This window comes from Helicobacter turcicus (assembly GCF_019711685.1).
Taxonomy (GTDB): domain Bacteria; phylum Campylobacterota; class Campylobacteria; order Campylobacterales; family Helicobacteraceae; genus Helicobacter_D; species Helicobacter_D turcicus.
This window is the reverse complement of the sequence record NZ_JAIGYQ010000008.1, coordinates 1-57,671: the sequence shown is the minus strand read 5'-3', so window position 1 is coordinate 57,671 and position 57,671 is coordinate 1. Positions and strand designations below refer to the sequence as shown.

At 36.7% G+C, this 57,671-nt stretch carries 55 protein-coding genes and 4 tRNA genes (1 of these 59 running past the window's edge); 31 read left to right on the top strand and 28 right to left on the bottom strand.

All coding sequences use genetic code 11. The annotated features are described in order from the left end of the window. Together K4G57_RS06555 and K4G57_RS06550 are read left to right on the top strand one after the other, a co-directional pair. Nucleotides 1-603: the 3' portion of a WD40 repeat domain-containing protein gene (locus K4G57_RS06555; protein ID WP_221532383.1), read on the top strand. 1,527 nt of this gene lie to the left of the window's left edge; 603 of the gene's 2,130 nt are visible here — the last part of the coding sequence; its start codon lies beyond the left edge, outside the window; it ends in the stop codon at nucleotides 601-603. A gap of 29 nt (nucleotides 604-632) precedes the next feature. Continuing rightward, nucleotides 633-1,466, top strand: a complete 834-nt coding sequence (locus K4G57_RS06550) for a DNA-processing protein DprA (protein WP_221532405.1) — start codon at nucleotides 633-635, stop codon at nucleotides 1,464-1,466. Nucleotides 1,467-1,518: 52 nt separating this feature from the next. Here the strand turns inward: K4G57_RS06550 and K4G57_RS06545 are convergent, their stop codons facing one another. Then, entirely contained in the window at nucleotides 1,519-2,694 is a 1,176-nt protein-coding gene (locus K4G57_RS06545; RefSeq protein WP_221532382.1) for a cation:proton antiporter, read from the bottom strand. A gap of 168 nt (nucleotides 2,695-2,862) precedes the next feature. Between K4G57_RS06545 and K4G57_RS06540 the strand changes: the two genes are divergently transcribed. The 4 genes from K4G57_RS06540 to K4G57_RS06525 all read left to right on the top strand — a co-directional run bounded on the left by K4G57_RS06540 (nucleotide 2,863) and on the right by K4G57_RS06525 (nucleotide 6,550). Next, complete coding sequence (locus K4G57_RS06540; protein WP_429913083.1) at nucleotides 2,863-4,134, top strand: aminotransferase class V-fold PLP-dependent enzyme; 1,272 nt, start codon at nucleotides 2,863-2,865, stop codon at nucleotides 4,132-4,134. Nucleotides 4,135-4,212: 78 nt separating this feature from the next. Continuing rightward, complete coding sequence (locus K4G57_RS06535; RefSeq protein ID WP_221532380.1) at nucleotides 4,213-4,446, top strand: hypothetical protein; 234 nt, start codon at nucleotides 4,213-4,215, stop codon at nucleotides 4,444-4,446. Between the two features lie 5 nt (nucleotides 4,447-4,451). After that, on the top strand, nucleotides 4,452-4,682 hold the full coding sequence (locus K4G57_RS06530; RefSeq protein ID WP_221532379.1) for a hypothetical protein: 231 nt from the start codon (nucleotides 4,452-4,454) through the stop codon (nucleotides 4,680-4,682). 2 nt (nucleotides 4,683-4,684) lie between these two features. After that, nucleotides 4,685-6,550 carry a primosomal protein N' gene (locus K4G57_RS06525; protein ID WP_221532378.1) on the top strand — a complete coding sequence of 622 codons (1,866 nt, stop codon included), beginning with the start codon at nucleotides 4,685-4,687 and terminating at the stop codon, nucleotides 6,548-6,550. Here K4G57_RS06525 and murD read toward each other — a convergent pair. Both murD and mraY read right to left on the bottom strand, forming a co-directional pair. Then, complete coding sequence (gene murD, locus K4G57_RS06520; protein ID WP_221532377.1) at nucleotides 6,543-7,814, bottom strand: UDP-N-acetylmuramoyl-L-alanine--D-glutamate ligase; 1,272 nt, start codon at nucleotides 7,812-7,814, stop codon at nucleotides 6,543-6,545. The two genes, K4G57_RS06525 and murD, sit on opposite strands and share 8 nt — an antisense overlap. 8 nt (nucleotides 7,815-7,822) lie before the next feature. Continuing rightward, the gene (mraY, locus tag K4G57_RS06515) at nucleotides 7,823-8,881 is read right to left on the bottom strand and encodes a phospho-N-acetylmuramoyl-pentapeptide-transferase (protein ID WP_221532376.1); all 1,059 of its coding nucleotides are present in this window, start codon (nucleotides 8,879-8,881) and stop codon (nucleotides 7,823-7,825) included. A gap of 89 nt (nucleotides 8,882-8,970) precedes the next feature. On the opposite strand from mraY, the gene gpmI reads away from it, so the two are divergent. From gpmI to K4G57_RS06500, 3 genes are all read left to right on the top strand, one after another. Next, nucleotides 8,971-10,440, top strand: a complete 1,470-nt coding sequence (gene gpmI / locus K4G57_RS06510; protein ID WP_221532375.1) for a 2,3-bisphosphoglycerate-independent phosphoglycerate mutase — start codon at nucleotides 8,971-8,973, stop codon at nucleotides 10,438-10,440. 79 nt (nucleotides 10,441-10,519) lie between these two features. Continuing rightward, the gene (locus K4G57_RS06505; protein WP_221532374.1) at nucleotides 10,520-11,227 is read left to right on the top strand and encodes a chemotaxis protein; all 708 of its coding nucleotides are present in this window, start codon (nucleotides 10,520-10,522) and stop codon (nucleotides 11,225-11,227) included. Continuing rightward, nucleotides 11,227-12,567, top strand: a complete 1,341-nt coding sequence (locus K4G57_RS06500) for a peptidase U32 family protein (protein WP_221532373.1) — start codon at nucleotides 11,227-11,229, stop codon at nucleotides 12,565-12,567. The genes K4G57_RS06505 and K4G57_RS06500 overlap by 1 nt, the downstream gene beginning before the upstream one ends. Nucleotides 12,568-12,580: 13 nt before the next feature. Here K4G57_RS06500 and K4G57_RS06495 read toward each other — a convergent pair whose 3' ends face one another. The 6 genes from K4G57_RS06495 to K4G57_RS06470 all read right to left on the bottom strand — a co-directional run bounded on the left by K4G57_RS06495 (nucleotide 12,581) and on the right by K4G57_RS06470 (nucleotide 18,625). After that, nucleotides 12,581-13,237: a LutC/YkgG family protein gene (locus K4G57_RS06495; RefSeq protein ID WP_221532372.1), complete on the bottom strand. Its 657-nt coding sequence runs from the start codon at nucleotides 13,235-13,237 to the stop codon at nucleotides 12,581-12,583. Next, nucleotides 13,230-14,666 (bottom strand): LutB/LldF family L-lactate oxidation iron-sulfur protein, encoded by a 1,437-nt coding sequence (locus K4G57_RS06490; RefSeq protein ID WP_221532371.1) that lies wholly within the window; start codon nucleotides 14,664-14,666, stop codon nucleotides 13,230-13,232. The genes K4G57_RS06495 and K4G57_RS06490 overlap by 8 nt, the downstream gene beginning before the upstream one ends. After that, nucleotides 14,663-15,400: a (Fe-S)-binding protein gene (locus K4G57_RS06485; RefSeq protein WP_221532370.1), complete on the bottom strand. Its 738-nt coding sequence runs from the start codon at nucleotides 15,398-15,400 to the stop codon at nucleotides 14,663-14,665. The genes K4G57_RS06490 and K4G57_RS06485 overlap by 4 nt, the downstream gene beginning before the upstream one ends. A gap of 9 nt (nucleotides 15,401-15,409) precedes the next feature. After that, complete coding sequence (locus tag K4G57_RS06480; RefSeq protein WP_221532369.1) at nucleotides 15,410-17,053, bottom strand: L-lactate permease; 1,644 nt, start codon at nucleotides 17,051-17,053, stop codon at nucleotides 15,410-15,412. Between the two features lie 159 nt (nucleotides 17,054-17,212). Then, entirely contained in the window at nucleotides 17,213-17,749 is a 537-nt protein-coding gene (locus K4G57_RS06475) for a gamma carbonic anhydrase family protein (protein ID WP_221532368.1), read from the bottom strand. 63 nt (nucleotides 17,750-17,812) lie between these two features. Continuing rightward, nucleotides 17,813-18,625, bottom strand: coding sequence for an aldo/keto reductase (locus tag K4G57_RS06470; protein ID WP_221532367.1), 813 nt, complete (start codon nucleotides 18,623-18,625; stop codon nucleotides 17,813-17,815). A 105-nt stretch (nucleotides 18,626-18,730) separates the two neighbouring features. Here K4G57_RS06470 and K4G57_RS06465 point away from each other — a divergent pair, with 105 nt between their 5' ends. Continuing rightward, nucleotides 18,731-19,144, top strand: a complete 414-nt coding sequence (locus K4G57_RS06465; RefSeq protein WP_221561819.1) for a glycosyltransferase family 2 protein — start codon at nucleotides 18,731-18,733, stop codon at nucleotides 19,142-19,144. Next, nucleotides 19,141-19,680: a hypothetical protein gene (locus K4G57_RS06460; protein ID WP_221561818.1), complete on the top strand. Its 540-nt coding sequence runs from the start codon at nucleotides 19,141-19,143 to the stop codon at nucleotides 19,678-19,680. The genes K4G57_RS06465 and K4G57_RS06460 overlap by 4 nt, the downstream gene beginning before the upstream one ends. A 28-nt stretch (nucleotides 19,681-19,708) precedes the next feature. On the opposite strand, the gene K4G57_RS06455 is transcribed toward K4G57_RS06460, so the two are convergent. The 10 genes from K4G57_RS06455 to K4G57_RS06410 all read right to left on the bottom strand — a co-directional run bounded on the left by K4G57_RS06455 (nucleotide 19,709) and on the right by K4G57_RS06410 (nucleotide 27,630). Next, nucleotides 19,709-20,284: an NAD(P)H-dependent oxidoreductase gene (locus tag K4G57_RS06455; protein WP_221532365.1), complete on the bottom strand. Its 576-nt coding sequence runs from the start codon at nucleotides 20,282-20,284 to the stop codon at nucleotides 19,709-19,711. 9 nt (nucleotides 20,285-20,293) lie between these two features. Then, complete coding sequence (locus tag K4G57_RS06450; RefSeq protein WP_236033258.1) at nucleotides 20,294-21,391, bottom strand: alpha/beta hydrolase; 1,098 nt, start codon at nucleotides 21,389-21,391, stop codon at nucleotides 20,294-20,296. Nucleotides 21,392-21,521: 130 nt separating this feature from the next. After that, entirely contained in the window at nucleotides 21,522-21,947 is a 426-nt protein-coding gene (locus K4G57_RS06445; protein WP_221532364.1) for a MerR family transcriptional regulator, read from the bottom strand. Nucleotides 21,948-21,958: 11 nt separating this feature from the next. After that, a complete protein-coding gene (locus tag K4G57_RS06440) occupies nucleotides 21,959-22,441 on the bottom strand; it encodes a flavodoxin (protein WP_221532363.1) in 483 nt (160 codons plus the stop codon). A gap of 33 nt (nucleotides 22,442-22,474) precedes the next feature. Continuing rightward, nucleotides 22,475-23,035: an NAD(P)H-dependent oxidoreductase gene (locus K4G57_RS06435; protein ID WP_221532362.1), complete on the bottom strand. Its 561-nt coding sequence runs from the start codon at nucleotides 23,033-23,035 to the stop codon at nucleotides 22,475-22,477. 45 nt (nucleotides 23,036-23,080) lie between these two features. After that, complete coding sequence (locus tag K4G57_RS06430) at nucleotides 23,081-23,581, bottom strand: cupin domain-containing protein (RefSeq protein ID WP_221532361.1); 501 nt, start codon at nucleotides 23,579-23,581, stop codon at nucleotides 23,081-23,083. A gap of 9 nt (nucleotides 23,582-23,590) precedes the next feature. After that, nucleotides 23,591-24,490 (bottom strand): carboxymuconolactone decarboxylase family protein, encoded by a 900-nt coding sequence (locus K4G57_RS06425; protein ID WP_346727940.1) that lies wholly within the window; start codon nucleotides 24,488-24,490, stop codon nucleotides 23,591-23,593. An 80-nt stretch (nucleotides 24,491-24,570) separates the two neighbouring features. Beyond that, the gene (abc-f, locus tag K4G57_RS06420; RefSeq protein WP_221532360.1) at nucleotides 24,571-26,511 is read right to left on the bottom strand and encodes a ribosomal protection-like ABC-F family protein; all 1,941 of its coding nucleotides are present in this window, start codon (nucleotides 26,509-26,511) and stop codon (nucleotides 24,571-24,573) included. Next, a complete protein-coding gene (gene lgt / locus K4G57_RS06415; RefSeq protein ID WP_221532359.1) occupies nucleotides 26,504-27,331 on the bottom strand; it encodes a prolipoprotein diacylglyceryl transferase in 828 nt (275 codons plus the stop codon). Before lgt ends, abc-f begins: the two co-directional genes overlap by 8 nt. A gap of 2 nt (nucleotides 27,332-27,333) precedes the next feature. After that, nucleotides 27,334-27,630 (bottom strand): hypothetical protein, encoded by a 297-nt coding sequence (locus K4G57_RS06410; protein WP_221532358.1) that lies wholly within the window; start codon nucleotides 27,628-27,630, stop codon nucleotides 27,334-27,336. 77 nt (nucleotides 27,631-27,707) lie between these two features. Here K4G57_RS06410 and K4G57_RS06405 point away from each other — a divergent pair, with 77 nt between their 5' ends. Continuing rightward, nucleotides 27,708-28,970, top strand: a complete 1,263-nt coding sequence (locus K4G57_RS06405) for a homoserine dehydrogenase (RefSeq protein ID WP_221532357.1) — start codon at nucleotides 27,708-27,710, stop codon at nucleotides 28,968-28,970. Then, the gene (locus tag K4G57_RS06400; RefSeq protein WP_221532356.1) at nucleotides 28,960-29,325 is read left to right on the top strand and encodes a YraN family protein; all 366 of its coding nucleotides are present in this window, start codon (nucleotides 28,960-28,962) and stop codon (nucleotides 29,323-29,325) included. Before K4G57_RS06405 ends, K4G57_RS06400 begins: the two co-directional genes overlap by 11 nt. On the opposite strand, the gene K4G57_RS06395 is transcribed toward K4G57_RS06400, so the two are convergent. After that, the gene (locus K4G57_RS06395; protein ID WP_221532355.1) at nucleotides 29,322-30,728 is read right to left on the bottom strand and encodes a TrkA C-terminal domain-containing protein; all 1,407 of its coding nucleotides are present in this window, start codon (nucleotides 30,726-30,728) and stop codon (nucleotides 29,322-29,324) included. The genes K4G57_RS06400 and K4G57_RS06395 overlap by 4 nt on opposite strands. Before the next feature lie 55 nt (nucleotides 30,729-30,783). Here K4G57_RS06395 and tgt point away from each other — a divergent pair, with 55 nt between their 5' ends. From tgt to K4G57_RS06335, 12 genes are all read left to right on the top strand, one after another. After that, the gene (tgt, locus tag K4G57_RS06390; protein ID WP_221532354.1) at nucleotides 30,784-31,923 is read left to right on the top strand and encodes a tRNA guanosine(34) transglycosylase Tgt; all 1,140 of its coding nucleotides are present in this window, start codon (nucleotides 30,784-30,786) and stop codon (nucleotides 31,921-31,923) included. A gap of 165 nt (nucleotides 31,924-32,088) precedes the next feature. Then, nucleotides 32,089-33,612 carry a YifB family Mg chelatase-like AAA ATPase gene (locus tag K4G57_RS06385; protein WP_221532353.1) on the top strand — a complete coding sequence of 508 codons (1,524 nt, stop codon included), beginning with the start codon at nucleotides 32,089-32,091 and terminating at the stop codon, nucleotides 33,610-33,612. A gap of 53 nt (nucleotides 33,613-33,665) precedes the next feature. Next, nucleotides 33,666-35,372, top strand: a complete 1,707-nt coding sequence (locus K4G57_RS06380) for an ABC transporter ATP-binding protein (protein ID WP_221532352.1) — start codon at nucleotides 33,666-33,668, stop codon at nucleotides 35,370-35,372. Continuing rightward, nucleotides 35,372-36,361: a glycosyltransferase family 2 protein gene (locus K4G57_RS06375; protein ID WP_236033257.1), complete on the top strand. Its 990-nt coding sequence runs from the start codon at nucleotides 35,372-35,374 to the stop codon at nucleotides 36,359-36,361. Before K4G57_RS06380 ends, K4G57_RS06375 begins: the two co-directional genes overlap by 1 nt. Beyond that, nucleotides 36,361-37,518, top strand: a complete 1,158-nt coding sequence (locus K4G57_RS06370) for a glycosyltransferase (protein WP_221532351.1) — start codon at nucleotides 36,361-36,363, stop codon at nucleotides 37,516-37,518. The genes K4G57_RS06375 and K4G57_RS06370 overlap by 1 nt, the downstream gene beginning before the upstream one ends. Further along, a complete protein-coding gene (locus K4G57_RS06365; protein WP_221532350.1) occupies nucleotides 37,518-38,690 on the top strand; it encodes a glycosyltransferase in 1,173 nt (390 codons plus the stop codon). Before K4G57_RS06370 ends, K4G57_RS06365 begins: the two co-directional genes overlap by 1 nt. 77 nt (nucleotides 38,691-38,767) lie before the next feature. Continuing rightward, nucleotides 38,768-39,193 (top strand): CoA-binding protein, encoded by a 426-nt coding sequence (locus K4G57_RS06360; protein ID WP_221532349.1) that lies wholly within the window; start codon nucleotides 38,768-38,770, stop codon nucleotides 39,191-39,193. Beyond that, nucleotides 39,177-40,385: a threonine ammonia-lyase gene (gene ilvA, locus K4G57_RS06355; protein WP_221532348.1), complete on the top strand. Its 1,209-nt coding sequence runs from the start codon at nucleotides 39,177-39,179 to the stop codon at nucleotides 40,383-40,385. The genes K4G57_RS06360 and ilvA overlap by 17 nt, the downstream gene beginning before the upstream one ends. Further along, nucleotides 40,385-41,563, top strand: a complete 1,179-nt coding sequence (locus K4G57_RS06350) for a glycosyltransferase family 39 protein (protein ID WP_221532347.1) — start codon at nucleotides 40,385-40,387, stop codon at nucleotides 41,561-41,563. The genes ilvA and K4G57_RS06350 overlap by 1 nt, the downstream gene beginning before the upstream one ends. Next, nucleotides 41,560-42,234, top strand: coding sequence for a pilus assembly FimT family protein (locus K4G57_RS06345; RefSeq protein ID WP_221532346.1), 675 nt, complete (start codon nucleotides 41,560-41,562; stop codon nucleotides 42,232-42,234). Before K4G57_RS06350 ends, K4G57_RS06345 begins: the two co-directional genes overlap by 4 nt. Then, a complete protein-coding gene (gene rsmA / locus K4G57_RS06340) occupies nucleotides 42,188-43,096 on the top strand; it encodes a 16S rRNA (adenine(1518)-N(6)/adenine(1519)-N(6))-dimethyltransferase RsmA (RefSeq protein ID WP_346727939.1) in 909 nt (302 codons plus the stop codon). The genes K4G57_RS06345 and rsmA overlap by 47 nt, the downstream gene beginning before the upstream one ends. A gap of 13 nt (nucleotides 43,097-43,109) precedes the next feature. Then, a complete protein-coding gene (locus K4G57_RS06335; protein WP_221532345.1) occupies nucleotides 43,110-45,149 on the top strand; it encodes a ribonuclease J in 2,040 nt (679 codons plus the stop codon). A gap of 417 nt (nucleotides 45,150-45,566) precedes the next feature. Here K4G57_RS06335 and K4G57_RS06330 read toward each other — a convergent pair whose 3' ends face one another. Then, nucleotides 45,567-45,806: a DUF2443 family protein gene (locus K4G57_RS06330; protein WP_221532344.1), complete on the bottom strand. Its 240-nt coding sequence runs from the start codon at nucleotides 45,804-45,806 to the stop codon at nucleotides 45,567-45,569. A 164-nt stretch (nucleotides 45,807-45,970) separates the two neighbouring features. On the opposite strand from K4G57_RS06330, the gene ilvC reads away from it, so the two are divergent. Next, a complete protein-coding gene (gene ilvC, locus K4G57_RS06325; RefSeq protein ID WP_221532343.1) occupies nucleotides 45,971-46,996 on the top strand; it encodes a ketol-acid reductoisomerase in 1,026 nt (341 codons plus the stop codon). A gap of 176 nt (nucleotides 46,997-47,172) precedes the next feature. After that, nucleotides 47,173-47,553, top strand: a complete 381-nt coding sequence (locus tag K4G57_RS06320) for a hypothetical protein (RefSeq protein WP_221561817.1) — start codon at nucleotides 47,173-47,175, stop codon at nucleotides 47,551-47,553. Between the two features lie 49 nt (nucleotides 47,554-47,602). On the opposite strand, the gene K4G57_RS06315 is transcribed toward K4G57_RS06320, so the two are convergent. The 5 genes from K4G57_RS06315 to K4G57_RS06295 form a co-directional block, all read right to left on the bottom strand. Then, nucleotides 47,603-47,679 (bottom strand) — tRNA-Asp (locus K4G57_RS06315). Nucleotides 47,680-47,684: 5 nt separating this feature from the next. Beyond that, nucleotides 47,685-47,760 (bottom strand) — tRNA-Val (locus K4G57_RS06310). Nucleotides 47,761-47,787: 27 nt separating this feature from the next. Beyond that, nucleotides 47,788-47,862, bottom strand: a tRNA-Glu gene (locus K4G57_RS06305). Between the two features lie 13 nt (nucleotides 47,863-47,875). Next, nucleotides 47,876-47,951: transfer RNA gene (locus tag K4G57_RS06300), tRNA-Lys, on the bottom strand. Nucleotides 47,952-47,992: 41 nt separating this feature from the next. Beyond that, the gene (locus tag K4G57_RS06295) at nucleotides 47,993-49,045 is read right to left on the bottom strand and encodes a CinA family protein (RefSeq protein WP_221532341.1); all 1,053 of its coding nucleotides are present in this window, start codon (nucleotides 49,043-49,045) and stop codon (nucleotides 47,993-47,995) included. A gap of 78 nt (nucleotides 49,046-49,123) precedes the next feature. On the opposite strand from K4G57_RS06295, the gene ppk2 reads away from it, so the two are divergent. Both ppk2 and K4G57_RS06285 read left to right on the top strand, forming a co-directional pair. Beyond that, nucleotides 49,124-50,008, top strand: coding sequence for a polyphosphate kinase 2 (ppk2, locus tag K4G57_RS06290; RefSeq protein WP_221532340.1), 885 nt, complete (start codon nucleotides 49,124-49,126; stop codon nucleotides 50,006-50,008). Nucleotides 50,009-50,035: 27 nt separating this feature from the next. Further along, complete coding sequence (locus tag K4G57_RS06285) at nucleotides 50,036-51,961, top strand: hypothetical protein (RefSeq protein WP_221561816.1); 1,926 nt, start codon at nucleotides 50,036-50,038, stop codon at nucleotides 51,959-51,961. 648 nt (nucleotides 51,962-52,609) lie between these two features. Here the strand turns inward: K4G57_RS06285 and K4G57_RS06280 are convergent. Then, the gene (locus K4G57_RS06280) at nucleotides 52,610-53,866 is read right to left on the bottom strand and encodes a glutamate-5-semialdehyde dehydrogenase (protein ID WP_221532337.1); all 1,257 of its coding nucleotides are present in this window, start codon (nucleotides 53,864-53,866) and stop codon (nucleotides 52,610-52,612) included. A gap of 154 nt (nucleotides 53,867-54,020) precedes the next feature. Here K4G57_RS06280 and K4G57_RS06275 point away from each other — a divergent pair, with 154 nt between their 5' ends. Beyond that, nucleotides 54,021-54,686, top strand: coding sequence for a bacteriohemerythrin (locus tag K4G57_RS06275; protein WP_221532336.1), 666 nt, complete (start codon nucleotides 54,021-54,023; stop codon nucleotides 54,684-54,686). Between the two features lie 9 nt (nucleotides 54,687-54,695). Next, nucleotides 54,696-56,444, top strand: a complete 1,749-nt coding sequence (locus K4G57_RS06270) for a flagellar assembly protein A (protein WP_221532335.1) — start codon at nucleotides 54,696-54,698, stop codon at nucleotides 56,442-56,444. A 189-nt stretch (nucleotides 56,445-56,633) separates the two neighbouring features. On the opposite strand, the gene hisF is transcribed toward K4G57_RS06270, so the two are convergent. Further along, on the bottom strand, nucleotides 56,634-57,398 hold the full coding sequence (gene hisF, locus K4G57_RS06265; RefSeq protein ID WP_221532334.1) for an imidazole glycerol phosphate synthase subunit HisF: 765 nt from the start codon (nucleotides 57,396-57,398) through the stop codon (nucleotides 56,634-56,636). Nucleotides 57,399-57,671 lie beyond the last annotated feature (273 nt).

The window sequence follows — 57,671 nt, the reverse complement described above, 5'->3', positions numbered from 1 at the left end:
TTAGCAAACTTAATTGAACTAGAAAAAGATTTCCACTATGAAGAAGCAAAGAAAATTGCTGAAATCCTACTAGTATTCCCAACCCTAAAGCGCACCGCAAATGAGCGTATTGTGTTAATGCAACAAAAAGAAACACTCTTAAATGCCATTGAAGCAAAAGATATTAAAAAAGTGTATTCTTTAATTGATGAAATTGAAAGTTTGCGCTCTATGCAGCAGTTTAAAGATTTCACTAAAGACTTTTTACACCGCTATGAAGAAGCTAAGCCTTACGCATATAGCGGGAATGCAAAACACGCAATGGTTCTATTTGGAGAATATTTAGAGATTAATTACTGGGCAGATAAAATCGGCTCACTCTTAAAAGTTGCATATTTAAAACAAATTGAAGAAGCTTTACACGAGATTGAAGTGAATTGGGTAATTACATTAAAACGTTATTTTGAACGTTATGGCAAGAGCTTTGAGCTTGTAAAACTTCTCCAAAACCACGAGGTAAAAACCATTTTAGACCAATTTGAAGGCGATGGAGAAAGCGATGGTTATCGTCGCTATGGCTTTGTAGATTCCATTGTAATTTACCTAGTCCAAAAAGAAGCGTGATTTTGGAATATTCTAATACGGAATCCAAAATGGATTCCGACATTTCTAGCCACTTCCTCTCTCTTACAAAAATCCCTCAAACACTCACGCATATTAAAAATCTCAAGAATCTCTATTATTATGGCAACTTAGAACTTCTGAACAAGCCAAAAGTAGCCATTATCGGCACACGTAATCCAAACCCCTATGCACAAAACTTCACCCAAACAATTGCACAAAAGCTTAGCAAACATGGAATCGTAATTGTCAGTGGCGGTGCGCTAGGCACAGACATCATAGCCCACGCAAATGCCCTGCCTAATACGATTATGATTTCTCCTGCTTCACTAGATTACATTTATCCTAAAAGCAATACGCATATTATTTCTAAAATCTACAAACAAGGCTTGGTTCTTAGCCAGTTTGCACCCCATTATGTCCCACGGCGCTATTCCTTTTTAGAACGCAATAAGATTGTTATTAGTCTAGGAGAATATGTAATTATCCCCCAAGCAGATTTGCAAAGCGGTTCCATGCAGAGTGCAAACTATGCCTTATCTTTACAGAAAAAAATCTTTGTCCCACCACATCATATTGGGCAGAGTCTTGGCACTCAAAGTCTAGCTAAAAACAATCAAGCTAAGGTCATTTGGGAAATAGATTCCTTTGTGAATGCAATTTGTGCGCAGGTCTTTAAAAGTTTTACTAAAGATTCTACTAAAAATTACAACAAAAATGCTTCCGCATCTAGTGATGCGGTTTTAGAATTTTGCAAAGGGAATCCCTTTTTTGAAGATGCATTTTTACGCTTTGGAGAAGTTTTATTTGAATACGAGCTAGAGGGCAAAATCCGCCGCAATAACGGACGCTTAGAAGTCCTCTAACACTTAATTAAGATCCAAAATGGATTCTATTCTTCACCTTGCTAAAAAGCCCTTAACTTTCTTGATTTGCCTTGTGTTTTATCCCATAACTATAAAGCATTTTAATCCCAATGGTCAGGAAAATCCCTTCCATTAATGCTGCTAAAATAAGCGCATAATACTCTTCAGTGCTGATTGCCTCAAACTGCATTCCAAGTTGGGCAGTAGCAACTAAAAATGTCAAAGGCATTGCATGACTAAAGGCAAAAAGTGCAGTTTTAACATAGTTTTTAAAATATTTACGATACGCCACAAATGCAGCAATTAAACGTAAAGACACCATAATAGCAATGATACTTAGTGTTAAGGAAAGCAAATGTAGATTTTTTAACATCAAATTTAAATCTAGTGTAGAGCCTACATAAACGAAAAATAGAGGAATAAAAAAACCAAAGCCAAACGCATTTAGCTTGTCTGCTAAGCCCTTTTGATGATGGAAATATGTAGCAAGAATCATTCCAGCTAAAAATGCCCCAAGCACACTCTCTAACCCTAAAATCTGTGTAATTCCAATGAGAATAAAAAACAACATCGCACTAAAGCGAATATCTTGATTCTTACTTGATTCTTTTGGGATTAGAAAAAATTTCAATGTGGGAAACCACCAAAATAATACATCAGCAACCTTAAAAACCCCAACGATCACACTTAAAAACAAAAACAACACAAGTAACGTCTTATATAGCTCCCAAGTTAGCCCATGCGAATACGCACCATTTAACACAACAAGCGCAACAATACTAATTAGCTCCCCTAGTATTCCAACATTAAGTGCTAATTGCAACCAAGGTGTATTTTTAGGATATTCCTTTAGCATTGCCATAATCATTCCAAGACTCATAACCGGCAATGCAACAATATAAAATTCCGATAAATCCGTATTTAGCACATATAAAAACGTCGCACCATATAGAATAAAAAAATATAAAAATGCAGATTTTAAAAACCCATCACCAAGCTTTGTAAAAGTCTTTAAATCCACTTCTAAACCGCATAAAAACATTAAAAACAAAAATCCAATTTTTGCGACAAATTCTAGAGATTCTAAGTGCGAAAAAAGCCCAAAGTGAAATGCTAAAGCACCCAAAACAATCTCCACAGCTACAAGAGGTAAGTGCGTAAGAGAGCTTAAAAAAGGTGCAATAACAATCAAAATTGCAACAATTCCAAAGGTGATAATGTTTTCCATAAATGCCCAAAAACTCTAAAATAAAGCCTAAGTATAGCATTACTTTAAAGTCAAGTGCAATATTAAAAAATCTGTGGTAAAATGACCAACCTTTTACTTTTTTTAAGAGTAAGATTTAGGAGAATTATGGACTTCTTTGCTCCCCTTTTTAGCACTCTTCCTAGCAGTATGGAATCCAAGCGCACCCTTTTAAAAGAGGCTTGTATTTTACAAAAAGGATTCCATTATTTTGATTGGACAGCTAGCGGACTTGCCGCAAAATGCACAGAAGAGCGCTTAAATTCTATCCTACCTTTTTATGCTAACACACATTCCCAAAGCAATGTAAATGCCGAGTTTATGGGCGCACTTTATGAAGGAGCAAGAGAACGTTTAAAAGGCTTTTTCAAATTAGATTCCAACTTTGCCCTTATTGCTTGTGGCTTTGGTTCAACAGCAGCCATTAAGAAATTTCAAGAGCTTCTAGGCATTTATATTCCTCCAAAAACTAAGGCACTTTTAAACTTACAAAATCTTGATAAATCCAAACTCCCCTTAGTTATCATCGGACCTTATGAGCACCATAGCAATGAATTAAGTTTTAGAGAAGGTTTGTGTGAAGTGGTACGTGTGCCACTAGACACACAAGGGCTTTTTGATATTAATGCTTTAAAACATATTTTAGACTCCAACAAGGGGCGCAAAATCATTGGCTCTTTTGCGCTAGGCTCAAATGTAAGTGGAATCGTAATTCCCTATCAAGAAATATCACGCTTACTACGCCAATATGATGGAATTGTTTGCTTTGATTGTGCTAGCAGTGCTTCTTATCTAGACATTTCTCCACATTTTTTTGATGCGATTTTTCTCTCACCACACAAACTACTTGGAGGCATTGGAAGTTGTGGAATCCTAATTATAAATCGTGCATTAATCGATAAAACACTGCCTCCAACCTTTTGTGGCGGAGGCACTGTGGGTTATGTTTCACGCACTAGTGCGCGTTATTTTGGGATTGATGAAGTTAGAGAAGAAGCTGGAACCCCCGGAATTCTAGCTTTTTTACGTGCATATTTAGGCTTTTGCTTACGTCAAGAAATCGGTATAGAATGGATAGAGGAAGCTAAACGTTTTTATATCCAAGATTTTAGAGAATTCTTAGAAAACGAACCACGTATTACACACTATGGAAACTTAGCGCATAATACTTTAGGGATTTTTGCATTCAATATTCAAGGAATCTCTCCCTTTAGCCTAGCTCAAGAACTCTCACAAAATTATGGAATCCTAGTACGTGCTGGCTGTTCATGTGCTGGACCTTATGGACATGATTTATTAGAATTAGAAGATGACGCAAACTTTTCACAAAAACCCGGTTGGGTTCGGCTAAATTTACACTACACACATACACAAGAGGAAATTGCTTATTTAATTGCCACGCTTAAAGCCCTACTTCCTTAAAAATTTTTAGAAAATCCTGAAAAACTTAAAGAAATAATGTTAAAATACAGCACTTATTTAGACGAAGGAAATATGTGTATGGAAGAAGCTAAAAATATTTCAAATAAACTCCTAGAAAGTGTTGAAGCTCTTGTTGAAGAACTGCGAAAACAACGCGATGAAAGCCAATCTTTACGCCAACAAATCGTGCTTTTAAAAGCCGAAAATGAAGCCAAAAACTCCGAAATTAGCTCCCTTTATGATGAAATTAGTGCAAAAGAACGTGAGTTAGAAAATGTGCTAAATAAAATCCAAAATGCACTAGGACGCTAAGTTTTATGGATAATATGTTTCGTGTCTGCATTGCAGGACGTTTCTTTGATATTCCAACTCACGAAGTCGCTCCTGCCACACTTGAAGCACTAAAAGCAATTACAGATACTTCAAACACTATAAACCCTCGTGATCTTTTGTGTGCGTTTTTGGAATCTTACGAAATTAAAACTGCACTAGAATCTAGCATTGCTGTCGCCTTACAAAAACTCCAAGACGCAAAAAATTCCAATTAGACTTGCAAGAATTTTTCTATCACATTGTTATCTTAAAGCGAAATTCCCCCCTGCTAACTTACTCTAGCAAGACTCCGCTTGAAAAAGGATCACTTGTTAGCATTACACTACTCTCCAAAACACTTCAAGGGATGGTATTAAAAGAATGTCAAAAGCCAGAATTTAAGTGCAAGGAAGCCACACCTTTAGAATTTCACTTCTCACAAGCCCAATGCGATCTTGCAGAGTTTATCGCTAGTTATTATTGCACCTCACGCTCTCTTGCTTTTAGCCTTTTTACACCTTTTGACAACACACACAAAACAGAATTAAAACCTCTAGATTTTCCGCTAAATCCTTTAAGCACCAAACAACTTGAAGCCTTCACTTTTATCACAAAACGTCAAGATTCCTTGATTTTTGGGGATACAGGTAGCGGTAAGACAGAAATTTATATGCATCTTTTTAACCAAAGTATAAAAAAAGGCAAAAACGCACTCTTTTTAATGCCAGAAATCTCCCTGACTCCACAAATGGAGAAACGTTTAAAAGCTGTTTTTGGCGATTGTATTGCCTTTTGGCATTCCAAAATCACAAAGAGTAAGAAACACAAAATCTTGCAAGATTTAAAAGAGGGTAAAGTTAGAATCCTAGCAGGCGCACGCTCTGCGCTGTTTTTACCACTTGTTAATTTAGATTTAATTATCATTGATGAAGAACATGATGATGCATACAAATCAAGCTCCACTCCACGTTACCACGCACGCAATGTTGCCCTCTATCTAGCAAAAACACAAAACATTAAAATTGTTTTAGGTTCGGCAACTCCACTTGCTACAAGCTACCAACGTGCTAAAAAAAACAATAACCTCTTTCGCTTAAAAGGAACGCATTTTGACACGCAAAAGCATTATCATTTCTGTCAGAGTGCGGAATCTATTGAGCCAACAATTCTTAGTGCGCTACAAAAAAACCTAGAAAATGGCAAACAAGCTATTGTTTTTTTGCCAACGCGCGCAAATTTTAAGCATTTACTCTGTATCCAATGCAAAGAAGCCATTGAATGTCCAAATTGTAGTGTGTCTTTAAGTCTGCACACAAAGGATTCTAGTCTAAAGTGCCACTACTGCCACTACACACGCCCTATCCCAACAGCTTGCCCGAAATGTAAAGGCACACTCCAAACCTTACGCATTGGCACACAAGAATTCGCTAAAGTCTTACAAGAATCTTTGCCACAAAGTCGCATTGCTTGCTTTGACCGAGATTCTATCACAACGCAAAAGAAACTCACCCAAACCCTTGATGCTTTCAACCGCCACACCATTGACGTTCTTGTTGGCACACAAATGCTTTCTAAAGGGCATGATTATCACAATGTTGCTCTAAGCGTGGCTTTAGGATTAGATTATATTCTAAAAGGGAACGATTATAGGGCAAGAGAGAGAGCATTAGCACTAATGTTTCAACTCTCTGGTAGAAGCGGAAGAAAGGAAAATGGGGAAGTGCTAATCCAAACACTTTATCCAGATTTTTTTCAACATTATTTGCAAGATTATCAAGCTTTTTTAGAAGATGAACTTAAAATGCGCGGGGATTTGTATCCTCCTTTTGTGCGTTTAGCACTCATTTGCTTTAACCACAAAAACCAAACAGAAGCTCAAAATCTTACTCAAAAAGCACTAGGAATCCTAACAGAACAAATCCAAGAAAACTCTCTAAGTGTGGAGATTGTCGGTAGCGGAGAAGCACCAATTGAACGCATTTTAGACAAATGGCGGTACTTAATAATGCTCCGCTCTCCAAAGGCAAAGGACTTACACATTGCCCTTTTGCCACTGCGCAATTTTGCGTGTGAGATTGATATAGACCCTATTGAGTTTAACTAAGTGCGAAAGTCTTAAATTTCTCGCCTCTCTCTTTATAAGAACTAAATTGGTCTAAACTTGCTGCTGCTGGAGAGAGCATCGCCACACAATTTTTGGAATCTTTTATCTCCAAAAGGCGCTGTTTTATGCTCTTAACCGCAACATCTAGCGTATAGCATGCTTTGGATTTTACAATGCCTTGTGCAAACTCACAAACTTTTTCTGTATTACTCCCAATAGCAAAAATCTCTATTTCCTCTCTCTTTTTACTTTGCAAACACTGAATTAAACCAAACAAAGGACTTAAATCCGCTCCCTTATCATCACCACCTAGCACAAGCAAAATCTTTTTATCCTTATAGCATTTAAGGGCTTCCATTGTCGCATCAATATTTGTCCCCTTGCTATCATCTACCCAAAGATTTCCACCCTTATCGTAAAATTCCTCCATTTTATGCGCCCCAATTTTAAAAGTATTTAACAGCGCATAATCACTTTGCAAACTTAAAATTTTTGCCGCACACAGCGCTAAAGTAGCGTCTAGCAAAAATGGTTCTTTAAAACCAATTCTATCTAAATCCAACTCAAATGCTTGCGCTAAATCACTAGAAGTTTCATAAAATACAAGCCTCCCAAGAGATTCTCTGCAATGAGAATGCCCCTCTACACTCTTTGGCAAAATCGCAATTTCTTTTTCTTTAAGTGATAAAATAGGCTTTAACTTATCTGCAACATAATCTTCGTAGCTCCCATGCCAACTAATATGGTCTTGTGAAATAGGAAGCAAAAGATATAGATTTGGTTTTGCAATATTTGTGTAATGGAGTGTAAAAGAACTTGTCTCTAGCACCCAAAGAGGAGAATTATCATCTAATTTTGCAAGCGGGGTGCCGATATTTCCACCACTTTGTGTGCCTAAATGTTGGAGTAAATGTGTTAGCATTTGCGTGGTTGTTGTTTTGCCATTTGTGCCACTAATCCACACAGAAGCGGGCATTTTATGTGCAAAAAAATCATATTCACTCAAAAGACGCATTTTAGGATATTGACGGACAAAAGAAATAGCTGTTTGCACCATTGTATTACTTGGTGGAATCCCGGGGCTAGTAATAATTTGCGCATCAAGCTGCGTAGCTAGAATCTCTGGCAAATACGCGCTAGGATAGAGTGCATTACCAAAGCTATCATAACTTAACGTATTAAAACTATCATCAAAAGCCAAAACAGGAGCGTATGCTTCCGCAATAGCTTGATTTGTCCCCCCAAATCCCAAAAGTATCAGCATAGTATTCCTTAACGGAGCTTTAACGTTAAAAGAGCAATGAGATTACTCATTAACGCTACAATCCAAAAGCGCACAATGATTTTACTCTCACTTAAACCCTTCTCTTCAAAATGATGATGCAAAGGCGCCATTAAAAAAATTTTTTTGCCACGCGTTTTATAACTTCCAATCTGCAAAATCACAGACAAAGCCTCCACTACAAAAATAAAACCAATTAAAAATAAAAGAATCTCATTTTTAGATACAATTGCCATATATGCTATAAATCCCCCAAGACTTAAACTTCCACTATCCCCCATAAAAACCTGCGCAGGGTGGCAGTTATACCACAAAAAGCCAATAAGCGCACCAATGAGTGCTGCAGATAAAATCACAAGTTCTCCGCTATCTAGCACTTTTGGATATAAAAGGTATGCGCTTAATCCACTATGTCCAGCCACATAGACAAACACACTCAAGGAAGTCAGTGCGTAAATGGAGGGAATCGCAACTAAGCCATCTAAACCATCCGTAAGATTTACTGCATTGCTTGTTGCTACAAACACAAGTGTCCAAAACGCAATGCCAAAAATCCCCCAATCAAAAAGTGCATTTTTAAAAAAAGGTAGATAAAACTCTGTATTTAAGGTCGTCCAATGCAATGCTAAAGAAAGCATAAAACTAATAAAAATTTGCAAATAAAACTTTTTTTTAGCAGACATTCCAGCATTTTGATTTTGTGAAACCTTAGAATAATCATCACTCACACCAAGCAAAGCGAAAAAAAGTAACGTAGCAATTCCTAATAAAACATAAATATGTGTTAATTTTGCACACAATAGAGTCGCTAATAATGTCGTGCTTACAAAAACGATTCCACCCATTGTAGGTGTATTTACCTTTTGTTGATGGTTTTTAGGGGCAAATTCTGAAATTGGCTGATTTGCCTGCTTCCTTTGCGCCCACAAAATATAATGAGGCATTAAAAAAATATTTAGAAAAAATGCTACAAAAAACGCAATTGCCGAACGCACGGTAATGTATTGAAAAATATTAATATCAAAAAAGGTGTATAAATAATAAAGCATAAATCTAGCACTTATAAATGAAATTTTAGGAAAAGTTTAGGTAGGATTCTACCTAAAATAACTTTAAAAAAATTAGGAAAAATCCCTTTATGAAAACAATTTTAATCATTACAGATGGAATCGGTTACAACAAAAATGAAAATTATAATGCCTTTTTTCATGCTAAAAAACCTACTTATGACAAACTTTTTAAAGAAGTGCCTTTTGGCATGATTGAAACTTTTGGGCTTTCTGTGGGCTTACCAGAAGGGCAAATGGGAAATTCTGAAGTCGGGCATATGAGTTTAGGAAGTGGTAGAATTCTCTACCAAGATTTAGTAAAAATTAATAAGGCAATAGAGGAAAATACTCTTATGCAAAACAAAGCCTTAACCTCCCTTAAATCTTGTAAGCGCGTACATTTAATCGGTCTAATGAGTGATGGGGGTGTGCATAGCCACTTAAATCATATTTTAGCCTTAGCGCATGGATTGGAATCTCAATGTGAAGTACTCTTGCATTTAATCACAGATGGACGCGATGTGCTACCAAAGAGTGCTCCTTATTTCTTAAACGAAATAGAAAATGCAATACAAGGCAAAAATATCTGCATTGCAAGCATTAGTGGGCGTTATTTTGCAATGGATAGGGATAATCGTTGGGAGAGAGTAGAGCTTGCATATAACACAATTGCACTTGGTGAAAATCCTCAAAATATAAGCCCACAGGAATATTTGCAAGCACAATTTTCAAAAGAAATTTTTGATGAATTTATAGAGCCAGCAAGCTTTAGTTACTATAATGGAATCCAAAATACCGATGGAATCATTTTTGTAAATTTTAGAAGTGATAGAGCAAGAGAAATTGTGAGCGCATTAGGAAATGTAGAGTTTAGCGGATTTAAGCGAAAGAAATTTACTAAGATTCCCTTGCTTACAATGACACCTTATGATAAAACTTTCACCTTTCCCATTCTTTTTCCAAAAGAGACTATCAAAAACACTCTTGCAGAAGTGATTTCTAAGCATAACCTACGTCAATTTCACACTGCAGAAACTGAAAAATACGCTCATGTAACTTTCTTTTTTAATGGTGGAGTAGAAGAGCCACAACTCAATGAAACACGTCTATTAGTGCCTTCTCCAAAAGTAAAAACTTATGATTTACAACCAGAAATGAGTGCTAAAGAAGTTAGCAATGCAGTGTTAAATGCAATGGATAGTGATTATGATTTTATTGTTGTAAATTTTGCAAATGGCGATATGGTCGGACACACAGGAAATTATGAAGCAGCCATTAAAGCAGTAGAAGCTGTGGATTTGGAATTGGGCAGAATCTACACGAGGGCAAAAGAGTTAGGCTATGGGCTTGTCATTACCAGCGACCACGGAAATTGTGAAGCTATGAAAGACGAAAAAGGTGAAGCACTAACCAATCATACCATAGGCAGTGTGTGGTGCTTCGTGGCTGCTAATGGCGTAAAAGCAGTCAAAAATGGTGGCTTAAATAACATTGCTCCAAGCATTTTAAAGCTCATGGATTTAGAGATTCCAAGTGAAATGGACGCTCCGCTTTTTTAGATTTTTCGCGCAGATTTAAACAAAATTATACAAAGCATTATGTATAATTACAATTTTAAGTTTATTTTTAAGGGTGATGATGACACAAGAAGAATTAGATGCGTTGCTAAATAGTGATATTGAAGATGTTGCTGAGGATACAGAAGCAACCAAGACACAGAGTGACGAAGAACCAAGCGGTCATTCAGACCCAACCATTGAAAGCGGTGTTGTTACTGCTGATGATTTTAAAATCAGTCATGAGGCAAGTTGGCCTCCACCACCCCCAACGACAGAACATAAAGTGGTTCATCAACTTGATGATGTAACGCGTGATTCCGAAATTAAAGCAACAGAAATGTTTGACAAGCTAGAAAACATTAATAATCTAGGAGCGGACATTGAAGATTCTTTTAGAAAAGTTCAGAATTTTATCAACTCTCAAGAAGAGTTATTACAAAAACTCCACACAAAATTTCCAAACTTCCACACATTTGATGAAAAACTAGAAGAAATTGCTAGCATAAAAGAAAGCGCACAAAAAATTTCCGATGCCTTGCAAGAAATTTCTACAGCTTCTTTAGATGCAATGGAGAGTATGCAATATCAAGACATTCACCGCCAAAAAATTGAACGTGTTATTAATGTAATGCGTGCGCTCTCACGCTACATGAGTTCTCTTTTTGAAGGAAAAATTGAAGATAACAAACGTGTAAGCTCCGCTGTGTATATACAAGGAGATTCTGCGGATAATGTAATGCACACAGACGATATTGAGGCACTTATTGAAAAATTTGGCTCAAACTAATGCAATTTCCCTTACCGCAATCCCTAAAGATTCCAGAGCTTCTCTCTCCTGCTGGGAATCTTAAAAAGCTAAAAATCGCTTTAGAATACGGGGCAGACGCTGTATATGGAGGCGTTAGCCACTTTTCTTTACGGAATCGCTCAGGCAAAGAATTTGACTTTGACACCTTTAAAGAGGGTGTGGAATACACACACAAAAAAGGCAAAAAAATCTATGTAACCATAAATGGATTTCCTTTTAACTCGCAACTAACGCTGCTAAAAAACCATATTGAAAAAATGGCTTCTTTAAAACCTGATGCCTTTATAGTCGCAACGCCCGGAGTCGTCAAACTTGCAAAACAAGTTTCTCCAGAGACTCCAATCCACCTCTCCACACAAGCAAATGTTCTAAATGTTCTAGATGCACAAGTATTTTATGATTTAGGCGTTAAACGTATTATTGCAGCAAGAGAACTTAGCTTAAAAGACGCTGTTGCTATCAAAAAAGCAATTCCAAATTTAGAATTAGAAATTTTTATCCACGGCTCAATGTGCTTTGCATTTTCTGGACGTTGTTTAATCTCTGCATTACAAAGTGGGCGCGTCCCAAATCGTGGAAGTTGCGCAAATGACTGCCGCTTTGATTATGAATATTATGTGCGTAATATCACTAATGACGAACTTGTGCGTTTTAGTGGCAAAGAATTTTATGCAAGAAATCCAGACAATGGAGTAATAATGCGTCTAGAAGAAGAGGAGGGCATAGGAACACATATTTTTAACTCTAAAGATTTAAATCTAGCCACACATATTCCTACTATCTTAGAGTGTGGGGCGATTGATTCTTTAAAAATTGAAGGACGCACGAAATCTGCTTATTATGCAGGAATCACAGCACTTGCTTATAAGGCGGCACTAGAGGATTATGCAAAGGGTGCATTTGTGGAGCAAAAATACACCAAAGAGCTAGACACACTAAAAAATCGTGGCTTTAGCGATGGCTACATTATCCATCGCCCTTATGAAAAGCTCAACACACAGAACCATTTTACTGCCATTAGTGAGGGAAGCTATCAAGTCAATGCCGAAGTGAGCGAAGATGGTAAAAGCGCACTTTGTCGCCACACAATCCGCCCCAATGAACCAAAAGAAATTGTAAGCGCACAGCCAGAGAACATTAAAGAAGGCAAAAACGAAATTGGAGAGATTTTTAGCAAAGAGGGTAAAAAATACTTGCAGTTTTTCAAAATCATTTTAGAAAATGGAAAAGAACTAGAATCTATCCATAGTGGTAACGAAAACCCGTTTTTGCTACCTTTCACTCTTCCTCCCTTTAGTTTTTTAAGGCAAAAATTGTAAGTTTAGGATTCTGCTAATACAACAACAAATGCACTTTTTGTGAGCCATGCACTCCAAAAACGGTGATAAGTTCAATGTCTGCTGTGCGTGAAGGTCCAGCAATGAACAAAAGATTGCTTGGCAACACTGAATTTTCGCTCTTAACGAGATTTAACGCTTCAGCTAAACTTCCTACAACATTCTTTTTTTCTAAAAGCATAATGCAAAGTGTAGGTGCAAGAGATAGCATTCTAGGCTGTGCGCGACTAGAATGGACTAACGCCACTCCATGTGAGCTAATACCAAACCTTGCATGCACGATAGAAAATTCACTATGAAATACTTCTTGACGCAACTCCTCAATTTCTTTATTAAAACAAACCTTTTCTTGTGCTTGAATTTTATCAATATCAAGCCCCAAGCTCTCTCCATAAATCATTTTTGTATAACCATAATCTGCAACGATGGAATTAATTTTCTCTTCTAATCTCTCTTTTGCACATTCTTCTACAATGTATTTATTGTCTATCATCTTGCGTTTAAGCTCTTCTAACACATCTCCACTTCTTTGGATATGTTCCACAGGATCAATGCTTGGCTTATGGATAAAATTAGAATCCTTATGTGCCCTTTTTAAACGTTCTAAAATCTGTCCCTTGCTACGTTGTGAAATTTCTTGGATTCTACTCATAAATCACCCCATCTATTTTTTGAATCTCTTTATATAAATCAAGCTTAATTTGTGGAAGCTCCTTAAAAGCACTCCACTTTTTAACCACTGGCAAAGAATCTTTAAATTTATGCAAGATTCCATTAAAATAATGTGCCTTAGAGAGTGAAAAACGCCAAATGGCTCCATTTGTCGCAAACCTTGCAAAATTCTGCATTGCACTAGATTCTGCTTTGTCGTATTCTAATGCGCTTGTGCCAAGAGGTGGATTCTCCCCTTGTCCAACTTTATTACTTCTTAATTTTCTAATTAAATCCGCTAAAGGAATTTTCACTGGACACACTTCAGAGCAACGCCCACATAAAGAACAAAAGCTCAAAATATCTCCTGTTTCGTCAATCCCAAAAAGATTTGGGCTAATCACCTCCCCAATAGGTCCGGGATAAATTGTTTGGTAGGTATGTCCGCCAATCTTATCATACACGGGACAAAAGTTCATACAAGCTCCACAGCGAATACAACGCAATGCTTCAAAATAATCTTTATGCGCTAACATATCACTTCTATGATGGTCAAAAAGCACGATATGCACTTCTTTTGGTCCATCTAAATCTCCATTTTTGCGCGGTCCTGTAATAATGTTGTTATAAGTTGGGATAAATTGTCCTGTTGCAGATGGTGTTAGCAAATGCACCATAGTTGCCGCATCCTCAAAGCTCTCCATAACCTTTTCAATCCCACATAAAGCAATGTGAATATCTGGAGCAGTAGTGCACATTCTGCCGTTGCCTTCATTTTCAATAAGCCAAAATGCTCCCTCTTTGGACATTGCAAAATTAACTCCACTTAAGCCCATTTGTAGACCCTCAAATTCATCCCTTAAGTGCTTTCTTGCAATGGCATTTAGTTTTTCTGGTTCAGATTCCAAAGGAGCATTAAGCTTCTCTTGAAAAATCTTGCCCACCTCATAACGATTCCTATGTATTGCTGGAACTACAATATGCACGGGTGTTTCGCCATTAAGCTGTAAAATTAACTCTCCTAAGTCTGTCTCAATTGCGCTAATTCCTTTGGCTTGAAGGTAATGGTTTAGACCAATTTCCTCACTTGCCATAGATTTACCCTTAAGAATCTTTGTAATATTTTTCTCCTTCATAAGGGTATAGATAATCTCACAAGCATCATTGCTACTAGAAGCCCAATGCACTTGAATTCCATTTTTTGTAGCATTTGTTTCAAACTCTAAAAGGCGTTCCTCAAGACTCATCAATGCATTATTCTTTGCCTGTTCTGCCTTTTTGCGCAAGCCTTGCCAATCCTCAAACTTCTCATCAATGATTTTTAGACGATTTCTTTGCAAAGTGTGCATTGCAACATTTAGATTTTCACGCATTTGCGTATCATTTAACTTTGTATGCACAATCTCTTCGTGGGAAATTTTTGAACTCATAGTGCCACTCCCTCTAATCGCTTTTGCAAAAAGTCATACAAATGCAAACCGCGCACATCAACACCTAATTTTTGCATTGTGCCTTTAATATTTAAAAGACAGCCTCCATCACCACTAATTAGATATTCTGCTCCACTTCTTTGAATATCTTTGATTTTTTGCATTGCCATTGCATTTGAAATCTCGGGCTCTTTAACAGAAAATGTCCCACCAAACCCGCAACATTCTTCTTCAAACTCTAATGGCACAAGCTCAACATTCTTAAGCCTTCTTATGAGATTCTTACTAGATTCTACACTTTTTTGGATACGCAAAGCATGGCAGTTAGAATGCCAAGCGACTTTAACCTCCCCACCCTTATCTTCATATTCCACATTTAATACGGAATCTAAATATTGACTTAGCTCATACACACGCTTAGAGAAACGTTCTACAAGCGGAAAATCCTTATCTCCCTTAAAAAGATTCAAATAATCATGGCTCATCATTCCCGCACAAGAACCACTAGGCACAATAATTGGTAAATCCTCTCTAAATTGCTCAATATTGTAGAGCGCAACTTCTTTACTTTCTTTAAAATACCCAGAATTAAAAGAAGGTTGCGCACAACAGGTTTGATTTTTTTTAAAAATCACCTCTACACCTTCTTTGCGCAAAAGCTTGATAGCATTGACAACCATCTCCTGCATTGCTGCACTACCTAAGCAGGTAGCAAAAAAATACACTTTTTTCATTGTTTTACCCTATCGTGCTAAAGGCACAATTTCAGGAATAATCCCACTTAAGAATGTTGCAATAATTAATGTCCAAATTCCTATAAGAATAATAAATCCAACAGAATATTTAAGTGTAAATTTAAACAAATCTGACTCGCGCCCTACAAGCCCTACTGCCGCACACGCAATAGCAATAGATTGTGGCGAAATCATTTTACCAACAACTCCACCTACTGAATTTGCTGCTAAAAATAATGCTTCGCCGATTCCTAGCTCTCTAGCAGTTACTTGTTGTAAAGGACCAAAAAGCAAGTTTGCACTTGTATCACTTCCTGTTAAGAAAACACCAATCCAGCCAATCACAGGACTAAAGAATGCAAAAGCATTACCTGTTTGCGCAAAAGCATATCCCAAAGTCGCACTCATAGCAGAATTTTTTGCAATAAAGGCAAAAGCAACAACTAAACCAATTGTAATACAAGGAATCGCCATTTCTTTTAGTGTATCCCAAAAGCACTCACTCGCATCACTTGCTTTGATTCTTAAAAAGAAAATAGTTAAAAATGCCGCAAGTAAAATCGCCGTTCCTGCTTGCAATGCCACAAAATTAATCGGCAAACTCAATCCAATAGGCTTACCATTCATATCCACAATACCGCCTTGAATATTATTAAATGCGATTGTAACTTGTGTGTAATCAAAAATTGCTCCCTTAGCAAAGAGTGCTTTAAACCAAGGCTGTGTCCAAACAACAATACATAGAATCAATAAAATAAAAGGCAACCAAGCTTTAAAAATTTTACCAAATTCAAGTTGGCTATGGTTTGAAAAATCTTTGACATCATCAAGTCTAAAAACATTTTTAACAGACCAAAATTTTAAAAACAAAGTTGTGCAAGCAAGAGAAACAATCGCTGAAACAATATCGGGCAATTCTGCACCCAAATAGTTAGAACTTACAAACTGCGTTGCTGTAAAACTAACTGCTGCAACAAAAATTGCTGGAAATGTTTCTCTAATACCCTTAAATCCGTCCATTAAAAACACAATAAAAAATGGCACTGTTAAACTTAATGGCACTAGCATTCTACCAACCATTGCAGAGACCGCATATTGCTCAACTCCTACTAAATTACTCATAGCAATAATTGGAATCCCAACCGCGCCAAAAGCAACAGGAGCAGTATTTGCAATCAAACAAAGCCCCGCTGCATACAAAGGCTTCAATCCAAGCCCAACAAGCAAAGCCGCAGTAATAGCAACAGGTCCCCCAAAACCAATAGCTCCCTCCAAAAATGAACCAAAACAAAAACCTATTAAAATCACTTGGATTCTATGGTCAGGTGTGATAGACATAACACTCTGCTTAATCACTTCAAACGAACCCGACTTAACAGAAAGTTTATAAAGAAAAATCGCTGCAATAATAATCCACGCAATAGGCCACATTCCTTGCGCGAAACCTTGCACAAAACTAGCCCCGATTAATGAAAAAGGCATTCCATAAGCAAAAAATGCCAAGATAGAAGCCAAAACAACGGTTAGAAATCCCGCTTGATAACCTTTAAGCTTAAAGACAAGCAAACAAAACAAAAAGCACAAAATAGGCAGAAATGCCACTGCTGCACTTAGCCAAATATTCCCCATAGGATCAACGACTTGTTGCCACATAATCACTCCTAAAGTAAATTATTTATTATCTTTTTAGTGTAATGTAAGAAAAATTAAAAATTATTGAGGGCAAATAAAATCAACAATTGTGCATAAAGATAAAGTAACATTTTCACACATAAAAACATTTATACATGAAAATGTTGTAGCAATTAAGAATCACAAAAAGGCATTTTTAAAACGCACATAGTTTTGTGCCGATTCCTTGATAAATGCGACCTCATCGTCCTTTAACTCTCTTACAAATTTCGCTGGATTGCCCAAAATTAACGAGCGGGGTGGAAATTTCTTGCCCTTTGTTACAACACTTCCAGCTCCAACAATGCTATCTTCCTCAATCACAGCCCCATCCATGACCACAGCATGCATTCCCACTAAAACACGATTTTTTAAAACACAGGCATGAATCACACAATTATGTCCTATGGTTACATCATCTCCAATCTCCACAGGATAACCAGCATCTATCTCTGCTCCATTTGCATCATAAGCTTTATGCCACACATGCAAGGTTGTTAAATCTTGAACATTTGTGCGCTTACCAATTTTTATAAAATTAACATCCCCTCTAAGCACACAATTAAACCACACACTAGAATCCTCTCCAATCTCTACTTCGCCAATAACCTTAGCACCCTCTGCAATAAGAACATTACTCGCAATTTGCGGTTCTTTATCTTTAAATTTCATCAACATTTCTAATCCTTAATATTTTGAGATTTTTAAATAAAGCAGAGAATTGCTTAAAAATATTTTAATCTAACAATCCCAACCAAAAAGGCTTTTATTAGTATCAAGCTGTGTGATTGCCTCTTTTTGTGCTTGCGTGAGGGAGAAGTCAAAAACTGCTAAATTCTCTTGCAATCTTTCAAGGGTGGAAGCCTTTGGAATGACACTTATCCCCCTCTCTAGTAAAAACCGCAATGCAATTTGTGCAACACTTTTTTTATGTGTTGTAGCAATTTCTTGTAAAGTTTTGTTTGTAAAAATTCCATTACCCCCACTAGCTAGAGGACTCCAAGCTTGTAAATGTATGCCTTTAGATTCCAAAAGTTTATGAAAGGAGTGTTGTTGAAAGAAAATATGCGCTTGAATTTGATTAAGCATAGGGGGTATATGTATCAATTCTAAAAAATCCTCTAAAAATCTACCATAAAAGTTTGAGACTCCAATTGCACGTGTAAGCCCTTTGTGATAAGCTTCCTCACAGGCTTTATACATTTCTTTTGCATTAGGGTAAGGCTCGTGGATTAAAAGCAAATCTACAAAATCTAGCCCAAGATTTTCAAGGCTTTGCTCTATACTCTGCTGTGCATTCTTATAGGACATATTACAAGAAAGCTTTGTAGTGATAAAAAGCTCTTTTCTTTGCAGTGTGCAATCACTATCACCTCTCCTAATCGCCTCCCCTAACTCCTTTTCATTTCCATACATTTGCGCACTATCAAAAAGCCTATATCCAAGTTTAAGTGCATTTTGCATAACCTCTATACCCTTTTTGCCTTTGAGTTTATAAGTCCCAAGCCCAATATTAGGCATTTCTACACCATTATGCAAAATAATAGATTCCATAAGATTACCTTTGTATTGTTATTACCACTTTAAATAGAAATGCAGATTCTACATATTTTTGTATAATTTTGCATTAAATTACACTTTTACACAATAAGGAAAATAATGCATAAGCCAAAAATTTCTTTAATCCTCCCTATTTATAACGCTCAAAAATTTATAAAAAGAACTTTAGAGAGTGCTATAAATCAAAGCCTTAAAGACATAGAAATTCTTTGTGTTGATGATTGTGGTGCGGATAAAAGTATGGAGATAGTTAAAGAATTTGCAAATAAAGATTCTCGTATTAAGATTATAAAAAATTCTCAAAATTTAGGACCCTTTGTAAGTCGCAATAGAGGTGTTTTAGCTTCAAATAGTGAATTTATAATGTTTTTAGATAGTGATGATTTTTTGGATTTAAATGCTTGTGAGCTTGTCTATGAAAATTTTAAAGAAGGGGGGGGGCAGAATGGTTATTCTTTGATTGTTATTGTGAACTTGAGGGTAAGTGGCTCAAGCACGAACACAACTTTTTGAAAACAAACGCAATCTCAAGCTTTAGTTTTGATGAGGCTGTGCATTTATGGCTTTGCGAAAATGCACCGACTGAACTCTTCACACCCATGTGGTCAAGGGCTTTCAAAAAAGAACTTTTTCTTAAAAACTACGAAAATAACCTTAAAAATCTTAGCGGCTTAATCTATGCTGAAGATGTTTTACATAATTTAACTTATTGTTCTTATGTTAAAACAATAAAATACATTCCAATGCCTTTATATTACTACTCCCACAACGAAAGCTCCACAACACACAATAAAGAGAAAAACTCTAGAAATATTGCGGATTTGCAAAAAGTTATGGAATATTTGGAGAATTTTTTTGCAAAAGATTCTTTTAATGCTTTGATTGCAAAAATTGAGAATTGCAATTTAAAAATAGACCAAATTGACAGATACAAGCATTTATGCCCCCCATTTAAGCTCGTTTTAAAACTTCAAAGAAAATTTACAAAAATAAAAAAGAAAGCCTTAATCAAAAAGGCTTTAAAGGGTGGAGTTAATAGTGGAATCTAGCGAGTTTAAACTCGTGTTATCAACAGATCTAACAATACTTTTGCAAATGTGTTTTATATGCGTTTATGTATTGTTCCACTTGCGGATTTTTCACCACATCATTACACATAAAAATCGGTAACCACTCCATACCACAAAATTCATGCGCTTTGCGCAAATGCAGATACACGCCCTCTACACCCACGCCTTCAAAAAACCCGCTAGATTCTACAAAGGCTTCTTTTGGTGCATTCCAAGTTACACTAAGCATAACTTTTTTTCCTGCACTTAACCCACCGCTTCCATATTTTAAACTTTCATTAGCAGAACTTCTCCCATCATTTGCAAACAATACCCCCACACCCATAAGATACACCTCATCAATGTATTTTTTCACAATCCATGGTTCCCCCATCCACCACGCTGGCATTTGATAGATGATAAGATTAGATTCTGCAATTTTTGCAATCTCCTCTTGTGGCGAATAGCCCCTATCAATGCTTGTCTCTAACACTCTATAACTCTTAGATTCTAAAACCTCTTTTGCCACAGATTGCAAAGTGTGATTAAGCCTTGTACCATCATTACCAAACTTTTTACTACCATTAATCAACAATGCTTGCATATTCCCTCTCTAGCCCAAATACTGCTTAAAAAATTCTGTGATTTTTGCAAAAGGTATTATATCCACTTGGTCGTATAAATCTGTGTGTGAAGCATTTTTTACAATAAAAAGTTCTTTATTGCTGCCTTGTAACTTTTTAAAAGCATCTTCACTAAAATATCTGCTATGCGCCTTTTCTCCATGTATTAAAAGCACTGCAGTCTCTATCTCATCACTATAAGTTAAAATTGGCATGTTAAGAAATGGCAAACTTGCAGTGAGATTCCACCCGCTATTGGAGTTTAAGGAACGTTTGTGGTAACCACGATTTGTTTTATAATACGCATAATAATCTTTCACAAATTCAGGTGCATCACTTGGTAAAGGATCTACCACGCCTCCTGCTAAGGTATAAGATCCTGCCTTATAATCTTTAATTCTCTGCTCTGCTAACTCTTTACGTTTTTTATTTCTTGCCTGCTTACTATTTTCCTTATCAAAATACCCATTAGCATTCACACGACTCATATCATACATTGTAGAAGCAAGGGTTGCTTTAATGCGCGGATCATTTGCTGCTGCATTAATCGCAAATCCTCCAAAACCACAAATCCCTACAATCCCGATTTTATTAGCATCAACATTAGGATAAACACTTAGAAAATCCACTGCTGCACTAAAATCTTCTGTATTAATATCAGGGGAAGCTACATAACGTGGTGTTCCGCTACTTTCTCCTGTGTAACTTGGATCAAAAGCTAAAGCAATAAAGCCATTTTTTGCTAGGGTTTGTGCATAAAGTCCGCTTGATTGCTCCTTTACCGCACCAAAGGGACCACTTATGGCTATGGCCGGGAGTTTAGAATCTTTAGCTAGATTTTTTGGCAGATATAAATCCGCAGCAAGTGTGATTCCATAGCGGTTATGAAAAGTTACCTTTTTGTGCGTAACTGCGCTATCTTTTTTAAAAGTTTTATCCCATTCTTTGCCAAGAGACAAAGACTCTTGCTTAAATCTTGCCTCATCTCTTGCAAAAAGTGCATTTCCTATGAGCAATGCTCCTGCTGCTCCTACACCTACTTTTTGCAAAAATTTCCTGCGATGGTTTTTATTTGTTTTGTTTGACATTGTGTATCCTTAATATGTAAATTTTAGAATCTTTGAACTTTGAAATTATAAATACTGACACTTAGTGTTTGTCAAGAGTTTTTGTGAAAAATTAAAAAATCTAAGCTTTATTTAATCTAAGCAACCGATGCTACTTTTTTTCATTTTGTGTTGGAATCGCATAAGATTTATCATTAGGATTTAAGAAATCAATCCCTGTTTCTAGCATTTGATTATACAAAGCAATTTTAGATTCTATCTTTTTACGCGCTACATTTAGAATTTCAAGCTGTTCATTAAGGTCTGCAAATTGCTGCTCTAGCAATTCCTTGCGCTCTTTTGCAGTTTGGATTCCACCTTTTGCGAGAGTAATATAACGTTTAATATCCTTAATGCGCATATTACAACTCCTCAAACAATTCACCCACTCTGCCCAACGTACATCACTTTCTGCAAAATAGCGGATTCCGTTTTTATCACGTTCTATAAAAGGAAATAACCCTTTGCTTATCCAAAAACGCAATGTGCGTGAGGGAATGCCTGTTTTTTTCTCCACTTCTAAAATTGTATATGCCATTACTTTTACCTTTAAGCCTCCATAATACCTAGTGTATTAATCCACTTTCTAATGCTTGCCTTACTCTCACCAAAACGGAGCAATCGCCCTTGTTTAAAGTTAGCCCCTAGCGCACATTTTTGCATATCTCTTGGGGTATTGCCTAAATCACTTCCACCACTTGTGCAAAAAGGGATAAGTGTTTTACCGCTAAAACTTTGGGATTCTAAAAATGTAAAAATAATAGGAGGCGCACTATACCACCAAATCGGAAATCCCACGAAAATCACATCAAAAGAAGATATATCCTTAAAATTCGCAATTTTAGGGCGGGAGCTTTTATCTTTGCATTCTAAAGTCGTGCGTGAGTTTTCATCACGCCAATCTAAATCCTGCTTTGTATAAGGCTCTTGCGGTAGAATCTCATAGAGTTCTGCTTCAAGCACACTTGCGATATTTTGTGCCACCTCTTTTGTGATTCCACTTGCGCTAAAATACGCTACTAATGCGTTCATATCGCTCCTTTGTTTAAAAATTTTTTAAAAATCTTAGCGACTCAAACGCTCTATGAAAGCATTTTTGTAGTTTTCTAGCTCACTTGTGCGCACTGCTTGAAAAACAAGGGGTGGAAGATATTCCATTCCTGCGTGCGCTGCACTTGCTTTCATGCTTAAAAACACATCAGCAAGTTCCACACCCACTCTGCCATTTTTGCCATAAGTAGAGCTTCCACCACCTGCAGTAGAGACAACTAACATTTGCTTACCCTGCCATAGATTTGGACCAACACTACCCCAAGTTTCGTTTAAATACGCTTTCATCATCGGCGTGATATTAAACCAATGCGTTGGAAACAAAAATACAATCCGCTCATACTTCCTTGTAATTTCACGCTCTAAGCTCCCATCAATTGCGCGCGTATCATATCCATAAATACTTTCAAGATTCCGCACTTCCACATTTTTCACACTTCTTGCTGCTTGTTCTAAAGACTTGATAAAGGTAGAAGAATTAGGATAAGGGTGAGAAGCAATCACAAGCGTTTTTACCTTTGCTTCTGCGCCAAACACCCAAGAAACCAATAATACTAATAGAATCAACTTTCGCATATCTCTCCTTTAAGATTCCAATAAGGCTATAAAATATTTTGCTTCTTATTTTGCATTCTTTATTGCCGCATTATATTCTTCATCACTTACCTTCTGTCCCCATACCACATTCGCATTATTTTTAAATTGCTGCAGGGCAATATGCGCTCCACTAGATTCTAGCCCAGCTCCGTGCCAATGCTCCACATCAGGCGGACAAGAAATCACTTCACTCTCTTTTGCCACGCTTGCAACCCCATCTTTTGTGCCGGTATAAATCGTGCCTTTTGTAACGATAAGCGTTTGCCCCGCTGGGTGTGTATGCCACGCACTTCTAGCCTTTGGAGCAAATTCTACTAAAGCACCATTAAAATCCCTCCATACTTCCTTATCAAAAAGCATTTGCACACTCACCTCACCGCTAAAAATCTTAGAATCCCCTTTCAATTTAACTAAATTGCGTTCAACTTTTTGCTGTGCTAGCTCTTTTTTCACCACAGAATCACAAAATGCGTAATCCAAAAATACAACGGCACATAGCGCACCTGCTAATAAAATTTTTTTCATTTTTTCTCCTTAGTTTTGTTTTGGTTTTTGTAAAGTTATCGCATCAATAGCAGCAATAGCATTTAGAGCTTTAGGGTAGCCAATATAAGGAATAAGAGCGGTGATTACAGCAATTAACTTATCTCTGCCATTGCCAACATTGACATTTCCACTAACATGCGCTTTAACTTGCGCATCTACCCCACCTAGCGCACTTAAATATACGAATGTTAAAAGTTCTCTAAAGCGTAAATCTAGCCCATTTCTTGTGTAATAATCCCCAAAGCAATTTGCAGATAAAAATGTTCTAATGTGTTTTTCATCTTGCGGAGCTTCTGCATTGCCTTTATCAATAGCGACACCAAAGATTTGTCGCTGGATATTCAAGCCCTTTTCCTGTCGATTTGCCTTATTTGTCGTGCGTTGTGATTGCAGGGGCAAAGAAATATTATGCTCTTTAAAAATTGCATTTGTAGCTGTGATAAAACTACTTACACATCCAAAACCCACATAAGGCACAGCTTGATAGAGAATCTCTTTTATCTCCACAGGATTTATGCCATTGCGCATTGCTGCGCTTAAGATTATCTCAAACTCTCTCAAAGATGGAATCGCAATTAGTGCTGCTAATGCGATTTTTATATACTCTTGTATTTCTAGCTTTGATTGTGTGAGTGCTTCATCAAGTGCAAAGTTTATAAAACCCTCAAAAAACTCTTTATCACTCACACTAAGAGGAAATTTCTCCTTTCCAAAAAGCTTTATAAAGTTCTCCCTCGCAGTGTTTGTAAGCTGCATTGTTGTGTTTGATTTGTTGTTTTGTGTTTGCGCAAATAGGGAGCTAAAACCACCACCAAAAGCCCCCAACAAAGCAATTTTACCAGATGTTTCAAAAAATTCTCGCCTTGAATGTTGCTGATTTTTTTGCATTAATCTTCCTTGTTTAAAAATTTGCATTGCACATTATAAATACTGACACTTAGTGTTTGTCAAGAGTTTTTACAAAAACTTTACAAAGAAGCTTTCTTCTCCTCTAATTCTAAATATTGCAAAATCTTTGCATCACAAAGTGCTTTTTTCTCTTCAAATTCTAAGGATTTTTCTTGCAATTCCTGCATACTTAAAACGCCGTTATAAAGCAGGTTTTCTAGGGCTTTAAGCTCTGTTTCTAAACTTGCAATTTCTTGTGGTAGAATCTCTAAGAGACGTTTTTGGTGGTAGCTTAACTTCGTTTTCTTTTGTGTTTCTTTAGGGGATTCTTGCTTTTGTGTTATGGAATCTTGTTTGCACTCTAGCTCTAAAGCTGCATATTCCCTTAACTCACTTTGAATCTCTAAATACTCGCTAAAGCTTCTGTGTGATTCTACAATTTCACCATTTCCTTTAAACACATACAAGCATTTTGCAATTTTATCTACAAAGTAGCGGTCGTGGCTTACAAATAGAATTGCTCCCTCAAAGCTTTGCAAATACTCCTCTAAAATATTGATTGTAGGAATATCTAAATCATTTGTTGGTTCATCTAAAATCAAACAATCATAAGCTTTTGTAAAAAGCAAAGCTAGAGCGACACGATTTTTTTCGCCCCCGCTTAATGCTCCAATTTTCTTATCTAAAAACTCTTTGGGAAATAAAAAATTTTTTAAATAGCCAAAAATGTGCATACTCTTGCCACGTACCTCAATATGTTCTCCACCAAAAGGACAAAAAGTCTCCAACAAGTCTTTACTATCATCTAACATTTCTCTATGCTGGTCAAAATAGCCAATCTTTGCCTCTCCGCATTCAATGCTTCCGCTACTTGGCGCAACACTTCCTAAAAGTATTTTTAATAATGTAGATTTTCCTGCACCATTGCGCCCGACAATTGCAATCTTATCCCCTTGTAAAATCCTAGCACTGAAGTTGCGCACCAACATTTTGCCCTCAATTTCCTTGCATAAATCCTTAGCTTCAAAAAGCATTTTTTTACGATTTATTCCTTCTGTTTGATTGAAATTTTTGCGCTCCCTCTCTAATTCTAAAGTCATTTTGCGGATAATAGAGGGATTAACTTTTGCCATTTTACGCATTTCCATAATGCGTTCTTTGCGCCCCTCATTGCGTTTAACTCTTGCACGGACACCACGTGCTAACCACTCCTCCTCTGCTTTTAAGTGTTTTAGCAGTGTCTCATGGCTTTTAGCTAAACTTAATAACAAGGCTTCCTTTTGACGCAGATAATCGCCATATCCGCCCCTAAAGCTTCTAATTTTGCCATTTTCTACTTCCACCACGCGCGTTGCAACTTTATCAATAAAATATCTATCATGACTAATAAACGCTAATGTGAAATTTCCACGCAAAAGCATCTCTTCTAAGAACTCTACCATTTGCACATCTAAATGGTTTGTAGGCTCATCAAGTAGTAAAATATCAGGCTTATGGAGTAGCAAACACGCTAATGCCACACGCTTTTGTTCTCCCCCACTTAGCAAATTCACATAGCGATTTTGTAATTCCTCTAGCTCAAAAGTCTCTAGCACTTGCTTGATTTTAGATTCTAAATCCCAAGCATTGTGATGGTCTAAAAAATTTGTAAGTCGTGCGTATTCAGCCAAAAGCACCTTATCCTCTGGAGAATTCTCAAGCAATTTTCCCACTGCAAAATATCGCTCTCTTGCAAAATTCTGCTCACTAAGGGCTTCTATGATAGCTTCTTTTGTAGTTTGACCGGCTTTAAAATGTGGCTTTTGGATTAAATGTTTTAATTCCAAATCACCCTCTAAAATTCTAGTTCCACAATCACTCTCTAGCTCTCCACTTAGAATCTTAAGTAATGTGGATTTTCCTGCACCATTGCGCCCGACAATTGCCACACGTTCATTGTCTTCAATATGCAAAGATACATCTTGTAAAATCGCCTTGTAATCGTATTGTTTAGAAATATTTTGCAAAGAGATATTAGCCATTTTTTCCCTTATTTTGTACTCCCTTATGCAACCAAAGCGCAAAGCAAAATCCTCCAATAAACAAGGATAACAACTGCCCTTGTGTTAGCCACCCAAATGCAATAAAGCCTAGTTGCGCATCTGGCTCTCTAAAAAACTCTGCTATAAAACGCATTAAAGAATACAGCATTCCATATAAGATTCCAATCTCTCCAATAAAACGTGCTCTTTTGCGATACAAATACAATAACACAAACACTATAATCCCTTCTAAAAATGCTTCGTATAGTTGGCTAGGATGCCTTAGGATTCCATCTACTAAGATTCCAATACCGCTTGTTGTCTCTCGCCCTACAAGCTCTTGATTTAGAAAGTTTCCAATACGTCCAAATACATAACCTAGCGGGATACTAAGCCCAGCTAAATCCATAAAAAGCCAAAAATCCATCTTTTTTGCTTTTGCAAAAAGAATAGACGCAATTAAAAATCCAATCACAGCTCCATGGTAGCTCATTCCACGAATTCCAACAAACTGCCCATTATGGTCAAAAGGATTAAAAATCTGCCATGGCTTCCCTAGATAATACAAAGCATAGGGATCATAAAAGATAATGTAACCTAAACGCGCACCTAAAATCACTCCCACTTCTGCCCAAATAAAATAACTATCAAGCATTACATTTGAGATAGGATAGGAATCTTTTTTAACGAGCCACTTTGCTACAAACAACGCTACTAAGAGTGCTAAAACATACATGATTCCATACCAATGCACTAAGATTCCAAATATGCTAAAGGCGACGGGTTCAAAATGGCTATAAATAGTATTCCACATTGTCATTTCTAACTTCCATTTTCTAGCTCAAAGAATATGTGTAGTCCAAAACGATGCAAACTCTCATACAAATAAGGACTCGCAATTAAAAAGCGAAATTTAAAACCATCTTTGCGTGCAAGCTTTAGCAAATAACCAAGAATAAAAAAATTTATCTCTTTTGCTTGTGGAATCTTAAATTGCACCTCCACTTTTCCTGCTTGTTTGCGCTTCTCTAAAAGCACTTTTAAGTCGTAATAATCAGTCATTTCTTTCATTTTTCCATGTAAAATATAAAAATTATCTTCAACTTGTTCTATTCTCAAAACCTACCCTTAAAAGTAAATAGCGCATTTTACCAAAAAACGCTATAATCGCCCTTTAGTTTTCATAAAGGGCATATATGAAGGAACTTGCATTAGGAATCATTGGTTTAGGCACGGTTGGCAGGAGTGTTGCAAAGATTTTAAAAGAAAATCAAGACTTAATTGCAGCACGTGCTGGCTGTGCAATTTATATTAAAAAAGGCGCAGTAAAAGACCTCTCCAAAAGCCGTGAAATTTTTGATTTTCCTATTACCAATAATATTGATGAAATCCTAAATGACCCTGAAATTGATATTGTCTTAGAGCTAACAGGGGGTGTGGATACGCCTTTTGAAATCGCTAAGAAAGCCCTAAGGAATTCCAAATCTCTAGTAACTGCTAATAAAGCAATGTTAGCCTACCATCGCTATAGTCTCCAACAAATTGCTGGGGACTTGCCTATAGGCTTTGAAGCGAGTGTTGCAGGTGGAATCCCAATCATCAAAGCTTTGCGTGATGGCTTAGGAGCAAATCATATTTTAAGCATTCATGGAATCATTAATGGCACTTGTAATTTTATTTTAACCAAAATGAAAGACTTCGGCATGGAGTTTGATGCAGTGCTAAAGGAAGCTCAAGAATTAGGCTATGCAGAAGCAGATCCAACCTTTGATGTTGGAGGATTTGATGCAGCACATAAACTTTTAATCCTTGCAAGCATTGCCTATGGGATTGACGCACGCCCAAATGACATGTTGATTGAAGGAATCACACAAATCACACAAGAAGACATTGCCTTTGCTAAGGAATTTGGCTACCACCTAAAGCTTCTAGGCATTGCTAAAAAAGATGGTGATTGTATAGAATTGCGGGTGCATCCGACATTTTTACCAAAAGACGCAATGTTAGGCAAGGTTGATGGTGTAATGAATGCTATTAGTGTCGTTGGTGATTATGTAGGAGAAACCCTATATTATGGAGCAGGCGCGGGAGGAGAGGCTACGGCAAGTGCTGTGATTTCTGATATTATTGAAATCGCACGTACTAAAAGTTCCCCAATGCTAGGATTTAAAACTACAAACCACATCTTAAAACTAAAACCTATAGAAGAGATAACAAGCGCGTATTATCTGCGTATTTTAGTGCTAGATAAGCCCGGAGTGCTTGCAAAAATTGCCACTATCTTAGGAGAGATTGGAATCTCTATTGATACACTTTTACAGCATAACCACAAGCATTACTCCACGCTTTTACTCTCAACGCATATTTGCAAGGAAGCAGAGATTAGGCTTGCAGTTGCACGCATAAGCGCACTTGAAGTGGTTAAAGCTAAACCGACAATGATTCGCATTGAAAAATAACACAGATTCTACAACTCAAAAAGGCAAGAAGGCTGAAGATTATACTTGTGTCTTTTTGCAAAAAGAGGGCTATACAATCTTAGAGCGCAACTTCAACACACGTTTTGGTGAAATTGACATCGTGGCAAAAAAAGATGAAGTCTTGCACTTTTTTGAAGTCAAAAGCGGAATCGGATTTGAACCTATTCACAACATAACCCCAAGCAAACTCCAAAAACTTAGTAAAACCATAGAAATTTACTTAAAAGAACGTCATCTAAGCTTACCCTATTGCCTAAACGCATTAATCTTAAGCAAAAATACACAAAGTGAAGCCTTTAATGTGCGTTTAATAGAAAATATCACACTCTTTTAAACAGAAATTGGCACAAAAAGTTGCGGGATCTTAATTAAATATGCGCTTAGATTCTCTACATCACACATTGAAAATAGCGGATTACGTTTAATTCCTGCTTTTCTTAAAGGCAGAATTTGTAGCATATTTTTTTGGTGGTTTAACCAGAGGATTGGATTTTGCGCACTAGAAGTATCAATTTCTAGCTTTTTATTAAACACTTTTGCAATATGTTTGTAATAATCTAGTGCTTGTTCGTGATTTTCTTCATTTGGATCAAAATCATAAAGCAAGATTTTCAAGCCTAGTTGTGTGGAAAAATCAAATACCACAGAAGAAATTTTCTCTGCCTCCTCCGTATCTCTTGGCAAAACCACAACGCTATGTGTTAAACTCTCTATAAGCTCCACCCCAAACTTTAAAAGCGGAATCCCTAAATCTAACAAATACCCGCGATAATGACTAAAACAATATTCCTCTAATAAAATTAAGCCGATGTTTTTACTTGCCCTATCCTTCTCAATTAGCACCTTTAATGAAGTTTCGTGATACTCAATACGCCAAGAAACCTCTCCTGTGTTTAAAAGCTCATGGTTTTCAATCATTCTTATTGTCGCAATATCTGTAGGATTCAAAAAGCACACTTCTAGACGTTTATTTTTAAAATGCTTAAAAAGCCAAATTGTCTGGCGCAAATAGCTTTCTAAATCCTTAGAATGCAGTAAATCATAATATAACACCACATCACGTCCAAAAGGCGTTGGAAACTGCCCTGATTCCTCTTTAATACGATGGTAAATATCCCAAAGTGTATCCGGATCTCCTATGATCAAAAGCGCGTCATTTGGAAGAATCGTTGTGGAATATTTGGGCAAAATTAAGCTGTTATTGCGGTAAATTGCAGCAATTTTCCATTTCTTTTGTTTAATCACACCCACACTACGATAAGCATAAGGACTACCAAAAGGCACACTAACTTGCATAATCTCACCCTCTCCTAAACCTATGCTTTTAGCAGTTTTTGGAACATTTGGGAATTTCTCAAACAAACGGCTACTTAGCAAGTGCGCCTCATTTAGCATAATAAGTTGCTTATCACTTCTTACTAGTGAAATCTCCCCTAGCATTGTAATTTGCAGCATTTTATTATACCCACGCAACGTATGATACACCGCTTCACGCTCTTTAGCATCTTGTAAAACAATATAACAATCTGTAATTTCTGGGGTTAAAATTTCTTTTAATTTATTAGAAGCACTTGGGTCAAAGTTATATGCCTCACTATCTTGTGGAAGATTTTTAGGCAAAAGATTAGAATCCAAAGAAACAAAAATATATGCATTTTTATCTAAGTGTTTTAATGTTAAGGTTGTTAGGAATTCTTTTGCTACAATTCCGTTTAAAACACAAAGCACTTTTCGCATATATTCCCCTAAACGCGCTAAAAATTGGCGAAAATGTAGCAAAAAAAGGTTAAAAATGGAATTTAATCTGCAAAAAACCGATGGCAATGCGCGCGCTGGAATTCTAAAGCTCGCACATGGAGAAGTGCAAACGCCTATTTTTATGCCTGTTGGCACACAAGCAAGCATCAAAGCGTTAGATTTTAATGATCTCTTAGAGCTTGATACACCCATTATTTTAGCAAATACTTACCATTTATATTTGCGCCCTAATGATATAACAATCGCAACACTTGGAGGACTCCATGAATTTACAAAATTTCCTAGAAATTTCTTGACAGATAGTGGAGGTTTTCAGGCATTTAGCCTAAATAATAATGTCGAGCACAGAGAAGATGGAATCGTATTTAAAAGCCATATTGATGGCTCTAGGCATTTTTTCTCACCCCAAAAGGTGCTTGATATCCAATACAATTTAAATAGCGACATTATGATGATTTTAGATGATTTAGTGGGCTTACCAGCAAGCAAAGAACGTATTATTTCCTCTATTAATCGCACGACAAAATGGGCGCAAGAGGCAATTACCTATCACAATTTCAAAAAACAAATCACCGCAGATTCTAACAAAATCCTAACTAACAATATCTTTGCAATCGTGCAAGGCGGAATAGACAAAGAATTTAGAGAAGCAAGTGCTAGGGATTTAACAAGTCTTGGAGATTTTGATGGTTATGCAATTGGAGGACTCGCAGTAGGTGAGCTAAATACTCAAATGTATGCCACACTTGATTTTACCACTCCCCTTTTACCAAAAGAAAAACCACGTTATTTAATGGGTGTTGGCACACCACAAGATATTGTAGAAGCCATTGCTAGAGGAGTGGATATGTTTGATTGCGTAATGCCGACACGTAATGCAAGAAATGGGACAATTTTTACACATTCTGGAAAGTTCGCTATCAAATCCCCACGTTTTAAACTTGACACACAACCCTTAGATTCTAAATGCCACTGCTACACTTGCTCCAAGCATTCACGCGCATATTTACACCATTTATTCCGTGCGGGAGAAATAAGCTATTTTCGTCTTGCTAGCATTCATAATCTAGCGTATTATCTTAGTCTTGTACGTGATGCTAGGGAAGCAATTTTAAAAGGAGAGTTTATGCAATTTTATAAGAATTTTTACGCACAAATAGAGAATATATCCTAAAACAAAATATTTGAATCACATAGCACTTAGATGCAATGCTAGTTTTTAAGTAAAATGTTACAAGTAGCTACACAACCAGACAAAAAAATTTCATTTTCTTAAAATTCACTTATTCTTTGTAGCAAAATTGCTAAACTAAGGGCATCTTTATGATAGGGAACTTTTATGGGGATAAACACATTATTTTGTGCCGCGCAAATTGGTATTGTTGCTAAAGAAGTTGAAGTAGAGGTAAGCTTCACACGTGCCCTGCCGTCCTTTTCTATCACAGGGCTTGCAGGCAATGCAATCCAAGAATCAAGGCAAAGAGTGCAATCCTCTCTTCTAGCAAATGGCTTTAAGTTTCCACCTCTTAAAATCACAGTTAATCTCTCCCCATCAGATTTACCAAAACAAGGGAGCTTTTATGATTTACCCATTGCATTACTAATTGCCTTACACAATACACTAAACTTGACCACGCAAGAGAAAAAAATCTTTGCCTTTGGCGAACTAGGGCTTGATGGACGCATTAAAGACACACCTGCAATCTATCCGCTGTTATTCTCCCTTCTTAGCAACGCAAATTGCGATTCTATCTTTATTCTCCCTAAAAGTGCGCAAGAGTTTTATTCTAAGATTCCAAATCTAAAAGCCTATTATGCAGAATCTCTAAAAGAAGCTCTAGATATTCTTCAAAATCCCCCTCCTTTGCAAATTTATGATTCCACCTTGCCCTTTGCATACTTAGAGATTCCAACTCATAATGAGAAGTTTTACTACACGCAAGATTTTCCCTTAGATTTTCACGCCATTATCGGACAAGAAAGAGCAAAAAGAGCTGCGCTAATTGCCGCTTGTGGATTTCACAATATTCTATTTGAGGGCAGTGCAGGTAGCGGAAAAAGCATGATAGCCTCTAGGATTCCTTATATTCTCCCACCCTTAACTCTAAATGCAATGCTACAACTTGCGGCTACCACGCTTGAAATCTCACCAAATCGTCCCTTTAGAAATCCACACAATAGTGCCACAAAGGCTGCGATTTTAGGAAGTGCTGTTGGACAAAACATAAAACCGGGTGAAATTGGACTTGCAAATATGGGGGTGTTGTTTTTTGATGAACTTCCGCATTTTCCAAAAAGCATTTTAGAATCCTTACGTGAGCCTCTGCAAAATCATAATTTTACAATTTCGCGCTTACAGACAAAAATTACATATCCCACAGACTTTATGTTTGTGGGTGCTATGAATCCTTGTCCTTGCGGGAATCTCTTAAGTCTTACTAAAGAGTGTCGTTGCAATCAAAAAGAAATCAAAGACTATAAATCTAAAATCTCTGACCCTTTTTGGGACCGCTTAGATATTTTTGTAGCAATGCAAGAAAACACACATTTAGAATCTAGTAAAAATGCTCACCGCGTGGATTCCAAAACCCTGCAAACACAAGTTTTAAATGCTTTTAAATTCCAAAGAGAACGCGGACAGGGTTGCTTTAATGCAAGGCTTGAAGGTGCTGAATTTGAAAACTTTTGCGCACTCTTACAAGAAGAACAAGAAATCTTAGAAAAAGCGATACAAAAATTTGGAATCTCAAAACGTGGAAGTGATAAAATTTTGCGCCTCTCACGCAGTATTGCAGACTTAGAGGGGAGTAAACGTATTAAAAAATCGCATTTATTAGAAGCACTAAGTTTTCGTCGTATTTAAAAAAATTCATACTAAATTTATCCTATAATACACCCTAAAAACATAAGGTTTCTATGCTTTCTAAACTAAAATTCATCCTCTCAAACCACGATTGGCGATACATCTATGGATTGCTATTGCTTTCTTTGCTTATCTCTTTAATAGAGCTTATTGGAATCTCGGCAATCGCTCCTTTTATGGCAGTTGCAAGTGATTTCACCTTAATTGAGAGCAAACCTTATTTTTCCTTTCCTTACACACTTTTTGGATTCCAAACTGCAAGGGATTTTGTTATCACTTTTGGCGTGGCTTTGCTTGCATTTTATGTTTTTAGAAGCCTTATAAATCTCCTTTACCAACACTTGCTTGCACGTTTCACTTTTGGACGTTATTATTTAATCGTTGGACGCCTTTTTAGGAACTATTTAGGGCTAAATTACGAAGAGTTTCTCACAAAAAATACAAGCTATTTAACAAAAACAATCACCACAGAAGCGCATAATTTCACAATTTTATTAGCCGCAGCTTTGTTTATGACTTCAGAAGTTTTTGTTGTGCTCTTAATTTATGGCACTTTGTTATTTGTAAATTTTAAAATCACATTAGGTTTAACGCTAATGTTAGCACTCTTTGGATTCCTAATGGCGCGCATTATTACTCTAAAAATCAAACATCAAGGCAGAGAAAAAGAAACACATCAAAAGAGTTTTTTTGAAATCCTTAGCTCAAGCTTTGGAAACTACAAAATCATCAAACTCCAAAGTGATGATAGTGCAATTATGCGAACCTTTTCTAGCTCTCTTTGGGGCTATTCATTAGCAAATATTAAAAACCAAACTTTTTTTCACATTCCTCGTCTTTTGCTTGAAGCCATCGGATTTTGTATGATGATTGCCGTAGCACTTTATCTTTTTATTAAAGATTCTAACAATATAACAAGCTACTTACCCTTGCTTTCAATCTATGTGTTGGCACTCTATCGCCTATTACCCTCTATTAATCGCATTTTAGATTCCTACAATAAAATCATTTTTAACTTCCGCTCCCTTGAAATCATCTATCAAGATTTAAACACGAAAATCAAAAATCTAGGCGAAAAAAAAGTGGATTTTAGCGAACAAATCTTGCTAGAAAATATCCATTTTAGCTACCAAAATAAGCCAATTTTACAGGGTGTTAATCTTCGCATTAAAAAAGGAGAGAAAGTCGCTTTTATCGGGGAGTCTGGTAGCGGTAAAAGCACACTTGTTGATGTCATCATTGGCTTACTTAGCCCAACAAAAGGAAAAATCTTAGTTGATGGTGTAGAAATTAATACAAATACTCTTAAAAATTGGCGCACTAAAATTGGCTATATCCCTCAAAATGTGTATCTCTTTTCCGGAAGTGTGGCAGAAAATGTCGCTTTTGGGAGAGATTTTGATGAACAAAAAATTATTGCTACACTAAAGAGCGCAAATATTTATGATTTTTTAATAAGCAAAGAAGGAATTCATACGCAAGTAGGCGATGGTGGAATCGCACTAAGTGGCGGACAAAAACAACGTATTGCCATTGCGCGCGCACTTTATGGTAATCCTGAAATTTTAGTGCTTGATGAAGCCACAAGTGCGCTAGACTCGCAAGTGGAGACTAAGATAATGGAGGAAATTTATAGAATCTCAGAACACAAAACACTTCTTATCATTGCACACCGCTTAAGCACGATTGCAAATTGCGATTCCATCTACAAAATACAAAATGGCATTCTAACTTCCATAACGCACAAGGATATTTTCTAATGCAAACCCAATTAAATATTAAAGATTTACCCAAAGAATTCTCCCAAAAGATTTTAGAAGAAGCACCCAAGAATCCAAACTTTCCAAAAGTTAGCATTATCTTAACAACTTATAATCGTGAGTATTTTTTCACAGAATCCATTGAGAGTCTGCTAGAACAAGACTATCCAAACCTAGAGATTATCGTTAGTGATGATGGTTCTAGTGATAATACCTTTAATATTGCTTGTGAATATGCAGAAGAAAATCCCCATATTAAAGTTGTGCAAAACTCCCATGCTAAAGGTAGTGCTGGGAACCGCAATAATGGCTTAGACCATGCAAGTGGTGAGCTAATTATGCTTTTAGACGATGATGATTTGCTTTTTAAAGAAGCAGTTTCACAGATGATTAATGTTTATCTAGCCTTTGAGCGTCGATATGGGATCATAATTGCAAACTGCACAAGAAGTGATGATGGATTTCTAAGTGGCAAGGGAGTTAGTGAATCACGCGAAATTAGTTTTCAAGAAGTGCTTTGTGGTCGCTTAGATGGCGAATTTTTGACACTTTTTGAGCGCAAATTGCTAGGACAAAGGCGTTTTAATGAAAACTTACAACGCGGAAATATGGGGCTTTTGTGGCTAAAACTTCACAAAAACCGCCCTTGCTACTATCTACACAAACCGCTTAAATTTTACAGAATCCACGCAGAATCCCTAACACAAAACCTAAAATACAAACCCCTAGAAATGGTAAAAAATTACGAACAAGATATTTTGCTTTTCTACAAAGAACGTCTAAAATGTTGCCCAGCACATCTTGCAAAGCTCTGTGCGACTGCTGCACTGCTCTACCGACAAGGTGGCAACCGCAAAAAAGCGTTTAAAAAGATTCTCCAAAGCCTAACAATCCGTCCAAATCTACTTGCGCTCCAAGTATTTGTCTGCTTATTTTTACCTGTATCCTTCCTGCCAAAGCTAAAAATCCGCCAACGCGTTGAAAAATAATGGAATCTAAAACAACTAAAAACCCAAAATTAAAGATTATTCTTGCTATCCGCTCACTTAATTTTGGTGGGGCAGAGCGACAATGGATTCTCCTTGCAAAAGAACTTACAAAACACAAAGAAATAGAACTGCATCTTTGCACCCTTTATGGTGGAGGAGAGTTAGAATCTGAAATTCATACAATCCCTCACACATGTTTAGAGAAAAAGGGACGCGGTGATTTTAGCTTTTTACTCCGTTATTATAAGCTCATAAAAACCTTTAACCCTGATTGTATTTACGCCTTTATGCCAGAGATGAATATTTTTAGTTTGCTGTGTGGGAAACTGCAAAGAAACGCATGTAAAGTTATTTTTGGATTCCGCTCTAGTGCGATTAATGTTAGCAAACTCCCCTTTGCTTCTAAGCTCTATTTTTATACACAAAAATTCCTAAGCCGCTATGCAGATGCAATCATCTGTAATTCTCAAGATGCGATTAATTTCTACAAAAGCAAAGGCTATTTTATGAAGAAAGCCTTTGTTGTGCATAATGGAATTGATACAAAACGTTTTTGTCCAAGCGACTCTAGTGCGCTAAGAGCGGAGCTTGGAATTGCACAAGATTGCTTTGTTTTTGGGATTTCTGCTAGAATGCATGCGGTTAAAGACTATCCCTTACTCGCACTTGTAGCAAAAGAATTTTTGGAAAGCTTAGGAAGCAAAAAGGACAAGGTTGCCTTTGTATCTTTAGGTAAAAGTAATCTAGAAATTTTACACACTTGCACGGAACTTCTAGCACCCTATTCTATGAAGTTCTTAGGCGCAAAAAATGCTATGGAACACTATTATCCGCTTTTTGATTGCATTGTTTCTACTTCTTATACAGAAAGTTTTTCAAACTCTATTGCAGAGGGAATGGCTTGTGGCTGTGTACCAATTGTTAGTGATGTTGGCGAGAGTAAGGTTATTGCAAATTTTAATCAAGATTCCTATCAATTTTGCTTCACTCCAAAAGATTCAAAAGGCGCATTAGAGTGCTTAAAATCCCTTTATGTACTTAAAAATTCTGCACAATTTACAAAACTAAAAGAGCAAGCAAGAGCGCATATTATAAAAGAGTTTAGCCCAAAAAACATGACAGAAAAAACACTTGAGATTCTAAAAAAGAAGCTTTAATGCAGCCCAAAAAACAACGCGTTATGATTCTTTTGTATTCCTTAGGAGCAGGAGGAGCAGAACGTATTACCTCGCTTTTGCTTGAAGCCTTACAAAAAGAATGTGCGCTTAAACTTGTATTATTAGAGGATATTTGTAATTACTCTATCCCAAAAGAGATTCCAAAAGTTATTTTAGGGAATAACAGCACACAAGAGAGCGGAATCCAAAAATTTCTAAAAATTCCATTTTTAGCATTAAAATACAAAAAACTCCTAAAAGACTGCGATATTTCACTCTCTTTAATGACACGTCCAAACTACATTAACATTCTAGCAGGATTGCTATGTGGGACTAAAAAACCTAGAATCTTAATTTCCGAACGTAGTCATCCTAGCTTACAATATGGCTATGGAAATTTAAACTCTAAAATCAATCGCTTTTTAATCAAAATGCTCTACAACAAAGCAAATAAAATTAGCGCAAACTCTCCCCAAAACCTGCAAGATTTAATCCAAAATTTTAGAGTAAGTCCGAGTAAAACCACGCTTTTATTAAACTTTTTTAATCTTGAAAAAATCCATGCACAAAGCCTAGAGGATTCTGCTTTATCTCTGCAAATTTTAGACCAAAAGGCACAAGGTAAATTCATTTTCATAAGTATTGGTCGCTTAGATAGCGGTAAAAATCACCGCTTACTCATTGATGCTATGCAAGATTTTAAAGACAAAGCTTCGCTTTTTATTATCGGTGGAGGAGAGCTAGAATCCACCCTAAAAGCGCAAATTTTAGAACTTAAATTAGAATCTAGTGTGTTTTTACTTGGTAAAACTAAGAATCCTTATGCTCCTCTAAGTTGTGCGGATTGCTTTTTATTTGCATCAAATCATGAAGGCTTTCCAAATGTCTTAGTAGAATCCTTAGCTTTAAAGATTCCAATTATCTCCACAGATTGCGCTCCTAGAGAAATTTTAGCCCCTCAAGGAAAATTTTTGGATTCCAAGTCTCAATGTCAAAGCGCAAAAGGTGGAATCCTAATTCCACTAAACTCTAAGGAAGCATTATGTTTTTCTATGGACTTTATACTAAAAAACCCAAACTTTTTTGATAAAGCTGCACTTTATGCGCAAGCACAACTTTTTAGCCAAAACACACAACTTCTCCATTATAAACAATGGATTTTAAATCCCTAAAAATTCCCACTTTTTCAAAACTTTTTACCTAAAACTTTGCTAAAATAGTGGCAATTTTCCACAAAAAAGGCAACGCTATGCAAGCAACCCATAAGAACATACTAGAAACTTCTAAGAAAATTGCCATTTTAGGCTTATCTCCAGACCCAAACAAACCTAGCAATGCAGTTGCAAAATACTTACAAGCTAAGGGATATAAAATCATTCCTATATACCCAAAAGGCGGTGAGATCCTAGGAGTGAGAGCATACACAAGCCTACAAGATGCTTTTAATACAGAGAGTGATATTGACATCTTAAATGTATTCCGTAAAAGTGAAGCACTCTTTAACGTGGCGCAAGAAGTTTTAAACCTCCCTTATCGCCCAAAATGTGTTTGGGTGCAACTAGGATTAAAAAACAAAGAAGCTAAAGATTTACTACAAAAGACTGGAATTGTGTATTTTGAAGATATTTGTATCCAAATTGAACACCAAAGGATTTTTAATGATTCCAATCTCTAAGATAATGGACGCTAAAGCACGTTTAAGCGGGATTATCCAGCACACAAAGCTTGCGTTTGCTCCAAAACTTAGCCAAATTAGCGGCACAAAAGTCTATGTTAAACAAGAAAACCTCCAAAACACAGGCTCTTTCAAGCTACGTGGCGCATTTAATAAAATCGCTTCCCTTACACAAGAAGAGCGTGCAAAAGGAGTGATCGCCTCAAGTGCGGGAAACCATGCACAAGGCGTTGCATATAGTGCGAAACATTTTGGGATTAAAGGCGTGATTGTAATGCCAGAAGCTACACCACTGCTTAAGGTAATGGGAGTAAAAGAGCTTGGTGCAGAAGCGATTTTAAAAGGAAATAACTATGATGAAGCCTATTCCTATGCCCTAGAATACGCTAAAACACACGATTTGCAGTTTATCCACCCCTTTGCTGATGATGCAGTGATTGCTGGGCAAGGCACAGTTGCCCTAGAAATGATTGAAGACCAAAGTCATCTAACAACCATTATTGTGCCAGTTGGAGGAGGAGGATTAATTGCAGGAATTGCAGCGACCTATAAGCAAATGTTACCTAATGTGCGCATTATCGGTGTTGTTGCAGAGGGGGCTCCAGGAATGTATCACTCCTTTTATCAAAAAGAAATTCAAAAAACAAATTCCGTGCGCACAATCGCCGATGGAATCGCTGTTAGAGATGTCAATCCTATAAATTTTTCTTACATCTTAGAATCCGTAGATGAGATTGTAAAAGTTGATGATGAGGAGATTGCTAATGCGATTTTATATCTGCTTGAGAATCAAAAACTTGTTGTAGAGGGTGCTGGGGCGAGTGTTGTTGCTGCACTTTTGCACCACAAAATAAATTTTAAAAGTAATGAAACTTTAGGATTAGTCTTAAGTGGCGGAAATATTGATGTTACAATGCTAGGTAATATTATTGAAAAAGGTTTAGTGCGCTCTCACCGCAAAATGCAATTTTGTGTAACACTCATTGATAAACCAGGAAGCTTACAAGGGCTTAGTGATTTACTCTCAAAACTTGGAGCAAATATCGTGAAAATTGATTTTGATAGAACCTCCACCTCCCTTGCCTTTGGCGATGCGAATGTAACCGTTAGCCTTGAAACAAAAGGCAAAGACCATCAAGCCCAAATCCGCCAGCAACTCCAAGCAAATAGCTATGCTTTTATAGAGATTTAATGGAATCGCAAATTCGCATCTATGTATGGCTTAGCATTCTGCTTCTTGCAAGTTTAGTGGCACTCTTTGGGCTATTAAATACCCTTAGTATCAGTTATGATGAAGCACAAATTTTCTTTGAAGCGCAAAATTTTGCACATTTTGCTAGTCGCTTAAGCACCAAACTTTTTGGACAAAATGACTTTGCCTTACGCCTACCATTTTTGCTTTTACATTTTTGTAACACACTTTTAATCTTTTATCTCTCCAAAAACTTTCTAAAGCGTCAAAGTGATGCACTTTTTGCCGCATTGCTCTTTTGTTTGCTTCCGGGGGTGAATGCTGTTGCACTACTTGTTTGCAATGTAGGCATAGTGATATTTTTCACACTTCTCCTATGTATTATCGTGCAAAAAACAAATCAAATTCCTTATTTCTTGCTTATTGCTTTAGCTTTTATTGATGAGAGTTTTGCACTCCTTTTCCTAGCTCTAATATTTTATTCCATCGCCCAAAGGGATACTAAACTTCTCTTTGCTTCTTTATTGCTTTTTGCCCTAAATATGTATCTTTTTGGACTTAGTATCGGCGGGCATCCTAAGGGTTATTTTTTGGATGCAAATGGACATTTAATGTTGATTTTCTCCCCACTTTTATATTTATATTTCCTCTACACACTCTATCGGTATTTTAATGCAAAAACAAAACCTCTAATGTGGTATATTACCTTTTGTGCGCTAATGTTTATTTGGCTTTTATCCTTGCGTCAAAGAGTGCAAATAGAGCTTTTTGCGCCTTTTTTGCTTCTTGGGATTCCGCTAATGACAAACCTCTATTTATCTGGTCTTCGTGTGCGCCTACCACAATTTCGTGCAAGATACAGAATCCCTTTTTTAGCTACATTCATAGTGCTTTTAGCAGTGAGTGTAACATTATTTTTATCTAAGCCCCTCTTTGTCTTTATTCCAGATTCCAACGAGCATTTTGCTCACCGCCACTTTATTGCTAAAGAACTCGCAAACGCACTACACAAAAAAGGTGTAACATCTGTAAATACTGATGAAACTTTGCAATTACGCTTAAAGTTTTATGGAATCCAAAAAGGTGGTGCTTATCTCTATGCCTCTCCAACAAGTGGGGCAAAAAAAATTCCAATTTCTTATTATGGTAAAAACATTGCCACTTTTTATCTCAAATGACACGTTTAGCATTTAGCCTATTTGAAACACTTCTAACCCTAGCAATCCTTAGCATTTTTGCTACTTTGGGTTACTTTTGGATTCCAGATTCCAAACTCCACTTAGCTCAAAATCAAATCATCTCTCATCTGAACTATACGCGCTTTTTAAGCCTAAATAATGCTAAGCAGATTACTCAAAGTGCTTTTTGTCAAAGTGATAATTGCAAACAAGAGCGCACACGTTGGAGGGAGAGCTTGTGGAGAATGCAGTTTTCCTATTTACAAGATATCGGCTATGCTTACTATATTTTTAGCGATTCTGCGCGTGCAGTGCGCACCAAAAACCTTGATGATCGCCCACGTGATAGACAAGAAATCGCTAGAGATTTGCTAGATAACAAATACTTAAATGTCTATAATAATGATAACTCAAAGTTTGCAAATCCACTAAGAAGTGGTGATTTAGCTATCACGCAACGTTTTGGAATCCAAAATGTCAAAGCCTCTGGTGGTTGTGGAGAGGATAATGCAGCTAGAATTTTATTTGATGAAAAAGGATTCTTACTTTGCAAAAATCCCTATAAAAAGCCAACAACACCAACAGGAATTGTGTCCTTAGAGCTTTTTAATAAAAGCGGTAAAAGTGTTAAAATCTGCATTTTACCAAGTGGTTTTATCCAAAAATGCTAAATTTAATGTTTTTGTGTTACAATTAGCAATTTTTAAGGGTGTCGCAATATATAAAGATATAAAAGCTGTAACAACGAAGCAAAGTTTAGCAAAAAAGCATTTTGGGCAAAACTTCCTAGAAGATGAAAATGTCTTAAATGCGATCATCCAATCCATTCCCAAACAAAACACAGATATAGAACTCATTGAAATTGGGGCTGGGTTAGGTGATCTAACAAATAAGCTATTAGGCTTAGGGAATATCACTGCTTATGAAGTTGATAAGGAATTGATTCCTTGTTTGCAAGAGCGTTTTAAAGACGCATTAGAATATGGGCGTTTAAGCCTTGTAATTGGCGATGTCTTGGAGTTTTGGAAAGGCGAGAGTCTGCACAATAGAGCTTATTTTCTTGTGTCAAATTTGCCTTATTATATTGCAACTTTACTTGTGATAAAAACTATCAAAGACCCGCTATCTAAAGGCTGTGTCGTGATGACACAAAAAGAAGTTGCGCAAAAATTTTGCGCACAATGTGGAGAAAGTGACTTTAGCGCATTAAGTGTCTTAGCACAAAGCGTAGGAGAGGCAACACTGCTCTTTGATGTGCCGCCTAGTGCCTTTGTGCCACCACCTAAAGTTACCTCTTCGGTGTTTTTACTCCAAAAGGTAGCAAATCCACCCAATTTTAGGGACTTAGAATATTTAGAATCTCTACTAAAAGTTGCCTTTAGCGCACCTAGAAAAACGATTCTAAATAACCTAAGCAAAGCCTATCCAAAACAAGCCATTATAGACGCTTTAGAATCTTTACAAATTACGCCTAGCAAACGACCTCACGAGATTGATACGCCAAATTATCACCGACTTTTGAAAATTTTATAAAAAGGCGGAACAAATGGAAGAACAAACAAACCCGACACAACCAAACAAAGAAAACCACGATCCAAACAAACGTCGTTTTAAACCTCGCAAAGACAAAGTGGATTCTCAAAAGATAGAATCGCAAAAAGAAGGACATAAAAGAAGCGAGAGACAAAACCAAAACCAAAAACAAGGACAAAAACCACAAAATCGCAACCTGCACAACCCTCGTTTCAAAAAAGACCAAGAAAAAGTTAGCACAAACACGCGTGAAAATCACCAAAAATACCACAACAAAAACTTCACAAGTGCTACTACACAGGCTTCAAACCTTGAACTTCGCAAAGCTGTGGAGCTTAATGCAAAAATTCACGAGGATGCACTTACTCCACATTCTAAGATTGAATTTAATGCAAATGCGAAAGTGCGCATCACTCCAATTGGTGGCTTAGGGGAGATTGGTGGCAATATGACGGTGATTGAAACGCAAAATTCTGCAATCATAATTGATGCAGGAATGAGCTTCCCAGATGAGAGTATGCATGGCGTGGATATTTTAGTGCCAGATTTTAGCTATCTTGAAGTTATTAAAGACAAAATTGCGGGCATTATCATCACACACGCCCATGAAGATCATATTGGCGCAATGCCCTATCTATTTAAAAAATACCAATTCCCAATCTATGGAACAGCCTTGCCATTAGGGCTTATTGGCTCTAAATTTGACGAACATGGACTTAAAAAATTCCGCTCTCTTTTCCGTGCAGTAGAAAAGCGTAAGCCCATTAGAATCGGAGAATTTGAAATTGAATGGATTCACATCACGCATTCTATTGTAGATTCTAGCGCACTTGCAATTAAAACAGAAGCTGGGCTTATTTTTCACACAGGAGACTTTAAGATTGACCACACACCAATTGATGGTTATCCAACAGATTTAAATAGAATCGCATATTATGGCGAACAAGGCATTTTATTACTTCTTAGTGATTCCACAAACTCTCATAAACCCGGCTACACACCAAGCGAAGCAAGTGTTGGACCTGCATTTGACTTGCTTTTCTCACGTGCAAAAGGGCGTGTGATTATGAGCACCTTTAGCTCTAATATCCACCGCGTGTATCAAGCCATTCAACATGGAATCAAATATAATCGCAAAGTCGCAGTTATTGGGCGCTCAATGGAGAAAAATCTAGAAATTGCTAGAACTTTAGGCTATATTGAACTTCCACAAAATATTTTTATTGAAGCACATGAAGTAGCAAAATACGCTGATGAAGAAGTGCTAATTGTAACAACAGGCTCTCAAGGAGAGACAATGAGTGCTCTTTATCGTATGGCAACAGATGAACATCGCCACATCAAGATTAAGCCTAGCGATACGATTATTTTATCTGCAAAAGCGATTCCGGGCAATGAAGGCTCTGTATCTAATATTCTAAACTTTCTAAACAAAGCAGGAGCAAAGGTATATTACCAAGACTTTAGCGAGATTCACACAAGCGGACATGCTGCCCAAGAAGAGCAAAAGCTCATGCTCCGCCTTGTAAAGCCAAAGTTTTTCTTGCCCGTCCATGGCGAATATAACCACATCTTACGTCATAAGGAGACAGCAATTTCCTGCGGTGTAGATGAACGCAACATTTACCTTATGGAAGATGGCGACCAAATAGAGATTGCACACAACTACTTGCGCAAAGTGCGTAGCGTGAAAACAGGCAAAACTTACATTGACAATCAAGTAAATACAACCATTGCTAATGATGTGATTTTAGAGCGTCAAAATCTCGCAGAAAATGGAATCCTAATTGTTTTTGTGGAGCTCAATAAAGAGAAAAATTCCGTGATTGGTAAACCGCGCGTCCAAACAATGGGAGTCATTGCAAATAAGGAAACACAGGTATTTAACAAAGAAATTGAAGAGTTTTTTACTCTCTTTAGCAAAAACTGCAAAAAAGAGCTTTACAACAGCCAAAAAGCTATGGAAGCCGAGTTAAGAAATGCTTTAAGAAAACTCATGTTTAAAAAGACAAAAAAATACCCTACAATTATCCCTATGGTTTCTTTTGTTTAGTCTATCAATATTGGGTCTAAGCCTTGACTTCTAAAATTTCAAAGGTCAAGGTTTTTTACCTCAACTCCCACTACATTTTACAAAGGCATAATACTTGCATAGATTTTGTTTTACCTTACTCTAATTAAGTGCAATTAAATTGCAAAAGCCCACCTTCTATCACTCCCTATAAAACTTAAAAACACTCTACTCTATGGAATAACTAAAATTAGAAAAATGCGCCTATTTATGCTAATAAAGCAGAATAAATGTAATCCTATGCCCTTTAAAAACAACAAAAACATCAACACTGCTAGAAATAGAATCCAAAATTGCCTTTTTAGATTCCAAACTAAAAAATTTAAAATCTAAAAAGAATGCAATTTTGCACGCATTCTTTTTAGCCCTAGAATCATTTTAGGATTCCATATATTTGGGTTACCAAACCAACACTTCCTTTTTGATTTTATTAAGCGTATCAATTGCATCTCTTAAACGTGAAACCTCATTGTCAATTTGCTGAATATTCCACGCCCCAAGCTCTTCTGGAATATCTTGCGCACCGCGCTTTATCATAATGTAATCCACAAAAGAAATTTTCGCCAATCCTAAAAGTAGCTGAATCTCTGCTTGCGCCTCTTCAATCTCGCGCAAAATTCCATCAATGCGTTCAAACATTCCACAATCCTTGCAAATCATTTTAAAACGCGTATTCTAGCATTTTTTGAACATTTTTCACACTCCAGAGATTTTGAATATGGAATCCCAAAAGCAAAGTATGCGCTAAGGAAAAATGCATTATAATCTTAAATCTTACATTTTACTTAAACAAGGTGTTCACTATGGCATTAAAAGTATTTTACGACAAAGATTGTGATTTGGGACTTATTAAAAGCAAGAGAGTGGCTATTATCGGCTTTGGTTCGCAAGGACACGCACACGCAGAGAACCTACGTGATTCTGGCGTTGAAGTAGTGATTGGACTTTATAAAGGTGGCAAAAGTTGGTCCAAAGCAGAAGCTAAAAACTTCAAAGTCCTAGAAGTGAGTGAGGCGACAAAATGGGCAGATTTGATTATGATTCTAATTCCTGATGAACTCCAAGCAGATGTATTTGAGCGCGACATTGCACCCTATCTAGCAGAAGATAAAATCATTGCATTTGGGCATGGATTTAACATTCACTTTGGACAAATCAAAGCTCCAAAAGGTGTGGGAGTTATTATGGTCGCCCCTAAAGCTCCCGGACACACTGTTAGGAGTGAGTTTGTACGTGGTGGCGGAATCCCTGATTTAATTGCAGTAGAACAAGACACAAGCAGAGGCGATGCAAAGGCTATTGCATTGAGTTATGCAAGTGCTATTGGTGGGGGACGCAGTGGAATTATTGAAACAACTTTTAAAGACGAAACAGAAACCGATTTATTTGGCGAACAAGCGGTGCTATGCGGAGGTGTAAGCAGTCTTGTAAAAGCAGGATTTGAAACTTTAGTGGAGGCTGGTTATCCTGAAGAAATGGCGTATTTTGAATGTTTACATGAATTAAAACTTATTGTAGATTTAATGTATCAAGGTGGGCTAGCAGATATGCGCTACTCCATTTCAAATACTGCAGAATACGGCGACATGGTGAGTGGTCCGCGCGTGATTAACGCAGAATCCAAAAAGGCAATGCAAGCAATACTAAAGGACATTCAAGAAGGGCGCTTTGCAAAAGACTTCATTTTAGAACGCAAAGCAGGCTATGCTAGAATGAACGCAGAGCGCAAAAACCTAGCAAACCATCCCATTGAAAAAGTTGGCGAACGTTTAAGGGCAATGATGCCTTGGATAGGTGCTGGAAAACTTGTCGATAAAAACAAAAACTAATTTAATAATGCACAAAAGTAAAAACCAATTTAGCCCGCTAATTCTAGAGCACATTGCGCACACCTGCGTACGCGCCCTTAAAAATAAGAAAAGAATTTTTGTTGCTCTTAGTGGGTTACCTGGTGTCGGGAAAAGCACTCTTGGAGGCTACATTCGCAAAAATGGCTTAAAATGTAATGGGGGGGGGGGCAAGATTCCAGCCTTATGAAATAGCCGTTATTGATGACAATGTAATGAGCTTAAATCTATTTGTAGCCCGCCCAAAAATAAAATTTACTCCAAAATATCCCAATAACAGAGACAATTTAAATATTTTTTTGAAATTTTTACCCCCTTATGTCAAAATCATATTCTGCATAGGCTCTAGCATACAACGTCTTGAGAAAGCTGATATTTTTCTCTACATAGAAATCAGAGAAGAACTTCGCAAAAACCTTTTATTTACAAGAGAGAAAACGAGTAGAAATTATGCGGACCTCTGCGCAGTATCGTCTGTTCCGATTCTTCCATATGAATACAAAATTATCATAGATTTATCAAAAAGCAAGATTATTTAAAAGCTACTTTAAAAAATTCAAAATTTGTAACTACTGATTGATAGAAAAGTGGCGGAGCGGACGGGGCTCGAACCCGCGACCCCCTGCGTGACAGGCAGGTATTCTAACCAACTGAACTACCGCTCCAAAAGTGGTGGTCGCTATAAGACTCGAACTTATGACATCCACCTTGTAAGGGTGGCGCTCTACCAACTGAGCTAAGCGACCAATTTAAGATTTAAACAAAAATAAAAGTGGTGACTCCTAGGGGACTCGAACCCCTGTAGCCACCGTGAAAGGGTGGTATCCTAACCGCTAGATGAAGGAGCCACTTTTATTTGAGTGGTGACCCGCGTTGGATTCGAACCAACGGCCCATTCCTTAAAAGGGAATTGCTCTACCAACTGAGCTAGCGGGTCTTCAAAAAAGAGTAAAATTATATAGATTTAAGGTATAAAAGTCAATAGTTTTTGAAAAAAATCTTTAGGAACAACAGATACGCATACAGGGTTGCTTGCTCTTGGATAAAGTTCCTATTACCCCTAAATTGCAACCGCTCAATGATTTCCACCCCTTCAATGCTTTTTGCTCCAATATACACAGTGCCAACAGGCTTACTAACACTCCCTCCACTAGGTCCTGCAACACCACTTGTCGCAAGAGCAAAATGTGCTTTTGAGAGTTTAAGTGCGCCATCAAGCATATCACGTACCACTGCCTCACTCACTGCCCCAAAACTCGCCAAATTCTCCGCACTTACACCTAACCACGTTTCTTTAATTGCATTTGCATAGCTAATCACAGCACCATCAAAAACTACACTTGCACCACTTTTACGCGTTAGTGTGGTAGCAATTAACCCCCCTGTGCAACTCTCAGCACTAGTAATTTTAAGATTCCGCCCTTCTAAAAGCTCAATCACACTTCTTGCTAAATCAAATGTTAAAAATACCTTCTCTCCAAATGCCACTTTTACCGCTTCTTTGAAACTTTGTAAATCTCCGCCCTGCGCACTTAAAATATCCAAATGCGATTCTGCATTTAGCACATTCACATTTACGCCAAATTCCTCTGTAATTCCACCTAGTAACATTTGTAAAGATGTCGCATCAATACCTAAGGGATAAAGATACAATAGAGATTTCGCATCTCCAAAAGATTCTACGACTCCATGTGCGCTAAAAACCTGCGTTAATTCCTCTTGCGTAGCACTTTGTAAATCCAACAAATACATTTGCAATTCCGCATTTTTCACACACATTGCATTTATATTGATAGATTCCACATTGACACTCTTGTTGCCAAATGCTTTTAAAATCTCCCCAAAAATTGCCTTTGGAGCGACCACTAGACACTGCCTATATGTTTTTAATGTATTCCTAATATTATCAAACTTGCACACAAAAAATAGAGAATCTAAAGTTCCAAACATCACTCTAGCAGTATTTTGTGCATATTGATTTAAGGGTGCAAAGTCCCGATAATTCTCACCTATACAAATTAAAGTCTTCAATTTTTGCCTTTTTATTGATTTTAATGCTTAAGTAATGGCATAATTTTAACCATTTTAAGCTAATTTTGGGAGGAAATTATGAGTAAAACTTTGGTAGTGCGTCCAGAAGATGAAAAACCGGGTGAGGTTTATAACGACAAGGGAAAAATCAATAAAAAGTTCTATGAAAAAGAAATTGTAAAGTTGCAAATTGAGTTAATCAAGTTGCAAAATTGGGTCAAAAAATACCAGAAAAAAATCATCATTATTTTGGAGGGACGTGATGCAGCAGGAAAAGGGGGAACGATTAAGGCACTAAGGGAACATTTAAACCCACGCGGGGCGCGTGTAGTTGCTCTGCAAAAGCCAAGTGATGTAGAGAAAACACAATGGTATTTTCAACGCTATATTGATGAGCTTCCAAATGGTGGAGAAATCGTCTTTTTTGACCGCAGTTGGTATAACCGCGCAGGCGTAGAAAAGGTTATGGATTTCTGCACAAACGAACAATACAAAGAGTTCATCATTCAAGTTTCACACTTAGAACAAATGCTCATTGAGAGTGGCTATATTCTCTTTAAGTTTTTTTTAGATGTAGGACGTGAAGAGCAAAGAAAACGTATTGAGAGTCGCAAGGATGAGCCTCTAAAACGTTGGAAATTAAGTCCTATTGATGAATTGTCTTTAAACTTATGGGACGAATACACAGAGGCTTTTGAAAAAATGTTTTCACGCACACATACGCCCTTTGCTCCGTGGTTGATTGTAGATTCTAACGACAAAAAACGCGCAAGAATCAATCTTGCTAGAATCTTACTATCCAAAATTGACTATGAAGACAAAGATGCTGAAAATGTATGTTTGTTAGCAGACCCGGGAATTGTGTCGTATTATTCTAGCGTTAAAATGTTTTCAAGCGATACAAATAGCAAGATAGGCGAAAAAGAGAAAAATAAAAACAAAAAAGAGAAGAAAAAGAAGTAAAGATTTAAGAATGCAAAAGGAATCCCATTGAAAGAAATCTACAAATTTATCAATGATTTTGATATTCAAACAGCACTTGATTTATGTCAAAACAAATATCCTCAGGTATTTTGTAGTATGCTTTTTGAATGTGCTTTATTTGAAAGGTTACTATGTTTTTTAGAATCTCAAAACATTACCTTTATAGATTTCAATGAAAGTGGGGGGGGGGGCAGGATACATGTTTCTCTCATTAAGGAACTTCTTTTTGCAAAGCTAGAGACTCTTGATAAAAATCCTAAATTTACCGCCATACCAAAAAGAATATTAAAAATTCACACTATCAACACAAAAATAAGAGAAAAGAACTTAAGCATTGACGAGGCAGTTGCATTTCTAAATTCTGCATTCTTAGATTTTAATAACTTTAATAGAACCTCTCTCATTTATACCTTTACAGAAATTTTTAATTATTTTGAAGAATTAAGAGAATGGACTTATTTTCGACGTTCAAGAAACAGAATTTTGCAACTTTTACATTCAAAATTTACTAATTGCGCAGGAGCGCAAAAATACTTTCATAGGCTTATACAAATCTACAATAATTATTATAACAATGACAAAATAAAAGTTGCCATTTGTTTAAGAGGGGCTTTTAGAGGGTATTATCAACACTGCTTTAAAGGTGTTTTGGATTTAGCGCAGAGTTTAGAGGCAGATATTTTTGTCTCTACTTGGAATAAAACTTTTTGCTATCACGGATTTGCAGGTGCTGCTGGAAATTTTGTCCATAGAAATTATCCCTCTCTTATCAATGATTGTCCAGATTTTATCAACCACAAAACTAAGCTCTTTGCACACTTTCCTAATGTTTTTAAAGTCTTAGACAATGAAATTAGTGAGCCTTTATTTCCAAATGAATTTGTAAGATTCCAAAACGTTAAAGGCGTAAATCTCAATGATGATAAAAAATTTGAAAAAACCTTGCATAAACACATGCAACAAGTTTTATATCCTTCAAAGCATGCTAAAGAAACTCATTTGGAAACCTATTTTAGAAATACCAATAAGGAATATTTCTTATTAGCTCAAGGGCGCAAAATGATTCTAGAGCACGAAAATAAGTTTCAGTTTAAATACGATTATATTATTAACTTAAGAGCCGATCAGGAACCGCCAAGAAATTTCACAAGATGTGAGCTTTTCAAAATACGAAAAAATGAGATAGCTTCTAAATTATTTGATGGCGGTTTTAGTAGTCTAGAATTTTATGGGCATAGAAACGCAATGTTATCTTTTATGGATTTGTATAATTTTGACAAAAAACAAAATCTTAAATTTTTCAAAACTATGTTTCTAACAGGAGGAATCCATGACCTCTTAACTAACTGGTGCATATTAAACCAGCTTATTATAGTTCCTAGCAGACTCCAATGTCCCATTGACTCTAAATACCATGTGTCTTATTTGCCAAATTTTCAAGATGCATTAGACAAGGATATAAAAACTACGAAGCTAGATAGTATACAACTCCAATCCTGCATTGACTTTTTTAACAAAATACGAGATTTAGTTCAAAAAAATTCAAAAGAAGCTCTCAATAAAGGATCTTATGCAAAAAATAGAGTTTATAATTATTTAAACTATAAATTAGGGGCTGCAATCATTAGAAATTACAATGTTAGTGGAATCATAAAACTTCCATTTATCCTCTCAAAAATTGCAATACAACACAAAAAAGAACAATTAAGACTCAAACGGCATTTAGAGAAAACTGGTTTTAGAACTCCAAAATTTCAGGCAATACAAAGCTATCCAGATTATAAGGAAGCACAAAAATTAAAATCCCATTTAGCTTATAAATTAGGATTATGTGTTACTAAAACATTTAAAAACCCTTATAATATCCCCCTTGTTTTTATGCTTCCTTTTAAATTATTAAAGATAAAAAAGGACCATATAAGCAAAAAATGATTCCCCTATTTCTTAAGGATAACCTATGCAAATATCCCATTCTTTTGAATGCCAATGAAAACTACATTAAATACGCGAGTGTTTTTTAAACAAGTATTATTTATAACACGAATGCGCAAAAATTTAATCTTTTCTCACGCATGAAATTTTAAATCAAGCTTTGAAAAATCCGCATTTTACACTATTGTAGATTTTAAGCCTTAGATTGATGATAAAATCTATGCAGATACTAAAGGAGAGTTTTCTTTGTGTTTAAAGATTTCATATCACACAAAAATCCCCAAACATTCTTATAATCTTTCAGAAATTTAAAGCACACCCTTGCTAGAACTTAAATATTTTTAGATTCCACGCAAATAAATCTCGAAAACTAGCTTAACTTGACTAACGCAATGAAATCTCTTACAAATTCCGCATTAGCTAGAACTTAGCAACAGCTCCGCCCTTGATTCTACAAGTAATCTCACACCACTAGCTAGAATCCGTTTTTTCTTTAAGAGTTTGTTTTACTTTAGTTGTCGAGGCTCAGTGGGGAGAATAAATGAAAGCTAACAAAAGCATAAGGAGATTCCATTTTAGAAAAACACCAATCACGCACACGACAACTTAAAATAGTAGAATCGTTATCCCAAAATTTTCAAGTTGTTTCTAGCGTGTTTGATAATCTCCGCGGATTTTGTATTTATAACTTGTTAGTGATTCCACGCCCATAGGACCGCGTGCGTGGATTTTTGCAGTTGAGATTCCAACTTCAGCTCCATAGCCAAACTCCCCTCCATCACTAAAACGTGTAGAGGCATTTGCATACACACAAGCACAATCTACTGCATTTAAAAATTCTTCAATCACACTATAATCCTCACTTAAAATTGCCTCACTATGCCCACTGCTAAAAATGCTAATATGCTCCAATGCACCTTGCAAACCCTCTACAACACGCAAATTTAAAATATTCTCTCCGTATTCTCTATGATACTCACTGAAGGGAATCTCCACACAAGCAATTCCACTTTCTGCTAAAAGCACACAACTCTTAGCACACCCTTTTAAAAGTGTGCCTTTTTCACACAATGCCTTTGCCACAAGGGGCAGAAACTCCCTAGCAAAAACAGAATCTACAAGCAGTGTTTCACACGCATTACACACACTAGGACGTGAAGTTTTTGCATTAACAATCACAGAAATTGCAGATTCTACCTTGCAAGTGTGATGCGCAAAGATATGGCACACACCCTTATCTTGCTTAATAACAGGAATCTTTGCATTTTCACTCACAAAGTTAATCAACCCTTCTCCACCGCGTGGAATCACTAAGTCAATCAACCCCTTAGCACCTAAAATCTCCTTTAATTCCTCTCTATCTTTCATTGCGGGCAATAGCACCATAGAATCTTTTGGTAGATTAAACGCATTTAAAGCTTCATAAAAGACTTCCATAATTGCTTCATTGCTATTTTGTGCTTCTTTGCCACCTTTTAATACACAAGCATTGCCACTTTTAAAACAAAGTGCTACAACATCACTTGTTACATTAGGTCGTGATTCATAAATCACCGCTACAACCCCCAAAGGCACACTCACTTTCTCAATCTTTAATCCACAATAGTTGCTAAATCCGCTTAAAATCTTATTTAAAGGGTCAGGAAATTCTGCAATCTGCCTTAGCGATTCTGCCATATTTTCTAGTTTTTTAGGATTTAACTCCAAACGTTCTAACATTGAAGTGCTCAAATTTAGATTCCTAGCAAGCTCTAAGTCTTTTGCATTACTTTTAAGAATTTTGGATTCCATTGCTAATAAAATATCCGCACATCTACATAAAAACTCTATACGCACTCTATGCGGAATAGTAGATAGAATCCCTTTTGTTGCGTGTGTTCTTTGCAGTTGGTCTTGTAAGCGCATTGCAATTCCTTGAAGTTTTAAATTTTGCATTATATCCAATAAGGACACATAAAATAAATTTTCTATTCTAAAACTAACTTTAAAGCATAAGGTATTATAATTGCAAATTTAATTTGTATAATTTGTAATGGAATTCTTTTAAGGTAGGGAAGCCGTGTTAGAGTGGAGTGAAGAATTTAGCATTAAAAATCAACATTTAGACGAACAACACAAGAAATTTATGCAGCAAATTGCCGACGCGCTAGAACTTACAAAATATTCTGGTGCAGACAAGCTCCAAAAGCTTGAAAAGCAAATGAATGACGCTACTAGTAGTGCGCAAGAACATTTTAAAGCAGAAGAAACCTACATGCAACACATTGGCTATCCCTTTTTAAGCAAGCACAAAACTCTACATAGAGAGCTTGTTTCTAACATTTCAATGCTAATGATGGAATTAGAGGATGTGGATAATTGCGCACAAGAATTTTATGGTTGCTTGAAAAATTGGCTAATTGACCATATTTTAGTGGAAGATAAACAAATTGAAAGCTACCGCAACCGCCTCCATGACATCAAAGAGATTCCATATAGCCTAGAACAAAGAACAAAAATACTAGCGGAGCGCTGTGATGTGGAAAATGAACCTACACACAAATACATTTGCCTTTGTCATTTAAAGGAATTTCAAGTGTGTGATTCCTTGCATAAGATTATGCAAGAAGAAGGCACTTTTATACGTTGCAAAACTTGCAAACAACCTCTCATTTATAGGGATTTAGGGTTAGATGATGAGGATAATTTTGAAGCCCTAGCTAAACAATATTTCAAACAATTTTAGGAATCTGTAATGCAGTTTCAATCCCGTGGATTTAAAGTTTTTAATGATATTACAAATTTACGCAACACGCTTTTACAACTTCAAAAAAAAGTTGGCGAGGAAATTGACTTTTATCTTTTAGGATTCCGCACATTTTACAGCAAAAAAGGTGAGAATAAATATAAACCCATTAGTGATGTGAGTGTTTTTGCTAAAAACGCAAACTTCATTGCTAACATTGACATTAAACAAGTATATAGCATTGAAGTGTGCAAGAAATCCCAAAAACCAAAGCGCACCTTTGGCTTCAAGCTCTTTCCCCATGAAAATACGATTTTGCGCGCAGTGCTTTTATGCAACGATGCAATCAAATACCACGATTCTATCAAAGAAGAAATTTACCAAGAGCTTTACAAAACAATGATTTTGCAAAATTACCTCATTGGAATCCGTGAATACAGCAAGCTTTCTCAACAAATTGATGCCTTTATTTTTGCACTAAAGCAGGGCAAGATTGTTCCAAAAATCACCTTAAATATTGGTGTTGGCGTAGAAAGCATAGAGGGAAAAGATGGTGTGCTAGAGTGCTTCTTCACACTCCAAAACGACCCTGTACAACAACCCATAGGCTCTTTTCAGCCGCGCGTATGTATGCAGGCTGTAAATAAGGGCGATGAGATTTTTACTTACACTAAACCTATTAATGGGCAGATTGGACGCAATCTAAAAGGCGAGTTTATCCCCATTAAAACCATTATGGCAAATGTTATCCAAACAGATTCTAGTATTCGCGCAAGAAGTGATTCTAATATTATCAAATACCAAGCCGCAAAAGACGGATTCCTAAAAGAAACTAAACCTTTTTGCTACACCATAAGTGATGAGCTAAACACCACAAAAACAGAATCTAGCAAACCCACACTAACCCAAAAAGAATCCCTAAGCATTGATGGACAAACTCACAGCAATGCAAAAATCCAGACCGATATTGCTTTTATTGGCTCTCACCGAGGCGAGATTAAGGCGCACACTGTGGTTATTGATGTTCTAGAGAAAGGAATGGTGGAAGCAAAAGTTGCCTACATCAACAGCACACTAGGCGGAAAAATCATTGCAGATTATATCTACATCAAAGATGTGCGCTCTTACAATGAAATCTATCCACGTTTTAGTCTTGTTGTGGATAATATTTTAGGAGAACATAATACTTTTGAGCTAAACCCAGCAAAATTTGCTTTTACAAGACGCGACCGCATAGAATATATGATGTTATCTGACCAAATCAAAATTCGCCTTCGTCATCTAAAAAAACAGATGGATGAAGTCTATGCCTATTTGCTTGCAAGTCAAGGAAAAGCACACAAAATCCAGCACGATGCAGAAGAAAAACCAAACGAAAAGCTTCCTAAAAATTTACAATGTATCGTGGATCAATACGAAAAAGCCCTTGAACAATACAAACACTTACTTTTAGAATACAGAGATATTATTAATCTTTACTATACTAACGAAGTGCGCTTAAAAGGTATTGATGAGGGTGCGCTTTTCACAAAAATGATTATCCGCGGTGAGATTTCAGAACCAGAGACTATGGTAAAATTTAAAACCTATACAGGAAAGCATGAAGAAACACTAAAGGCATTGCTTAGCCAAAGTGCTCCAGCTAAACTTTTTGAAGTGGAAAAAGAGGGCGATTTCTTCCGTTTAAGGTCGTATCAAGATTTTGACCCAACACTTATAAATTGGATTGAAGAAAAGCGACCAAAAAAGGAATCCTAAGCATTTTAGATTCCATTTAGATTTTACTAGAGTCCTTTTTTAAACCCCCAAAACAAGCGCATTAAGAGTTTGCTAACACAAAAATTCCTTTTTCTTCAGGACTTTCTTTTAAGATTAAGAGAGCTTATTTAACATTTGATGCATATAAAAACCCTAGCTAAAACCAAATTTCAAAAATTAGAATCCAAATTAAATTCTAACGGGAATTCCATGTTCTTTTAAAAATTTCTTTAAATCTTTAATACTAATTTCTTGATAGTGAAAAATTGAAGCAGCAAGTGCCGCATCTGCTCCGTTTTCAAAAGCTTCTAAAATATGTTGCATACTCCCAGCTCCCCCGCTTGCAATCAACGGAATCCCAACGCTACTTGAAACTGCACGCAACTGCTCTAAATCGTAGCCACTTTTTGTCCCATCACAATCCATACTTGTTAATAATATCTCTCCTGCCCCTCTATCATACACTTCTTTTGCCCACTCTAATAAGTCAATTCCTGTGGGATTCCGCCCTCCATGTGTATAAATCTCCCAACCCCCACTTAGATTTCGCCTTGCGTCCATTGCCACTACAATACACTGCGAACCAAAACGTTTTGCCCCTTGTGTGATTAAGTTGGGATTCTTAATTGCAGCAGAATTCAAACTGATTTTATCGCAACCCGCGTTGAGCAAATCATACATATTGTCCAAACTTGCAATACCACCACCAACTGTTAGGGGAATAAAAATTTCTTTTGCGACTTGTGCGACCATTTGTGCGGTGGTTTTACGCGCTTGAATGGTTGCAGTAATATCTAAGAATGTAATCTCATCTGCCCCCTCATCATTATAACGTTTTGCCACCTCTATGGGGTCCCCTGCGTCTTGCAAACCTAGAAAATTCACACCCTTCACCACACGTCCATCTTTAATATCAAGACAAGGAATAATCCGTTTTGCAAGCTTTGTTTTCATCTCTATCCTTATTTTTATAAAATCTTAACAAAATGCCTCAAATTTTTAAAGAGTTAAATCCATTCTATTAATTAGTGTCAATTTTATTAAATCACAAGGAGAGTAAGACTACGGAGAAAAAGTATGCGAGAATCGCATACCCCCAACCAAATCCAACCCCTAACCCCTAAAACTTCTTCTTATTCACATCTCCTAAAATATCATCAGCAATCTTATTAACTTGTGTAGAAATGGCATTTGTATGGTTTGCAACATTAACATTATCTTGTGTTA

Excerpts from the sequence above, each read along its gene's own strand:
- K4G57_RS06465 (WP_221561819.1), top strand. The coding sequence starts at position 18,731 with ATGCATAAGCCAAAAATTTCTTTAATCCTCCCTATTTATAACGCTCAA.
- K4G57_RS06550 (WP_221532405.1), top strand. The coding sequence starts at position 633 with ATGGATTCCGACATTTCTAGCCACTTCCTCTCTCTTACAAAAATCCCT.
- K4G57_RS06365 (WP_221532350.1), top strand. The coding sequence starts at position 37,518 with ATGCAGCCCAAAAAACAACGCGTTATGATTCTTTTGTATTCCTTAGGA.
- lgt (WP_221532359.1), bottom strand. The coding sequence starts at position 27,331 with ATGACAATGTGGAATACTATTTATAGCCATTTTGAACCCGTCGCCTTT.
- K4G57_RS06485 (WP_221532370.1), bottom strand. The coding sequence starts at position 15,400 with ATGAAAAAAGTGTATTTTTTTGCTACCTGCTTAGGTAGTGCAGCAATG.
- murD (WP_221532377.1), bottom strand. The coding sequence starts at position 7,814 with ATGCTGATACTTTTGGGATTTGGGGGGACAAATCAAGCTATTGCGGAA.
- K4G57_RS06505 (WP_221532374.1), top strand. The coding sequence starts at position 10,520 with ATGACACAAGAAGAATTAGATGCGTTGCTAAATAGTGATATTGAAGAT.
- tgt (WP_221532354.1), top strand. The coding sequence starts at position 30,784 with ATGGAATTTAATCTGCAAAAAACCGATGGCAATGCGCGCGCTGGAATT.
- K4G57_RS06380 (WP_221532352.1), top strand. The coding sequence starts at position 33,666 with ATGCTTTCTAAACTAAAATTCATCCTCTCAAACCACGATTGGCGATAC.
- K4G57_RS06470 (WP_221532367.1), bottom strand. The coding sequence starts at position 18,625 with ATGGAATCTATTATTTTGCATAATGGTGTAGAAATGCCTAATATTGGG.
- K4G57_RS06535 (WP_221532380.1), top strand. The coding sequence starts at position 4,213 with ATGGAAGAAGCTAAAAATATTTCAAATAAACTCCTAGAAAGTGTTGAA.
- K4G57_RS06495 (WP_221532372.1), bottom strand. The coding sequence starts at position 13,237 with ATGAGTAGAATCCAAGAAATTTCACAACGTAGCAAGGGACAGATTTTA.
- K4G57_RS06540 (WP_429913083.1), top strand. The coding sequence starts at position 2,863 with ATGGAATCCAAGCGCACCCTTTTAAAAGAGGCTTGTATTTTACAAAAA.
- K4G57_RS06330 (WP_221532344.1), bottom strand. The coding sequence starts at position 45,806 with ATGTTTGAACGCATTGATGGAATTTTGCGCGAGATTGAAGAGGCGCAA.
- K4G57_RS06500 (WP_221532373.1), top strand. The coding sequence starts at position 11,227 with ATGCAATTTCCCTTACCGCAATCCCTAAAGATTCCAGAGCTTCTCTCT.
- K4G57_RS06360 (WP_221532349.1), top strand. The coding sequence starts at position 38,768 with ATGCAAGCAACCCATAAGAACATACTAGAAACTTCTAAGAAAATTGCC.
- K4G57_RS06440 (WP_221532363.1), bottom strand. The coding sequence starts at position 22,441 with ATGAACGCATTAGTAGCGTATTTTAGCGCAAGTGGAATCACAAAAGAG.
- K4G57_RS06405 (WP_221532357.1), top strand. The coding sequence starts at position 27,708 with ATGAAGGAACTTGCATTAGGAATCATTGGTTTAGGCACGGTTGGCAGG.
- ilvC (WP_221532343.1), top strand. The coding sequence starts at position 45,971 with ATGGCATTAAAAGTATTTTACGACAAAGATTGTGATTTGGGACTTATT.
- K4G57_RS06435 (WP_221532362.1), bottom strand. The coding sequence starts at position 23,035 with ATGCGAAAGTTGATTCTATTAGTATTATTGGTTTCTTGGGTGTTTGGC.
- gpmI (WP_221532375.1), top strand. The coding sequence starts at position 8,971 with ATGAAAACAATTTTAATCATTACAGATGGAATCGGTTACAACAAAAAT.
- K4G57_RS06455 (WP_221532365.1), bottom strand. The coding sequence starts at position 20,284 with ATGCAAGCATTGTTGATTAATGGTAGTAAAAAGTTTGGTAATGATGGT.
- K4G57_RS06545 (WP_221532382.1), bottom strand. The coding sequence starts at position 2,694 with ATGGAAAACATTATCACCTTTGGAATTGTTGCAATTTTGATTGTTATT.
- K4G57_RS06345 (WP_221532346.1), top strand. The coding sequence starts at position 41,560 with ATGACACGTTTAGCATTTAGCCTATTTGAAACACTTCTAACCCTAGCA.
- K4G57_RS06490 (WP_221532371.1), bottom strand. The coding sequence starts at position 14,666 with ATGAGTTCAAAAATTTCCCACGAAGAGATTGTGCATACAAAGTTAAAT.
- K4G57_RS06530 (WP_221532379.1), top strand. The coding sequence starts at position 4,452 with ATGGATAATATGTTTCGTGTCTGCATTGCAGGACGTTTCTTTGATATT.
- K4G57_RS06445 (WP_221532364.1), bottom strand. The coding sequence starts at position 21,947 with ATGGCATATACAATTTTAGAAGTGGAGAAAAAAACAGGCATTCCCTCA.
- K4G57_RS06450 (WP_236033258.1), bottom strand. The coding sequence starts at position 21,391 with ATGTCAAACAAAACAAATAAAAACCATCGCAGGAAATTTTTGCAAAAA.
- K4G57_RS06475 (WP_221532368.1), bottom strand. The coding sequence starts at position 17,749 with ATGTTGATGAAATTTAAAGATAAAGAACCGCAAATTGCGAGTAATGTT.
- K4G57_RS06370 (WP_221532351.1), top strand. The coding sequence starts at position 36,361 with ATGGAATCTAAAACAACTAAAAACCCAAAATTAAAGATTATTCTTGCT.
- ppk2 (WP_221532340.1), top strand. The coding sequence starts at position 49,124 with ATGAGTAAAACTTTGGTAGTGCGTCCAGAAGATGAAAAACCGGGTGAG.
- K4G57_RS06480 (WP_221532369.1), bottom strand. The coding sequence starts at position 17,053 with ATGTGGCAACAAGTCGTTGATCCTATGGGGAATATTTGGCTAAGTGCA.
- K4G57_RS06320 (WP_221561817.1), top strand. The coding sequence starts at position 47,173 with ATGGGGGGGGGGGCAAGATTCCAGCCTTATGAAATAGCCGTTATTGAT.
- K4G57_RS06385 (WP_221532353.1), top strand. The coding sequence starts at position 32,089 with ATGGGGATAAACACATTATTTTGTGCCGCGCAAATTGGTATTGTTGCT.
- K4G57_RS06270 (WP_221532335.1), top strand. The coding sequence starts at position 54,696 with ATGCAGTTTCAATCCCGTGGATTTAAAGTTTTTAATGATATTACAAAT.
- mraY (WP_221532376.1), bottom strand. The coding sequence starts at position 8,881 with ATGCTTTATTATTTATACACCTTTTTTGATATTAATATTTTTCAATAC.
- K4G57_RS06350 (WP_221532347.1), top strand. The coding sequence starts at position 40,385 with ATGGAATCGCAAATTCGCATCTATGTATGGCTTAGCATTCTGCTTCTT.
- K4G57_RS06280 (WP_221532337.1), bottom strand. The coding sequence starts at position 53,866 with ATGCGCTTACAAGACCAACTGCAAAGAACACACGCAACAAAAGGGATT.
- K4G57_RS06395 (WP_221532355.1), bottom strand. The coding sequence starts at position 30,728 with ATGCGAAAAGTGCTTTGTGTTTTAAACGGAATTGTAGCAAAAGAATTC.
- K4G57_RS06375 (WP_236033257.1), top strand. The coding sequence starts at position 35,372 with ATGCAAACCCAATTAAATATTAAAGATTTACCCAAAGAATTCTCCCAA.
- ilvA (WP_221532348.1), top strand. The coding sequence starts at position 39,177 with ATGATTCCAATCTCTAAGATAATGGACGCTAAAGCACGTTTAAGCGGG.
- K4G57_RS06430 (WP_221532361.1), bottom strand. The coding sequence starts at position 23,581 with ATGAAAAAAATTTTATTAGCAGGTGCGCTATGTGCCGTTGTATTTTTG.
- K4G57_RS06335 (WP_221532345.1), top strand. The coding sequence starts at position 43,110 with ATGGAAGAACAAACAAACCCGACACAACCAAACAAAGAAAACCACGAT.
- hisF (WP_221532334.1), bottom strand. The coding sequence starts at position 57,398 with ATGAAAACAAAGCTTGCAAAACGGATTATTCCTTGTCTTGATATTAAA.
- K4G57_RS06425 (WP_346727940.1), bottom strand. The coding sequence starts at position 24,490 with ATGCAAAAAAATCAGCAACATTCAAGGCGAGAATTTTTTGAAACATCT.
- abc-f (WP_221532360.1), bottom strand. The coding sequence starts at position 26,511 with ATGGCTAATATCTCTTTGCAAAATATTTCTAAACAATACGATTACAAG.